The 57,671-nt window shown below is 59.1% G+C and carries 40 protein-coding genes and 2 pseudogenes (1 of these 42 running past the window's edge); 21 read left to right on the forward strand and 21 right to left on the reverse strand.

The window, feature by feature from the left end; all coding sequences use genetic code 11:
• Positions 1-520: 520 nt before the first annotated feature.
• Positions 521-991 (forward strand): hypothetical protein, encoded by a 471-nt coding sequence (locus AC57B1_RS12470; protein WP_496417631.1) that lies wholly within the window; start codon positions 521-523, stop codon positions 989-991.
• 672 nt (positions 992-1,663) lie between these two features.
• Here AC57B1_RS12470 and AC57B1_RS12475 read toward each other — a convergent pair.
• Entirely contained in the window at positions 1,664-1,951 is a 288-nt protein-coding gene (locus AC57B1_RS12475) for a hypothetical protein (protein WP_496417632.1), read from the reverse strand.
• A 423-nt stretch (positions 1,952-2,374) separates the two neighbouring features.
• Positions 2,375-2,772: pseudogene (gene tnpA / locus AC57B1_RS12480) on the reverse strand (IS200/IS605 family transposase).
• A 164-nt stretch (positions 2,773-2,936) separates the two neighbouring features.
• Between tnpA and AC57B1_RS12485 the strand changes: the two are divergent.
• Positions 2,937-3,918: pseudogene (locus AC57B1_RS12485) on the forward strand (IS30 family transposase).
• Positions 3,919-3,950: 32 nt separating this feature from the next.
• Here AC57B1_RS12485 and AC57B1_RS12490 read toward each other — a convergent pair.
• Both AC57B1_RS12490 and AC57B1_RS12495 read right to left on the reverse strand, forming a co-directional pair.
• Positions 3,951-4,319, reverse strand: a complete 369-nt coding sequence (locus AC57B1_RS12490) for a hypothetical protein (RefSeq protein ID WP_496417633.1) — start codon at positions 4,317-4,319, stop codon at positions 3,951-3,953.
• A gap of 9 nt (positions 4,320-4,328) precedes the next feature.
• Complete coding sequence (locus AC57B1_RS12495; protein ID WP_408480068.1) at positions 4,329-5,423, reverse strand: integrase domain-containing protein; 1,095 nt, start codon at positions 5,421-5,423, stop codon at positions 4,329-4,331.
• Positions 5,424-7,596: 2,173 nt separating this feature from the next.
• On the opposite strand from AC57B1_RS12495, the gene AC57B1_RS12500 reads away from it, so the two are divergent.
• Both AC57B1_RS12500 and AC57B1_RS12505 read left to right on the forward strand, forming a co-directional pair.
• Positions 7,597-8,220 carry a hypothetical protein gene (locus tag AC57B1_RS12500; RefSeq protein WP_496417634.1) on the forward strand — a complete coding sequence of 208 codons (624 nt, stop codon included), beginning with the start codon at positions 7,597-7,599 and terminating at the stop codon, positions 8,218-8,220.
• A gap of 63 nt (positions 8,221-8,283) precedes the next feature.
• Complete coding sequence (locus AC57B1_RS12505) at positions 8,284-8,739, forward strand: nuclease-related domain-containing protein (RefSeq protein WP_496417635.1); 456 nt, start codon at positions 8,284-8,286, stop codon at positions 8,737-8,739.
• A gap of 298 nt (positions 8,740-9,037) precedes the next feature.
• On the opposite strand, the gene AC57B1_RS12510 is transcribed toward AC57B1_RS12505, so the two are convergent.
• Positions 9,038-10,138 carry an MraY family glycosyltransferase gene (locus AC57B1_RS12510; protein ID WP_496417636.1) on the reverse strand — a complete coding sequence of 367 codons (1,101 nt, stop codon included), beginning with the start codon at positions 10,136-10,138 and terminating at the stop codon, positions 9,038-9,040.
• Between the two features lie 271 nt (positions 10,139-10,409).
• Between AC57B1_RS12510 and AC57B1_RS12515 the strand changes: the two genes are divergently transcribed.
• From AC57B1_RS12515 to AC57B1_RS12555, 9 genes are all read left to right on the forward strand, one after another.
• Positions 10,410-11,957 carry a methyl-accepting chemotaxis protein gene (locus tag AC57B1_RS12515; RefSeq protein ID WP_496417637.1) on the forward strand — a complete coding sequence of 516 codons (1,548 nt, stop codon included), beginning with the start codon at positions 10,410-10,412 and terminating at the stop codon, positions 11,955-11,957.
• 384 nt (positions 11,958-12,341) lie between these two features.
• On the forward strand, positions 12,342-13,829 hold the full coding sequence (locus AC57B1_RS12520; protein ID WP_496417638.1) for a hypothetical protein: 1,488 nt from the start codon (positions 12,342-12,344) through the stop codon (positions 13,827-13,829).
• A gap of 432 nt (positions 13,830-14,261) precedes the next feature.
• Positions 14,262-14,996: a Crp/Fnr family transcriptional regulator gene (locus tag AC57B1_RS12525; protein ID WP_496417752.1), complete on the forward strand. Its 735-nt coding sequence runs from the start codon at positions 14,262-14,264 to the stop codon at positions 14,994-14,996.
• A 1,094-nt stretch (positions 14,997-16,090) separates the two neighbouring features.
• Positions 16,091-17,152 carry a dTDP-glucose 4,6-dehydratase gene (gene rfbB / locus AC57B1_RS12530; protein ID WP_496417639.1) on the forward strand — a complete coding sequence of 354 codons (1,062 nt, stop codon included), beginning with the start codon at positions 16,091-16,093 and terminating at the stop codon, positions 17,150-17,152.
• A 10-nt stretch (positions 17,153-17,162) separates the two neighbouring features.
• Entirely contained in the window at positions 17,163-18,056 is an 894-nt protein-coding gene (gene rfbA / locus AC57B1_RS12535; protein ID WP_496417640.1) for a glucose-1-phosphate thymidylyltransferase RfbA, read from the forward strand.
• Positions 18,057-18,536: 480 nt separating this feature from the next.
• Positions 18,537-21,038: a glycosyltransferase gene (locus AC57B1_RS12540; RefSeq protein ID WP_496417641.1), complete on the forward strand. Its 2,502-nt coding sequence runs from the start codon at positions 18,537-18,539 to the stop codon at positions 21,036-21,038.
• On the forward strand, positions 21,035-21,685 hold the full coding sequence (locus AC57B1_RS12545; protein ID WP_496417642.1) for an acyltransferase: 651 nt from the start codon (positions 21,035-21,037) through the stop codon (positions 21,683-21,685). Before AC57B1_RS12540 ends, AC57B1_RS12545 begins: the two co-directional genes overlap by 4 nt.
• Complete coding sequence (locus AC57B1_RS12550; RefSeq protein ID WP_496417753.1) at positions 21,682-22,836, forward strand: NAD-dependent epimerase/dehydratase family protein; 1,155 nt, start codon at positions 21,682-21,684, stop codon at positions 22,834-22,836. Before AC57B1_RS12545 ends, AC57B1_RS12550 begins: the two co-directional genes overlap by 4 nt.
• A 72-nt stretch (positions 22,837-22,908) precedes the next feature.
• A complete protein-coding gene (locus tag AC57B1_RS12555) occupies positions 22,909-23,817 on the forward strand; it encodes a glycosyltransferase family 2 protein (protein WP_496417643.1) in 909 nt (302 codons plus the stop codon).
• On the opposite strand, the gene AC57B1_RS12560 is transcribed toward AC57B1_RS12555, so the two are convergent.
• The 3 genes from AC57B1_RS12560 to AC57B1_RS12570 form a co-directional block, all read right to left on the reverse strand.
• Positions 23,780-25,123, reverse strand: a complete 1,344-nt coding sequence (locus AC57B1_RS12560; RefSeq protein ID WP_496417644.1) for an O-antigen ligase family protein — start codon at positions 25,121-25,123, stop codon at positions 23,780-23,782. The genes AC57B1_RS12555 and AC57B1_RS12560 overlap by 38 nt on opposite strands.
• Before the next feature lie 127 nt (positions 25,124-25,250).
• Positions 25,251-26,423: a dTDP-4-amino-4,6-dideoxygalactose transaminase gene (gene rffA / locus AC57B1_RS12565; protein ID WP_496417645.1), complete on the reverse strand. Its 1,173-nt coding sequence runs from the start codon at positions 26,421-26,423 to the stop codon at positions 25,251-25,253.
• Between the two features lie 159 nt (positions 26,424-26,582).
• Positions 26,583-28,958: a polysaccharide biosynthesis tyrosine autokinase gene (locus AC57B1_RS12570; protein ID WP_496417646.1), complete on the reverse strand. Its 2,376-nt coding sequence runs from the start codon at positions 28,956-28,958 to the stop codon at positions 26,583-26,585.
• 742 nt (positions 28,959-29,700) lie between these two features.
• Here AC57B1_RS12570 and AC57B1_RS12575 point away from each other — a divergent pair.
• From AC57B1_RS12575 to AC57B1_RS12590, 4 genes are all read left to right on the forward strand, one after another.
• Positions 29,701-30,018, forward strand: a complete 318-nt coding sequence (locus AC57B1_RS12575; RefSeq protein ID WP_496417647.1) for a hypothetical protein — start codon at positions 29,701-29,703, stop codon at positions 30,016-30,018.
• A complete protein-coding gene (locus AC57B1_RS12580) occupies positions 30,015-31,163 on the forward strand; it encodes a glycosyltransferase family 9 protein (protein WP_496417648.1) in 1,149 nt (382 codons plus the stop codon). The genes AC57B1_RS12575 and AC57B1_RS12580 overlap by 4 nt, the downstream gene beginning before the upstream one ends.
• Positions 31,126-32,187, forward strand: coding sequence for a D-glycero-beta-D-manno-heptose-7-phosphate kinase (gene rfaE1, locus AC57B1_RS12585; protein WP_496417649.1), 1,062 nt, complete (start codon positions 31,126-31,128; stop codon positions 32,185-32,187). Before AC57B1_RS12580 ends, rfaE1 begins: the two co-directional genes overlap by 38 nt.
• Positions 32,188-32,297: 110 nt before the next feature.
• On the forward strand, positions 32,298-33,533 hold the full coding sequence (locus AC57B1_RS12590; protein WP_496417650.1) for a glycosyltransferase family 4 protein: 1,236 nt from the start codon (positions 32,298-32,300) through the stop codon (positions 33,531-33,533).
• A gap of 393 nt (positions 33,534-33,926) precedes the next feature.
• Here the strand turns inward: AC57B1_RS12590 and AC57B1_RS12595 are convergent, their stop codons facing one another.
• The 13 genes from AC57B1_RS12595 to AC57B1_RS12655 form a co-directional block, all read right to left on the reverse strand.
• Positions 33,927-35,057 carry a hypothetical protein gene (locus tag AC57B1_RS12595; protein WP_496417651.1) on the reverse strand — a complete coding sequence of 377 codons (1,131 nt, stop codon included), beginning with the start codon at positions 35,055-35,057 and terminating at the stop codon, positions 33,927-33,929.
• 1,946 nt (positions 35,058-37,003) lie between these two features.
• A complete protein-coding gene (locus tag AC57B1_RS12600; protein ID WP_496417652.1) occupies positions 37,004-38,161 on the reverse strand; it encodes an acyltransferase family protein in 1,158 nt (385 codons plus the stop codon).
• Between the two features lie 283 nt (positions 38,162-38,444).
• On the reverse strand, positions 38,445-39,542 hold the full coding sequence (locus AC57B1_RS12605; protein ID WP_496417653.1) for a hypothetical protein: 1,098 nt from the start codon (positions 39,540-39,542) through the stop codon (positions 38,445-38,447).
• A gap of 145 nt (positions 39,543-39,687) precedes the next feature.
• Positions 39,688-40,788: an AGE family epimerase/isomerase gene (locus tag AC57B1_RS12610; protein WP_496417654.1), complete on the reverse strand. Its 1,101-nt coding sequence runs from the start codon at positions 40,786-40,788 to the stop codon at positions 39,688-39,690.
• A 334-nt stretch (positions 40,789-41,122) separates the two neighbouring features.
• Entirely contained in the window at positions 41,123-41,986 is an 864-nt protein-coding gene (locus AC57B1_RS12615) for a sugar transferase (RefSeq protein ID WP_496417655.1), read from the reverse strand.
• Between the two features lie 999 nt (positions 41,987-42,985).
• Positions 42,986-43,720 (reverse strand): ABC transporter ATP-binding protein, encoded by a 735-nt coding sequence (locus AC57B1_RS12620; RefSeq protein WP_091796500.1) that lies wholly within the window; start codon positions 43,718-43,720, stop codon positions 42,986-42,988.
• A gap of 29 nt (positions 43,721-43,749) precedes the next feature.
• On the reverse strand, positions 43,750-45,690 hold the full coding sequence (locus tag AC57B1_RS12625) for a branched-chain amino acid ABC transporter ATP-binding protein/permease (RefSeq protein WP_496417656.1): 1,941 nt from the start codon (positions 45,688-45,690) through the stop codon (positions 43,750-43,752).
• Positions 45,691-45,698: 8 nt separating this feature from the next.
• On the reverse strand, positions 45,699-46,574 hold the full coding sequence (locus AC57B1_RS12630) for a branched-chain amino acid ABC transporter permease (RefSeq protein WP_091796499.1): 876 nt from the start codon (positions 46,572-46,574) through the stop codon (positions 45,699-45,701).
• A gap of 95 nt (positions 46,575-46,669) precedes the next feature.
• Complete coding sequence (locus AC57B1_RS12635) at positions 46,670-47,887, reverse strand: ABC transporter substrate-binding protein (RefSeq protein ID WP_408186477.1); 1,218 nt, start codon at positions 47,885-47,887, stop codon at positions 46,670-46,672.
• Between the two features lie 225 nt (positions 47,888-48,112).
• Positions 48,113-49,135: a UDP-glucose 4-epimerase GalE gene (gene galE, locus AC57B1_RS12640; RefSeq protein ID WP_408186478.1), complete on the reverse strand. Its 1,023-nt coding sequence runs from the start codon at positions 49,133-49,135 to the stop codon at positions 48,113-48,115.
• Positions 49,136-49,147: 12 nt separating this feature from the next.
• A complete protein-coding gene (locus tag AC57B1_RS12645) occupies positions 49,148-50,296 on the reverse strand; it encodes a glycosyltransferase family 4 protein (RefSeq protein WP_496417657.1) in 1,149 nt (382 codons plus the stop codon).
• Between the two features lie 37 nt (positions 50,297-50,333).
• Complete coding sequence (locus tag AC57B1_RS12650; protein ID WP_408186480.1) at positions 50,334-51,164, reverse strand: glycosyltransferase; 831 nt, start codon at positions 51,162-51,164, stop codon at positions 50,334-50,336.
• Entirely contained in the window at positions 51,161-52,423 is a 1,263-nt protein-coding gene (locus AC57B1_RS12655) for an oligosaccharide flippase family protein (RefSeq protein ID WP_496417658.1), read from the reverse strand. The genes AC57B1_RS12650 and AC57B1_RS12655 overlap by 4 nt, the downstream gene beginning before the upstream one ends.
• 292 nt (positions 52,424-52,715) lie before the next feature.
• Between AC57B1_RS12655 and AC57B1_RS12660 the strand changes: the two genes are divergently transcribed.
• The 4 genes from AC57B1_RS12660 to waaA all read left to right on the forward strand — a co-directional run.
• Positions 52,716-54,110 carry a phosphomannomutase/phosphoglucomutase gene (locus tag AC57B1_RS12660; RefSeq protein ID WP_496417659.1) on the forward strand — a complete coding sequence of 465 codons (1,395 nt, stop codon included), beginning with the start codon at positions 52,716-52,718 and terminating at the stop codon, positions 54,108-54,110.
• A 230-nt stretch (positions 54,111-54,340) separates the two neighbouring features.
• Complete coding sequence (waaC, locus tag AC57B1_RS12665; RefSeq protein ID WP_091796493.1) at positions 54,341-55,342, forward strand: lipopolysaccharide heptosyltransferase I; 1,002 nt, start codon at positions 54,341-54,343, stop codon at positions 55,340-55,342.
• A 49-nt stretch (positions 55,343-55,391) separates the two neighbouring features.
• On the forward strand, positions 55,392-56,276 hold the full coding sequence (gene kdoO / locus AC57B1_RS12670; protein WP_091796492.1) for a Kdo hydroxylase KdoO: 885 nt from the start codon (positions 55,392-55,394) through the stop codon (positions 56,274-56,276).
• A gap of 82 nt (positions 56,277-56,358) precedes the next feature.
• On the forward strand, positions 56,359-57,671 hold the 5' portion of the coding sequence (gene waaA, locus AC57B1_RS12675) for a lipid IV(A) 3-deoxy-D-manno-octulosonic acid transferase (protein ID WP_408479975.1). Its footprint extends 4 nt past the window's final position; only the first 1,313 of its 1,317 coding nucleotides appear in the window; its start codon is at positions 56,359-56,361; its stop codon lies off the right edge, out of view.

Genomic DNA, 57,671 nt, shown 5'->3' on the forward strand with positions numbered 1-57,671 from the left:
CTGCTGCTTCATGCTTGCAATGGTCATGCGCTCTTCAGGCTGAAGCTGTTGATACGTTCTTCTTTTTTGCATGTGCGCACCTTACACGAGGAAGGTGTTGCACTTCAGATTTGATCGCGCCAGGCATTATGCCTATCTCAGAACCCAGCGATTCCACCTAACCGACTGTCCAGATTTCCGGGGCCACCTCTAGGCGCCCTCTTTTTCGCAGCTTTCCACCCGATGAATGACATGGAGGAGGCTATATTTCTTGCACACCCCGCGTTTTCTAACGCATCGACCCGGAACGAGCGGAACCCTTCCATGGGGCGTCGTCCTTGATTCCTAAGCCTCCTATGCGAAGGTGCCTCTCGGCGCCCCCTTTTTTCTCCCCGCTGGGACCATTACTCATGATCTCGTAAGGGTCCGGAACGCGACAGCGTTCTCTATGGAGCAGCGTCTTTCTTGTGTTGTGAAGCGTCGTCGGCTGATCGGGTTTTCGGACCCGGTCATTAAACTAATTTTCATCATGGAGTGGTTCATGGAAATAGTCGTTGTTGAACTGTGCTACGAAGGAGGGACTGTTCTTACCGATCGCGTCCTGTTAGATCGCGAATCAGCTGAGGTAACTCTGCCGCCGCGTTTGTCATCTCTTATGGAAATTCTCGATCAATCCGATCAGCGTAAATCGTTCATGGCGGAATGCGGCAGCGTTCGATTCCCGGTGGAGCATGATCGGGAGCGCGGCTATTTCATTAACTTCGATGCCGCTTCCCGTAAGAAACGTTCTTCTGGTGTTGAGCGGCCGGTTTCGCCGACAGCCGGGCAGCGGAAACTTAACGGTCGTTTCGCACATACGCTCAGCGCGCTTGCGGTAGTTGGCGCATGCTTTGAAATGGTAACCGCCGACCGTTTGAACTGGGCATCCCTTCTTGAGCCCGTCATACTTCTTTTATTGGCGGTAGTATTGTTCATTGTCGGGCATCGGAGCTTTGGCGTCGATAGCCTTTAAGAATAGTCGTCCTCGTTGGGCTATCACGTGCTGATTGTCGCAGTTCCCCATAAGTTCAGTGTGTATGTTGTCGCCAAACAGATGGCTGTCAGTAGAGCCGCACTTCGGGTGCGGCTCATCCGCAGTTATGCCGCTAGATGGTTACTCGCGGCTGCGATGCGCCTGAGACTGGCATCCCCAGGTTCGCGGCTACGAAGCCCGTTATTCTGATGACGACACCTTTGACGTCCGCGATCCCGGCAGGCAATCGACGAGCTCGCCATACTGTGCTTTTCCCCCGTGGCTGAACGCTCCGTTGCTCGAATTCATTTGGTGCGGGCGCGAAACATCAGGCAATCGCGGTCGCATGTGCACCAACTTAAGCTGATATCAGGATGCGAAGCATCATCGGGCGCAAGTGTGCTCATCTTCTCCGGGATCGGCTATTTTGCGCTCATCAGCTGATGACGGTGGTTGATTCTTCGTGTTTGTGACAGGCGGTACAGGCGCGGCTCGATGCTTCTGGCGCGCAATGTCCGGTCATGCAGTGGGGCAGCCCTCCGGCGGCAATGCCTCGCATGCCGCAGCGGTGCTTGTCCACATCGTGCACCATACTCACCGGGGTAAGAGGTAATGGATGAGGACAGAAGTGCAACACAAATGCCGTTAGCCTCCGGCATTCAGAAGGTTACATTAGGCTCGGAATTGATTTGAGCGACGACCAGCGAAGGGACTTAAAATTATCGTGCGTTTTTCAAGACAGGCGCGTTCGAAACCGAAGGAGATAAGCATGGCTGCGCGAATGTGGTCAGCAAAGGACAACCAGTCGTCAGGAAATTGTTGCGAAACAGGAGGGCTTGGCATGCGCGCCGGTTCTTTCGTATGCAAGCATTGCCAGGCTGCGGTTTTCGTATTCGCCACCTCATACTCGAGAATTCTGAGGAAAGTCATATCGGGTTCGAGGATATTTCCGGCTTTCATCGAATGCAAAGCATGACAAACAGTGCGCATTCTCTATTTTCGAAAGCCTCGCTGTGAGGGGCGCCCGCTCGCAAGGCTTGATCGAAATGATCAGTCGAGAAGTATATTGCTTTCGGCTCTTGGCAATCAACGGTAATCGAGGGACGACGCGAGCGGCATTGTCAGAAGCAGTCACGGAGCCTTCCGATGCGAATACCTGTCGGAGTTTTTCATTTTCAAGCAGTCCAAATCGATTGTTGTGAACCTACCTGAACACAGCCAGGCCCGTCATTAGATTACGGTCCGATTGCGGGGCTATCATACGTTAATAAGCCGGTCGAGGCTGGTCTTCAGCGGGGCGGCCGTTGATCTAGTGCGCGTCAAACCTCGCCCCTTCAGGGCGGGGAAAGATAGCGCGGACGGCATAGCCGTCCTTTGGAGTGCTCAGTGCGGCGTTCGCTGTTGCTCGATGTATTGGCGGATCACTGCAATGGGAGCGCCTTCCCAGCTACCTTCGAAAAGGATGGTGACCAAAGCGCACCTCCTGACAATTTGCGCCGGATGCTCGGGTAGTTCTGCTTTCGGAGCATGCGGCTCGAAACGCCCCTCAGGCTGTTCACCAGCGCCGATACGGCGACCTTGGGCGGATAGTTCACCAGCAGGTTCACATGGTCGTGTTCGCCGTCGAACTCGACTAGCTCGGCCTCGACGTCGGTGGACACGCTCGCAAACACAACGCGCATATCGTCGAGGATATCTTTCGTGAAGACGCCACGCCTGTACTTGGTGACAAAGACCAAATGCACGTGTATCAAGAAAACGCAGTGGCGTCCGTGTCCTATGTCGTTACCAGTGTCCGTAGATCAAATTATATTCGCGACTATGGAACGACTCTAGGTCTTCAAATTCTAGGGCTCGATCAAATCTGAAGTGCAACACCTTCCTCGTGGAAGGTGCGCACGTGCAAAAAAGAAGAACGTACCAACGGCTTCAGCCTGAAGAGCGCATGACCGTTGCAAGTATGAAGCGGCAGGGTTCGAGTGTTCGGGCCATGGCCCGAACACTCGGGCGCGCACTATCAACTGTGAGCCGCGAGCTGACCAGAAACACGTGTGTTCTGCCGTGCGCTATGCGTCTGCGCCGGCACAGTCGCTCAGCGCGAGCCGGCGTGAGGCTACGCGCCCATGTTCCAAGCTGCACCCTCAAAGCGTGTCGTGGCGCGTCGTACTCACCCTGCTGGAATGGAAGTGGTTGCCCCAGCAGATCTCAGGTACCCTCAAGCGCATGTGGCCCAACGATCCGACCCAGCACGTCTCGCACGAGACCATCTACACCGCCATGTATGCCCAGCCACGCGGAGAACTGCGCCTCCAGCTGACAGCCTGTCTGCGCCACGGCCACAGCACGCGTATGTCACGCAAGCGTGGCACTGACTGGCGCGGCCAGATCCCCGACACGGTGAGCATCCATGTGCGCCCGCCTGAGGTCGGGGACCGGATGATGCCCGGTCACTGGGAAGGCAACTCCATCAAGGGCGCCGGCAACCAGTCTTCCGTCGGCGTGCTGGTTGAGCGCACAAGTCGCCTGGTGCTGCTGGTGAATATGGAAGACGCCACCGCCGCCTCGGCACTGGCGGGCTTCACTGCCAAACTGAATTCGATCGCCGCCCCACTGCGCCAGAGCTTAACCTACGACCAGGGCAGGAAATGACCCGGCATCAGGAGCTTAGCGCCGCCACCGGCGTGTGCGTGTACTTCTGCGATCCCCACAGTCCATGGCAACGCTGTACCTGCGAGAACACCAACGGGCTGCTGCGGCAGTATCTGCCGAAGGGCACTCACCTCTCGATCTACAGTCAGGACGAACTCGATGCCATCGCCGACAGCCCCAACTGCCGACCTCGCGCTACCCATGCATTTGATTCGCCATTCGAGGTCTTCGAACGTATGCTTGCAACCGCTGCGATAATCTCAGCTTCCATTCATTAGCCCCCTGTTGCGCTTCACCTTTGAGACCGCCGTCAAATAGAAAGCGTTTTTGCAAACCGATACTTACCATTCTCATCATTGGCAAGCCGATGACGTTTGACGCGAACACTGAGTCCAGTTAGCTGGTTGTGGAGGAAACCGGATTCCAGCAGCACCATCCTGATGCAGGTGATTTCCAGGAGAAGCAGCTCAACATCAACGCATTGCTTCGAGCGCGCTTCGACAAAGCCTGCAAGCAAGGCCACATCAAGGTCCTGCAGCCGGAATGGATACGACGGGTACGGAGCAATGGACTGTTCAAATTCGAGCCAGACCTTGGCCATGATGGCGCGCATCATGTCGTTGCATCCGATCTTGTCGGCGCAACGCTTGACCTGCTCCAAGAGCGAGGAATCGGACATGGACGTCTCTCAAGTGGAAGGATGCTGTTCCATTAACGCGTCGTCTGCCGGACATGCCAGATCGTGCGCCCCATTGGGTTGGCCGATAGGATAGCCGCTTAGCGCGCCATGTCGGCGTTTTGCCAGAAGGCGCGCTGTCGCCCGCGGTAGTTTGCTCGGTGGGCGGCGACGATCGGCTTCGATATTGTGCAGCGATATATGCCCCTCGAACCTCTCCCGGATCGGCTGGCAGTAGTGTCCAAGAATCATCTGGATGCGGGTAGGGCCGTGTCCAAGCGATTCGCTGAGTTCCACCAAAACCTCGTAGGGGGCCATTTCCGCCTCCAGCATTTCGACTGCACTCTTGAGCGCATACGTGTAACGAAGTGAATGAAAGCTGATTGGCCCGACCATACCAGCCCGGCGGAGCAGTGCTTTGAGGCGATTCATTGCTGATCTGAGCGTCTTGCCGTTGCCAGTAATCAATTCGAGATTGTATTCGCGAGCGTACGCGAGCGCGGAACGGATTGCTTCGATCGTCTGCGGGCGCTCGCTCTCGATGATCCGCACTTGCCTCGGCCTTGCGTTTTTCGAGCCACGCATCAGCGGAAGCGTGGAATCGCCGCGCACGAGTGCGTCAAGCCACATTCCGAGATCGCGTGCACACATCAGCGCCTCCTTGCGTCGAAGGCCGAGATGCAGTGCGAGCGATATCATGTGCATGAGCCCTTGGTCTATCCCTTTCGCTCTGCCGATCAACTCGTCAATTTCAGTCGGGTTCAGGGCCCGTTTTGTCCCTTTCCTTACTCGTCGAACGAGTTGAAGTTCCTTGTTGTTGCACACCTCGTCAATGTTCCGGCCGGCAAGGCGTGATGTGACACGAACAGCCGAAAATATGTTCGCAAGGGTGCCCGCGGTTTTGCCCTGCGCCATGCAGTATTGGGCATAGGCATGAATCACCCATTCCGGAATTTCACTGACCGATGCGCGTAGTTCCCCTAGCTGCCTGGCAAAGCGCAAAAGGCCTGTTGTATCGAACCGCCTGTTCTGCTGAGTTGCAAAGCTGCCTCCTGCTTTTTTGCTGCTTACTGCGGAATTGTGTATGGCCTTTGACATCATGCTCATGAGCTAGCTCCCGGCTGTGACCCGCATGTCAACTCATGTTCGCCCGCGGGGGGAGGCAAACACGGCCCCAGTCACGATGAGCTCGTGACAGATCCGGAATACGTTCGGATGTCTGCAATGACGGGCTTGGCCGGGGCGGGGCGAGCGCGTACGTAAGCAATTGAATTCGGGGAGAGGGCCGGGTAATGCGTTGAGCTGTGGGATCCGGTTACGGATAGGCCCTTGGTGAAAGCAGGTTCTGGATGGAAAGTGGAAGCCCGCGAAGAGGAATTGCGTCAATGCGGGAGCGGTGAGTGGCGGGTGTCTGACAAAGACACTCCTTCTGCACCCGTCATGGGAGCAGACGCCGCGATTGGAGCGCTTGCGGCCTTCATCCGGAGATGAGTGAATCGCAAGGTTTGTCTTGATGGATACCGCGCTGTATATCGCAAGGAGAAGATGCTTCCTCGACATCGGGAAGACATTGGCGGCATGGCCGCGTCACGAACACCGCTCGTATCTGTGGCGTAGGCGTCAGGGAGCGAATCCCTGGTACGTTGAAAAGACTCGCCTGTACGGAACTTCCGTTGGCGAGCGATCACTTACCGCACAGGCGGTAACTGGTCGCGACGCGACACCGACTGCGCGTGCTGGCCTGAAAGAGTGAGAGAGGCACCACGCGAATGACGCTGTGGGAACTTCTTGCTTTGGAAAAGGCTCTGGCTCGATTGAGCCGTGCACGCCCGATTCATGTTGATGCTGCTAACACGAACTTGGCAAAGTGCTTTGCTTCGCCGTGACGCTGAGCAATGCTTGTATAGAAATTGGGCTAAAAAGCCCCCAACCCCCAGCAAGGGGTGTAATGGTCGATGCTCGTGACGTGAGCGAACGGTACTGCAATCATTAGAACATAGCTGCAGAGATAGCAAAAGGGGGGTGTCGCTTTCGCACAAAAAGCAGGTCGCCGCAGCATGGGCAACGTCCTCGAGTGGCCCGCGACGCAACACTATGTGGTGACCTTCGATCGCACACCAGTCCACGGGTCGGCGATTACGTTCGGCCCCCATCCTGGCGCGCTTCCTTGCCTGACCAACGGGTTGGCGGCGTACGTCACTGCGAATGGGGGACGAGAGAGATTCTGTTGTCTGGCCAACGCAGATTTGAGCAATCGTTGAGCGAATCGTAGTCAGTCGGTGACAGCCGCATTGTCTCAGCGCGGTACATCAGTGGGGAGTAAGGTGGCCGCCACGATCGACGCAAACAGCGTGGCCGCGTCCGCGAAGTGCTCCAACGAGAAATTGGCCGATCCGCGCAGTGCTCTGAAAAGTCGTCCCTTCCGCGCGGCCTGAAGGCTGAATATCGCGGGCTACGTGAGCGTCAGTGTGTTCGCGCTCAGATGGGTGGCCGTCTGGAATACGGTAATTCGCGTGTCGGCCGGTAGGTCGTCGGCGCATGCGGCCGTGCGAAATCCCGGTCACCGATGGTATGGCCGCAATGTGGGCAGTGCAGTTCTCTCCGGTGCAACGCGACGGCGCGCGGTTGCGGTTCCCTCTGGGACGAAGCTGCGACCGATGAACGTCGCGCAATGAGCTGCCTCCTCTGCCGGCGCGCACCACGGTCCATCATCCAGCCCATGCCTACAAACATTACATTGAGTCCAAGTAACGGCCATGCGATGTCCATGCTGGCTCCCCGCTGTTTCGGTGTGTCGAGCATAGCATGGGTACGTGAGCCGCCGGCTTGCCAGTTTTGACGGCGTGGGGGTATATTCACGCCTGCGTCCACAACGCATCGATCTTGCACTGCCATAGCCGTCCGTATTTTGCGATCGGCCTGTCGGCAAAGCCGTTCGCCCGTACGCCTCTGGTTGGCTCTCTGGACACTGTACGCGCTCCTTGGCACTGTGAGTTTTAGTGCCTGTCTTTCGGCTGTCCCTCCTCCGTCCCTTTTTTCTTCTTTGCGAACTTCTGACGGCCATCCCAGTCCAGGCGGCGTGTAGCGTCGGCCGTTCCAACTTCACCTCTGACTGCGTCTCGATGGCATCTAGCCATCGTCTGCACACTTCCTTGCCCGTGGCGCGCGCGGCCCGATAAACAGCGCACTCAAACGGCAGCGCGCTCGCCGCGCCGCTGAACGCCGGTCGGTGCCGGTGTGGCATCGACCAAGTCACGGAATCAATACAAGGAAAACAAACATGTACATTCTTTACGAATACCGGTACGTGATTGCCTGCAGCAGTCTGCCGTATGAATTCAGGCGGGAATTCCGCAGGCTTGCCCGGGGCCGTGTCACGTCGACGTATGATTGGCGCACTCGGGCCAAGGATCCTGTGCCGGCTGAAACCCAATGCCGGCGGGTGGCGGAGGTATTGGCGGGTTTTGAGGCGCTGCGCGCCAGCGGGTATGCTTTACAAACACCGTGGAACTTCGGCAGCAAGCATTTGCGGGTCCTCATCAATCGCTGGTCCACGCAGCGGCTGACATCTGAAGAGGCGGCCGAGAGGCTCGAGCATTGGCGCCAGTTTTTGCAATGGATCCGAAAGCGCCAGCTCATCGCTTTACTGAGTGCGCCTCTCACCGTGGGTGCGTCGAGTGTCGAGAGTAGACATGTCCAATGCTCGCATGCGGCAGCCTACTCGCGACCAGACATACCGATGCTCACAAGCGATAAGGCCATGGAGGCCCTCACGGAACACCGTGGCGACCTGCGCAAGGCGGCCCGCGCGCTGGGGACAACCACGCATTCTGTCTGTGAGGCCCTGAACGATGGTCAGCCACGAGAAAAGCGGCTTCCTCCCGGGCTCACGATCCTGACCTGATGCTTGACTTCCCGTAGCGCTCGATACGCTGGTTTCACCTACATAAACAAAGGAGAAGCCAGCATGCTGATTCACACTATCTTCGGGCTCGCGAGTGCATTGCTGTATGCGTATCTGAGCTTTAACGATAAACGGTCGGCTAAAGAGGAAGTTCGAGAAGCGCGGGCGGCCTCTGCCCGAGGGCGGGGGGAAGAAGGAGAGAGGGAGGTGTCAGCCGAGCTGCGCTGGCACCTCACGCGTTTGTGCGGCGAAAACTGGGAAGTATTGGATGGTCTCGTTCTGATTCATGCGCCGGGGAGCACCTTTCCGACTGCTGAAATCGATCATCTGGCGATTACGCCGTTCGGAGTCTTCGTGGTCGAAACAAAGCATTGGGCTGGTGTGGTCACACACGGTGAGACCGACGACACGTTGACGCTCACGACGGTTGACGGACAGCGGTGTGTGCGCACCTCGCCAATGAAGCAGAATGCGGCGAAGGTGCGGTTTTTGCGCAAACTGCTTCCGCCGCGGCTGTGAATCGTCGAAGGGCTCGGTGTCTTTTCGCATGATGCGGCAATGGTGGCACCCACGCTTCCAACGGCGCTGCTTGAGCGTAGTGAACTTTACCGGCACCTGCGGGTGCGACAGCAGCAGTTTGCGCGCACGGGGACAGGGCGCCTGCCCGTTCGCAAGATAGTTGACGCGATCTTGCAGCATGCAGACACGCACCCCGAGGCTCTCGTTGAACACCGACAACGAATCCAGGAGGGCCGCTCGCGCGGCCAAGGCTAGTCCTTGACCTAACACTGCTGACACGAGGAGGGGTGAACTGTGCTCACCGTCTCCTCTTCCTGACCACCATCCACCGTGGTGACTTGAACCGCACGATACTCACGTAGAGCCAGACATACGTCGCGGCAAACACCACCACGAAGCAGAACAGATGCAGCGTATGCCGCCAGAACAGCGTGGCCGGCACGACCGCGATCAGACACAGCAGCCACAGGTACGGCGATGTCAGTGAATTACGCCGCGTCAATTCGCGCGCGGTCCTCGCGCCCACTGCCCAGCGCATCAGCCGCTTGTACACCAGCATATGCAGATGGACGCCGTCGGGAATGCCCGGCGACATGCCGCGAATGAATTTCTTCCGGTAGATCGAGAAACAGGTCTCGAAGATCGGATACATGAACAACAGCACGGGGTACCAGGCCGACACGTCGCGATTGCGCATCACCAGCATGATCGACAGTTCGGCCAGCATGAAGCCGATGAAATAGGCGCCGCCGTCGCCGAGAAAGATCAGCCCCGCCGGGAAATTCCAGATGAAGAAGCCGAGCACCGCACCCATCATCATGAACGACGCGGACAGCACGATCGGATCGGACACCTGGAACGCCACGTAGGCGAGCGAGGCGAACATCATGAACGCGACCATCGAGGCGAGGCCATTGAAGCCGTCGATGATATTGATCGCGTTGGCGAGCGCGGCAACCGCCAGCACCGTCACCGCGCAGGAGATCACCGCATACGAGAGCAGGAAGTCGAGCGGCGGCACGCTGATGCGCGTCACGGCGATATTCAGGAGGAAATAGGCGAGCGCGGCGGCCGCCATCGTGCAGACGAGTCTCGCGAGCGGCGACACGCGCTTGGTCAGATCTTCGACCAGCCCCGAGCCGAAGGCCGGCATGCCGCACGCAATCAGCCCGAGAATGCCGCCTGACACGGCCGGGTAGGCGTGATGCAGCTGTACGGCGGAGACGATCAGCCCGACCAGAATCCCGGTCCCGCCGATGCGCGGCACCGGGCGCGCATGGAATTTCTGCACGCCGGCCAGATCGGTATCGGTGGAGAATTTTTCATGCAGATGCGCATAGCGCACGATCAACAGCGTGATCAGCAGTGAAACGAGAAAGCCGAGCGCAAAACTAAGCATGAAAGTGGGCCTGAGCGAAGACGCCGAATTATACAAACGAAACGCCCGCTGCCTTGAAAAGCAGCACCTCGGCACGATTGCGCGACGATCCCAGATAGTGAGGTGCAAACTGACCGCAAACGCCCGCCAGTCATGGATTTCACCTATCTAGCGGGAGCTGCGGGAGGTCGTTAACCTGGATGCGGCGAAGTGTCATTCACACGCAAAAAAAACGGCACATACACCTGCCAACCTGTTTTCGCCGCCGATCGCAAGACGTTCCGGAGACCCAATGCTTAATAACATCACAATTCGTGGCGGCCTGACGCTGGTGATCAGCGTATTTGTCGCTTTCCTGCTGACAGTGATCGGTGTCGGCTACGGCGCGCTCAAGCTCGCCAACAGCAGCCTCGACGACACGCAGCGCAGTGCGGCCGCGCTGTCTCATCTGAAGGCCAGTTCCGAAAAGCTGCTGCGAGTTCAGCTTGCGCTGGGTTCGTATCAGACGCTCTTTAGCGTCGGTAAGCAGACCGATGAACTGTTGCCGGCCGCGCACAAGGTGCTGGTCGAATCGAACAAAGATTTCCGCACCTACATGGCCGGTCCGTTTGCCAACGACAACGAGCAGAAGCTCGCGCAGAGCGTGGAGCAGGCGCGCAGTGCGCTGGTCGATAAGGCGATCGAGCCCGAGTTCAAGGCGCTGGCCGACTTCGACTTCAATACCTTCCGCAACATTCAGGGCGAGACGGCGAACGGCTTTTACGCCGCCTATTCGAAAGCGATCGACGCGCTCGAGCGTTCCCAGGTGGACAGCCAGCACCAGCAAGCTGAAACGGCGGCGCAACGGTTCCAGATCGCGACGCTGCTGTTCGTCGCGATCGGCGCAATCGCGATTGTGATCGGCGTGGCGGCGCGCATTGGTTTGTCAGCGGCGCTGATCAAGCCGGTCAACGCGACCGTCAAGCATTTCGAACGCATTGCCGCCGGCGATCTGACGGTCGCCATCAAGGTCAAATCGCGCAACGAGATGGGTCAATTGCTGTCGGCGCTGACGAAGATGCGTGATGGGCTCGTCGAGACAGTATCCAAAGTGCGTGGCAGCACGACCGCGATCACGCAGGGGGCGAACGAGATTGCATCGGGCAACGCGGATCTGTCCTCGCGCACGGAGCAGCAGGCGGCGGCCCTTCAACAGACCGCTGCGAGTATGGAGCAGTTGTCGGCCACGGTGAAGCAGAACGCCGACAATGCAAAGCAGGCGAACCGGCTCGCACATGGCGCGCTCGACACCGTGACGCGCGGGGGCAACGTGGTGTCGCGAGTCACCGAAACGATGGATGGAATCAGCGAGTCGTCGCGCAAGGTGACGGAAATCATCGGCATGATCGAAGGCATTGCGTTTCAGACCAACATTCTGGCGTTGAACGCGGCGGTCGAAGCGGCGCGGGCCGGCGAACAGGGGCGCGGATTCGCTGTGGTGGCCTCGGAGGTGCGCAGCCTCGCACAGCGCTCGGGAGCGGCAGCGAAGGAAATCAAGGAATTGATCGGGGAATCGGCCGCCAAGGTTCAGGAGGGCGCTTCGCTTGTGTCGGACGCGCAAAAGACGATTCACGAAGCCATGAGCGCCGTCGAACGCGTGACCGGCGTGATGAACGAGATCGAGGCGTCCGCGCTCGAACAGAGTGATGGTATCGAGCAGGTCAATAAGGCGGTCTCGCAGATCGATGAAGTCACGCAGCACAATGCGGCACTCGTCGAAGAGGCGGCTGCTGCGGCGAAATCGCTGGAGGAGCAGGCGACGATATTGCGCGATGCAGTGGCGGTGTTCCAGATGGCTTAGTAAATAGCAGGCCGCGCTCCTTTTGGGGTGCGGCATCACATTCGAAAGCGGATCCCGTGGTGCAATTCCGACAGAAAAGCAAGATTATTAATCAGCGATACTAATCATCTGTCCTTGCAATGCCGCGCGGGCGTTTAATGCGCAAAGAGCCCCAGCAGTGCATCATCCACTGGGCGACAGCACTTTTTCCCGACGCGCATGCGCGATCCGGAAATTTGTTCCATTCATTCGGTAAGGTATCGAAATATTGTCTGTGCGCGAACGCACAGAGCGGTGTATCGCATTCGGGGATATTGTGTGTAGATTGCCAGTTGGGAGTTATCCTCGACAATGGCAACGCGCACTGTGCGCATCAACCAGTGACAACAGTCGAGCCCAATAGTCATGCAGAGCTCCCCAGCGGAAAACCCGGAGAATTCCGGCAGCGTAGCAAGCGATTATTCGTGTGTCTTGTGTGGCGCCGGGCCTGCGGGAATGGGCTTTCTGTTCTACGCGTTCAAGAGTGGCAAGCTGGCCGAGGTAGCCAGAAACGGCTTGCTGATTATCGATAGACGCGTGAGCCTGGGGGCAGGCAAGCTTGGCGACTACGTGAACGTTACAGGCAATTCGGTGGCCAAGACTTTCCTCGCGTGCCTCGAACACGAGCGTTTCGACGAGGTGTTTGGCGACATCCGCGAATTTAACGCACTGCATAAAAAAATGGCAGCGGATCCCGACGGTGCACCGCTGCTCTCGGAAGTTGGCCAACTGCTCACGCTTGCCGCCGAGCGCCTGATCGCCTACGTCGTCGAACACTTCGACGTCGATGTGTTGCGTGGATATGAAATCGACGCGATCCGACGTGGTAAAGACGGGCGGTTCGAAATCGCCCATCACGACACGCGCAAACCAACCGTACGCCGACTCGTCACGAGCGACACTGTTGTGATGAATCTGGGCGGTTCGCAGCGCGTCGAAGAAGTCGATGAGTTGTGTCGCACGCTGGACGTTCCATCGCCGGGCAACGGCGTCATGATTCGCACATCGGACGATTTGCTTCGGCTCACAAAGAAGCAACTGGTGGACAGCTTCGCACCCGTGTTCGCCCCGCCCACAGCCCGGCGAACCAACCGCATAACGATCATCGGCGGCTCGCATAGCGCGTTCACGATGACGGAGCGCCTTGCTACAGACCTCGGAGGTGTCGGCCTCGATGAAATCTCCATCATTCATCGCTCCCCCATCCGGCTGTTTTTCGAAACCGAAGATGAAGCGCGCGCGTGGGGCTACACGGTAGACCCGGCAAGCGATATCTGCCCTGTCACCAAGCGCATCAATCGCTCCAGTGGCCTGCGTTATCGTGCGTTCGAGGTTGCATGTTCCGTCATGACTCACGGTCGCGTAGCCGGCACGAAGCCGCACATCGAATTGATCGACGCAGCCTCCGGAGAGGCCGGGCAACAGCGCGCCGCGATTTGTCTGACCGACTCATGTGCGGTCATTCATAGTGCGGGCTACGGGCCCAACATGTCCGCGCTGGTCGATCACCGGGGCGCGACGATTCCCTTGCAGTTCGGCCAGGGCGGAATCGAGGTCGACACGTTCGGCCGTCCGATCGACATCCGCGGCAATGCGATACGCGGCCTGTTCACATTTGGGCTCGGTGCCGGATTCCGGCCTGACCCTGAGATCGGGAGTGAGGCTGCATTCACCGGACGAATCTACGGCGTCTGGATCTTTCACCACGACATAGGCGGGCGGATTCTCGCTGGCGTTCTGAACGCGCTAGCCGGCAAGCCCGTCACGCGCGAAGCGGAAATGATTTCAACGTTGGACGACGACAGACTTGGGAGCAGCCGGTCAGGCCGCGGCCGCACGGACCCGAGCCGTTGACTGAGCGACCTCAGGAGCGGTTCCGCGTCTCGCGTATGCGGAACTCTTGTCGGGTAGATATCCTCAATAAATCAGACTGTCGCGATTTCAAACTTCGCTTGGCAGACGAATCAGATAACCTCGAAGTCTGCTCTATCTGCTACAAAGCAGCTCGTGCGTACAGCGCAAGAACGAACGCTCAGCGCACATAAGTCCTCACTATTCCGCCTATCGTGCTGGGTATTCCGCCAGTGTTATTGGCGCGACATTCTTTGCCGGTTATGCTGCACTGCGACATCGAAGACAACGTGGTGAACAGTGCGAAGCTTTGATCGTCTCCATTACCGCTTCAGTTTGCCGACCGCGCGAGTGAGGGGAAATGAAGTCATTGCCCCCTCGCTTCGAGTGGAGGCCCGCCATCCGCAGGCCTGCGATACTTATGTGAGGGAAATGATGACGACATATCAGTCATACCGCCGCGGTAACCGTCTGCTAGAGGCGCTCCCAACGCATGAATGGGAAGTGCTTGCTCCTCATCTCGAACTCGTCGAGTTGACCCCCGGCCAAATGTTGTCGAAATCCGGTGAACTTATACGAACCGTCTACTTTCCGGTCACGGCAATTGTCTCGCTTCTGCAGACCATGGAAAACGGCAGTTCGGTGGAGATCGCCGCGATCGGCAGGGACGGCACGACAGGCGTGCCGATCCTGACAGGTGGAGACACCATGCCGGCTAGTGTCCAGGCCCAGTGCCGGGGATTCGCCCATCGAATAAGCGCAAAGGCGCTGCGCGAGGCTTTGCGCAACTGTGGGTCTCTGCGCTCGCTCATGCTGCTATACATGCAGGCCCTTCTCACACAAGTTGCTCAAACGGCGGCGTGCAACCGGTTGCATCGACTGGACGAACAGCTGTGCCGCTGGTTGCTGGTCGATATCGATCGTTCGGGGACGAGTGATTTGCAAGTCACGCAGCAACTGATTGCCGACATGCTCGGTGTGCGCCGTGAAGGTGTAACTGAGGCGTCAGGCAAGCTTTGCGACGCCGAACTCATTCATCACAGTCGTGGCCGTGTCCGCATCCTGGATCGGACCGGACTCGAAGCACGGGCGTGCGAGTGTTACGAGATCGTCAAACGCGAGTTCGACCGGCTCTTGCCACGTATCAGTGCAATGGAGGCCACACGCTAGGAAGCGAGATTTTCTCGCGCGAATCCACACGCTGGTCGAGGCGTGAATTAAAGTTGCGCGCGTGGCGCTCTGTTTTCTTGCCAGTGGAATGGCTTTTTCGGCTGAGTCCGGAATACCGGACGTACTGGTTAGCGGTTGAAAGCACGCATCATCTTGATGTACCTCGCCGGCGTACGAGCGCCGTCTGTTTCGTCGTCCAACTGCCATTGCGTGGTGGCTGGCAGTCCGTGCCGCGCATCGCGCTACATTCGTGTTTCTGCCGGCTTTGCCGTGCTCGTATGTGAGACTGCCATCGCGCCGTGATCTTCGACTGCCTGGACCATTTGTGCACCGGCAAGAGGTCATTTCACGTCCCATGCGGCGCCTCACCTGTATCGCCTCAGATTCGTCCGTTTTTCGCCTTGGTCTCGATTCTAGTAAAGTATGATGTTTGGCGCGACGACCGCCGCGCCATACCATCGCTGCTGCCTGTTTGTCCTTGCGTTCGGCGCGTTGCTTGACCCGCAGCGTGCGGTGGTTTCCGGTAAATCGCGAAGGGGGTGAATCGTTATAAATTCAATCTCGCCTCAATTGAAAGGACCCAGGTAAATGTCGAGCGTCTTGACACATTTCTTATGCTTCATATTCGGCGTGCTCGTTGGTGTTTTCGTATGCGCGTTATGTGTCGCACGTTCCAGAACTCCACGAGACGACGAATGAATCTTTCAAGGGGCCGCTTAAGCAGTTGGCGTTTCGACGCTACCGCGGCCTCCTGAAAACGTTCTATACATTGACAACAAGCCGGACACGATCGACGTTACGCGATCGAGACACGGGCAACCCGAACACCTGAGCCGTTGCCCGTGCGCATTAACTCCCCCTCATTAATCTGATTGGCGCGGGCGAAAGCGCATATGTTGCTTGCCGCACTGAAACGAAATCACTAGACCCCTACACTGATCCGGTTGCTTCTGTTCGCGACGATGGAAGTCGCGATAAGAATCTATACCAAATCTGCTTAACGATCTCCTGTGTCCATACCATTCACCGGATGTCTGCCAGATTCCAATAGGCCTTCTGCGTTCGTGTGAGAAGGCGGTTTCCAGAGGGCTTCCATGATCGTCGTGACAGGCGGCGCCGGTTTTATCGGCGCCAATTTCGTGCTCGACTGGCTCAACGCGTCGGACGAAGCGGTACTGAACGTGGACAAGCTGACGTACGCCGGCAATCTGGGTACGCTCAAGTCGCAACAGGGCAACCCGAAGCATATTTTCGTGCGCGCGGATATCTGCGATCGCAGCGCGCTCGACGCTTTGTTCGCCGAGCACAAACCGCGTGCGGTGCTGCACTTCGCCGCGGAAAGCCACGTCGACCGTTCGATTCATGGACCGGCTGATTTCGTGCAGACGAATGTGGTCGGCACCTTCACGCTGCTCGAAGCGACCCGCCAGTACTGGAATGCGCTCGGCGAGGCCGACAAGGCCGCTTTCCGCTTCCTGCACGTGTCGACCGACGAAGTGTTCGGCTCGCTGTCCGCTACCGATCCGCAATTCTCCGAAACCACGCCGTACGCGCCGAACAGCCCTTACTCGGCGACCAAGGCGGGTTCGGACCATCTGGTGCGCGCGTATCACCATACGTATGGCCTGCCGGTGCTCACCACGAACTGCTCGAACAACTACGGTCCGTACCAGTTCCCCGAGAAGCTGATTCCGCTGATGATCGCCAACGCACTCGCGGGCAAGGCGCTGCCGGTATATGGCGACGGCCAGAACGTGCGCGACTGGTTGTATGTGGGCGACCACTGCAGCGCGATCCGCGAAGTGCTCGCGCGCGGCACGCCGGGCGAGACATACAACGTGGGCGGCTGGAACGAGAAGAAGAACCTCGAAGTGGTTCACACGCTGTGCGACCTGCTCGACCAGTTGCGTCCGAAGGCGGGCGCTTCGTACCGCGACCAGATCACTTACGTGAAGGATCGTCCGGGCCACGACCGCCGTTATGCGATCGACGCGCGCAAGCTCGAACGCGAGCTTGGCTGGAAGCCGGCGGAGACGTTTGAGACGGGCCTCGCGAAAACGGTGCAGTGGTACCTGGAGAACCAGGCGTGGTCGGACGAAGTCGCCTCGGGCGACTACCGCAAGTGGGTTGAGACCAACTACGCGCAACGCGCGTAAGGGCACGGCAATGGCGCGCAAAGGCATTATTCTCGCGGGCGGTTCGGGCACGCGCCTGTATCCGATCACGCATGTCGTATCGAAGCAGTTGCTGCCGGTGTACGACAAACCGATGATCTACTACCCGCTGTCCACGCTGATGGTGGCGGGCATCCGGGACGTGCTGATCATTTCGACGCCGCAGGACACGCCGCGCTTCGAGGCGATGCTCGGCGACGGCAGCCAGTGGGGGATGAACATCCAGTACGCGGTGCAGCCTTCGCCGGATGGGCTTGCGCAGGCGTTCATCATCGGCCGGGAGTTCGTGGGTAATGATCCGTCGGCGCTGATTCTCGGCGACAACATTTTCTACGGTCACGATCTGGCCGGCCAACTCGAGCGAGCGAGTGCGCGTGATAACGGCGCGACCGTGTTTGCGTACCACGTGCACGACCCGGAGCGTTATGGCGTGGTCGAGTTCGACAGGAGTTTCCACGCGCTCTCCATCGAAGAGAAGCCCGAGAAGCCGCGGTCGAACTACGCGGTAACGGGCCTGTATTTCTACGACAAACAGGTGTGCGACATTGCCGCGGATATCAAACCGTCGCCGCGTGGCGAACTTGAGATCACAGACGTCAATTCGTGCTACCTGCGTCGCAACGCACTCGAAGTCGAGATCATGGGCCGCGGTTACGCCTGGCTCGATACCGGCACGCACGACTCGTTGATCCAGGCGGCCACTTTCATCGAAACGCTGCAAAAGCGTCAGGGATTGGTGGTGGCCTGCCCGGAGGAGATTGCATTTCGCCAACACTGGATCGACGAGGAGAAACTGCTTCAGCTTGCGAAACCACTCGCCAAGAATGCTTATGGCCAGTATCTGCTCAATCTTCCGAAGGATCAGGTGGCATGGCCGACCCGCTAAAACTGTTCGCGCTCGAACAGAGTGAGGCGTTTCCGATTTCCGCGCGATAGCTGATATGCAACCTGCCGAACGTGCGGCGCCGCACATTTAGTTTGATACCGGACGGGTACGCTTCATTGCGTGGACCGCAGGAAAGCGCTCCGCAATTCGGTTGCGCGGCGGGTTTTTATTGCGGGACCGTCCGCGGAGTCGAGGGGCGTTCAATCAGGAGTCACGATACGCCTGCCGACCGAATCAGGTAGCCGGCAATACATCGTGTTTCACAAGTAGCAACTCTCTCATGTCGGCGATACGCAACCGCCCGGCGTGATCTGTCATTCCGGCGTCGGCCGGCCGGAATGGACATGGCATCTATCGGTCGTTTGGACGATCAAGCGCTCGCCCTAAGACACGTTCGTGATGAATTGACAATGGCAATTCGAAATTCGCGGCGACTCTGGCGTTACCTGCAGCCTTTACCTAATTTACCGGCAGACCGCGATGTTGAGACGAACCCTGCTCGCAAATTTCGCTGGCCAGATGGTGACCGCGGCACTTGGCATCGTCATGGTCCCGATCTATGTGCGTCATCTCGGGGTCGAAGCTTATGGGCTGATTGCCATCAATGCGGTGGTTCTCGCATGGGTGCTGGTTCTCGATTTCGGACTTTCGCCTACGTTGTGCCGGGAACTCGGGAGCCTGCGGGCAGGCACCGGTTCAAAAGCTGAAGTCGGGCTGCTGCTGGAATCGCTGGAAAAGCTGATTCTCGGCACAAGTACCATTCTGTTCATCTTGTCGATCTTCGTGGCGCCTTATTTCGCCGAGCGATGGCTGAACGCGTCCACGCTGCCCCCCGGCGTGATACGTACCGCATTTGTGCTGATGATGCTGACTGCCATCGCGCGCTGGCTTGGCGCGCTGTACCGCGGGGGTGTCGTCGGCATCGATCGACAGGTCGCGCTCAACGGTATTGTCATCACTTTCGCAGTGATACGCACGGTGCTCGTTGTGCCAATCATCATGGTCTGGCCGCGTATCGAGTTCTTCTTTGTATGGCAGCTCCTTGCGATTGTCGCGGAAGCTATCGCGATGCGCACGCTGCTCGGCCGTACGATCGACATACCGTTCTTATCGACACATTTTTCGTGGAGGGTACTGTCGTCGCGAGCGAAATTGTCGCTTTCGATTGCATTGGCGACCGTGATCTGGGCCTGCACCACGCAGATCGACAAGATCGTCCTTTCCAAAATCCTGCCGCTGGCGGATTTCGCGGTATTCAGCCTGGCCACTCTGCTGGCGAGCGGCATCTTGTTACTCGCCAACCCGATTCAACAGGCATTCATTCCACGCTTGACTACCGAAAGCTTCGGCGGCGGGGAGCGTATTCGTCAGATGTACGCACTGGCCACCGAACTGACTTCATTGGCGGTGTTGCCGGTCGCGGCCGTGTTCTTTTGTGCGCCCGAGGCCGTGCTTCGATTCTGGTCCGCCAGCGCTCCGGTATCGCCCGACGCGTTGCGAATCATGCAATGTTATGCGGCGGGAAACGCATTTTCGGCGATCGCTTCGCTGGCGTTCATTGTGCAATACGCAAAGGGAAACCTGTCACTTCACCTGAAGGGCAATATCGGCTTCCTCCTTCTCTACGCGCCTGCGGTGCTATTTGGCGGCATGCGTTTCGGTGCGGTCGGCGCCGCTTATGCGTGGATGGCGATGAACTTTCTGCTGTTGTTCGGTTGGGTTGCGATCGTACATCGAAAGTTTATCCCCGGCATCAACGCGAGTTGGTATCGCAGTCTCGTTGCGCGTATCGCCGCGCTTGCGCCCGTCGGACTGGTGTTGAGTCGCGTGGATCTGGCAGCCTGTTCACGCATCGGTCTGTTCTTTGTTCTTTCTGGAGCGTGGCTTGCCATGGTCGCATTGACGATTGCGGTCTCGCCAATCATTCAACAAAAGGCTCGCCGCCTGGCCGGGCGGCTAATCCTAAACCGAGAGAGCAGCATGGATACTAACCTTCACCCTCCGGTCCAGGAGCAGGGTGCGCCCGTATTGTCCGTAATCGTGCTTTGCTACCGGCAAGGCGAGTATGTAGGTCCGTGTCTCCAAAGCGTACTCGACCAGCGACTCGATGTGCCTTTCGAGGTGATCGTGGGCGATGATAATTCGCCCGACAATTCTCTCGACGTGATCGAGTCGTTTCGCTTGCGTTATCCGGACATAATCAAGGTCATTTCGCACGACACCAACGTCGGTTTCGCAGCGAACTTTGCCGATACGGTCGCGCTCGCGAAAGGCGAATACATCGCGAACATCGACGGCGATGACCTCATGTCTCCCGGCAAGCTGCAGCGCCAACTCGACTTCCTCAGAGAGCACCCCGAGTGCGGTCTCGTCGTCCATAAGATGCGCACGGTGGATCAGGATACGCTGGAGACGGTGTCGTACCCGTTGCCCAGAAAAAAGCCTGCAACCTTCGACGCCGAATATCTCATCAAGAACGGCCCGTATTTCTTCCATAGTTCGGAAATGTATCGGGCTCATCTCCGTCACCGAAGTCCCGTTGATGTCGGTCTGAAATCTGTCTGTGATGTGGCCCATCTTGTTCAGGTTGTGTTTGGTTCGCAAGGTGCCTACCTGGACGAAGAGTGGGGGCTTTATCGCGTCAACCGGACCGGCATGACCTCGATGCGAATCAACAATCCCGAGCGTCATAGGGAGAACATGAACGACATGATTCAGACCTGCCAGATCGCGGCCGATCTCGGTATGGCGAGCGGCGTAGTGGACCGCGGGCGCGCGAGGTTCTATCTGACCTCGGCCATCTTCTACCTGGAGCACGCACGCGAGGACAACTTCGAGGACTGCATCGAGTCGAGTTGGCGTGCCGCAAAAATCGGCTTTAAACAGCTGCTTTTGTACTCGATGCGTCGCTGGCCCCGTACGTTGCGAACCGTCTACACGCGGCTCAAGCAGATGGCCGGACGACAACGGATGAACGCATGAGTACAACCGTTCAGGAGAACGAGCGGGCTGCCCCCAAAAAGGTGCGACTTCTCGACTTGTATAACCGGGCGCGTTTGGTCTGGTACCGACTCAAGACTCGCCTGTGGTACGCGCAGGTGTTCAAGTCGGTCGGCGCAAAAACGACGATTTATCGTCCCATGCTGCTCGTCAACGTCCACTACGTGTCGATTGGCGAGCGCGTACTGATTCGGCCTGGTGCGCGCATCGAACTTGTCGTGACGGACGCGGCTGCACCGCCGCGGCTCACGATCGGGAGCCGGGTCAATATCGAACAGAACGTGCACATCGTATGCGGCTCGTCGATCGAAATCGGCGACGGCGCGACCATCACGGGGAACGTCGCCATTGTGGATGTCGAGCACCCGTATGAGGACGTCAACGACAAGACACGTATCGGTGAGCGTGTTCGCGCGCGAGGTAATTACGTGCTGATCGGGCAGGGCGCATTTATTGGGTTTAACTCGGTGATTCTGCCCAACGTGAAGATTGGCCGCCACGCCGTGGTGGGCGCGCATTCGGTGGTGACGCGCGACGTTCCCGACTATTGCGTGGTTGCAGGAAATCCAGCGCAGATCATGAAGCGCTACAACTTCGAAACCAGATCTTGGGAAAGGGAGAAGCAATGAAAGTCCTGATTACGGGTGGTGCCGGCTTTATCGGCTCGAGTCTGGCGCGCAAGCTCTGCGCAAACAACGCGCAAGTCACGGTGCTCGACAACCTCTCCCCGCAAATCCACGGAGACAATCCCATTGTCACGTCGGCCATCTTCGCGTCGTTGCCGGAAAGCGTGCATTTCGTGAAGGGGTCTGTGACCGATCGGGCTGTGCTCGAACGCGTCATGCAAGGACAGGACGCAATCGTTCATCTCGCGGCCGAGACGGGGACTGGGCAATCCATGTACGAAGTGGATCGCTATGTGGACGTGAACGTGCATGGCACAGCACTGATGCTCGACATTCTGGTGAAGAACAGCAGTAATTCCGTGCGCAACGTAGTCGTTGCTTCGTCGCGCGCGATTTACGGTGAAGGGAAATACCGTTCTCCCGCCGCCGGCATTCTCTATCCCGGTCCGCGGAAAGAAAAGGATATGCTCGAGGGCCAGTTCGAGCACCTCTGCCCGATCAGCGGTGAACCGATGGAATGCGTGCCGACGGATGAAGAATCGAAAATCCACCCGACCTCGCTCTATGGCATCACCAAGCAGACGCAGGAACAGATGGTGATGACGACCTGCCGTTCCATCGGCATCGCCGCGTCGGCGTTGCGTTATCAGAATGTCTATGGTCCGGGACAGTCGTTATCCAACCCGTACACGGGCATTCTTTCGATCTTTTCGACGCGCATTAAGAATGGCAATCCCATCAATATTTTCGAGGATGGCCTGGAAAGCCGCGACTTCGTCTATATCGATGATGTGGTCGATGCGACCTATGCCGCGCTCACGAACGCAAACGCCGCGGACAACGTCTTCGGCATTGGATCGGGTGTGCGCACCTCGGTCATGGACGTGGCCATGACGCTGCGCGACGTGTATGCCAGCGATGTCAGCGTATCGGTGACGGGCGCATTCCGCCTGGGCGATGTCCGACATGTCTACGCTGATTTGACGAAAGCGAGGGAGATGCTCGGATTCGAACCTAAGGTCTCGTTTACCGAAGGTATCGCGCGGTTTGCCGAGTGGGTCGACCGGCAGCAGGTGATGGCCGATACCTACGAAAAAAGCATCGCCGAGATGCGGGAAAAGGGCCTGTACAAGGGCTGTGAACGCGCGGCCTGACGTCCAACGATAAGCTCCGCCAGACGGAGGCGCCGGGACGGCCGCCTCCGTAACTCATTTGAAGGAAGCAATATGTCAACGAGATATGGTTCGCCGCTGATCGGGATTGTCACCGTGCTGTATCGCTCCGATTCCGTGCTTCCCGATTTTTTCAAAAGTCTGGCGGCCCAGCGTGGTGCGAATTTCAAGCTGTATGTGATCGACAATAGCGAGAAGGACACGGGAACGACGATGTCCCGAGAGCTTGCAGCTCAGCACAATATCCACGCCGACATCGTGTTCAACAACGACAATGTCGGTGTTGCCCGTGGCAATAATCAAGGTATCGAGATGGCGCTCGCGGACGGATGCGACTACGTTCTGTTGGCCAATAACGACACCGATTTTCCCGATCCCGACGTGATCGCGGGACTGGTGCGGCACACCGAGGAAGCGGGCGCGTTGGCGGCCGTGCCCAAGATCACCTATCACGGGACCAACCGGATATGGTGTGCGGGGGGGCGGTTCTCGCCGCTTACCGCTACCACGCCGCACGTGGGCGATCGGAAGGAAGATCGCGGACAGTTCGACCAGGAAATGTTTACGGAATACGCGCCGACATGCTTTATGTTGCTGCACAAAAGCATCTTCGAGATGATCGGTATGATGGATGAAAAGTACTTCGTCTATTACGACGATAGCGACTTCGTCTGGCGAATGAGAAGTGCCGATATTGGTTTGCTGTATGTGCCGACATCAAGCGTGGGTCACAAGGTGGCGGTGTCCACTGGCGGCAATGAAAGTCCCTTCAGCCTGTTTTATACGGCGCGCAATCGTGTTTATTTCAGCCGCAAGCATCTGGCGCCGGCGCACCGTGCGATTGCTATTGCCTATGCCATCGTCACTTTGACGGCCAAATGTGTCAAGTTTTCGCCAGCTGCGAGGTCGAGCGTGTTCAAGGGTCTTAGAGCCGGCTTCTCACTGTCAGTCGCCGATCATTGATGGATGACTTGCCAGGCAGCGCGCCGCTACTTTGGCGCGCGGCTACTTTCTGTACGCGTAACCGGGCGTAGGCAATCGCAACGAAGGTCCAAGGTGCGAGGTAGGAGAACTCCGGGACGGAGATCATCATCATCACCCATGTCGTGACGCAACATTGGCGCAATGCCAATCCTTCTACGGACCAATCGAGTTTGAACGCAGGATACAGAATCAGGATGCTCACGAGAACGAGCCCCACGAGCCCGGTGTTGACGAGAAGGGTGGAGAAGAGATCGGTCGATCGTATATAGCCGAAGCCCACCCCGAACAACTGGTTGGCAAGCGATCCGTCGGCCCACATGTCCACGGACGCGCGGAAAAGGCCGGATCTTTCGACGCCGGAGACATTGGTTCCATCGAGCTTGTCGAGAATCATTTGCTGAAAGAGGTCAGCAATGTAGTCTCGTGCCAGGTAGGCGACCACAAACGCCCCGAATGCACCGGCCAGAGTCTTGAGTGGATGGAAGCTGATCTTGCGCATACGAATGAGTAAATAGACGACGTAACCGACGAAGGCCGTCGAAGAAGTACTCATGATGAGCGATGCGCCAACGATCCACACCGGCAGGCGTCTCCTGGATGTTGCGTTGAAGTAAACCCAAAACGGAAACATCGAAAAAGCGTACATCGACGGCTCACCAGTGAGACTCTTAAGTCGCTGGATAGTCATGCCGGCGACGTCGATCCGCTGGATGGAGGTCCCAGTGGCCGCGCCTTCCGGCGCAGCACCTCTATTCGGAAAATCGGTGCCGAAAGCCCGATTGGAAATAAAGTCGCCAGGTCGGCCCATCACGACAAAGTAGATGACTTCATAAATGCCGTACGCAGCGAAAATCGCTGCCGACGCAAGCAGCCACTGCTGCCACGAAGGTTTATAGAAAATATAGACGTATGAAGCATAGAGCACCACGGCGGCGAGATAGATCGTCTGGGTGAACAGGCTCTTTCTCATGACGAAGGTCAATACATCCGTGTCGTCGATGAGCACGACTTTCGTTAAATCGGGTTCGTAGGCAACTGCGGTGTTCGCGAGCTGAGACGCCAGGAAGAAGACTGTCCACACAACAACCGCGATGAGCAGGAAGTTGAGATAGCGGCGGCGCGACGCGCCGGCGCATGCCAGTGCTACCGGCAGTGAAAGAAAACACATGAGGTAGCCCAGGGTCGTCCCCTGAATGGAGGGAATGATGAGTACCGACGTCACAGGCATGGCGAATACCCAGACGAAATAGTACAGATCAGCGTGCGAGGTAAAGCTCTGTTTCATGAGGTTCCAGAGGAGGCTTGCAAACGGGCGCAGGCAGCAGGAGTGAGCTTCATCCGAAGCGTTGACGTAGATCCTTCATCAACGCCCGGATGCCACTTGCGCGCGCCTGTCTGAGAGGCGGCGAATCTTAGTTCAAAAGCGCGCTAAAAATGCCGGTTACGCGTGCCTGTTGCGCTTCGGTCAAGCCGGCCCAGAGGGGTAGGCGAATCAGGCGTTTTGACTGGTCGATAGTGACGTCCAGTGAACTGCCGACTTTGCCGTACCGTAGCCCGCCAGGAGATGAATGGAGCGGAACATAGTGAAACACCGAGCCAATTTCTTGCCTTCTATATTCATCGAGCAGACGCTGGCGCGTGTCTTCATCTTCAACCAACACAAAATACATGTGACCGTTGTGCTGACACTCTGCCGGGATGACGGGGCGGCGAAGTGCGCCCTTGCGTTCGAACGGCTCGAGAAGCGCGTGATATCGCTCCCAGTTCGCGAGGCGTGCTCGCGTAATCTTTTCAGCGCCTTCCAGCTGAGCCCACAGATAGGCGGCGATCAGCTCGCTCGGCAAGAATGACGAGCCGACTTCTTGCCAGGTGTATTTGTCGACTTCTCCACGGAGATAGCGGCTGCGATCGGTACCTTTCTCGCGGATTATTTCGGCGCGCCTCGTTAGACAGGGATCGTTGACGAGCAGGGCTCCGCCCTCGCCCGAGATGATATTTTTCGTTTCGTGGAAGCTGTAGGCACCGAGGTCGCCAATGGAGCCCAGGCCGCGGCCCTTATAAGTGGCCATGACACCCTGCGCGGCATCTTCGACCACTTTAAGTCCATGGCGTTCGGCGATGGACATGATCGTGTCCATTTCGCATGCCACACCGGCGTAATGCACCGGGACGATCGCGCGGGTTCGTGGCGTGATTGCTGCTTCGATCAACCGCTCATCGAGATTCATGGTGTCTTCACGGACATCCACGAAAACCGGCACGCCGCCGCGAAGGACGAATGCGTTCGCAGTCGAGACGAACGTGTACGAAGGCATGATGATCTCGTCGCCTGGCTGGATATCCAGCAGGAGAACCGCCATTTCTAGTGCGGCCGTGCAGGAATGCGTCAGCAATGCCTTGCCGGAACCGCTTCTTTCTTGCAGCCACTGGTTGCAACGTCCAGTGAAGGATCCGTCGCCAGCCAGCTTCTTGTTGAAGTGGGCTTCCGCAATGAACTTCAGTTCGTTGCCGGTCATGGCGGGCGTGTTGAAGGGAATGCGGTTCTCGTTGACTTCGATTCCAATTTGCGGCGTAGATCGGCTCATGAATAGTTCACCCCACATGATCGAGAATCAATGCTTCTCGCTGCGACACATAGTTGGATCTGGAAGTTGCCCGACTTCCGGATCCTGCTTTCCGGCGAACTCGCCAGGTGTTTCACGTAGCAAGCTGCGCGAACGCCCCTGCTGTGGACGTCAATGGCATCACACCTCGTCCGTTTCATTGAGCGTGCGCGTGTACTGCGCGGCCTGCTCATAACTTCTCCAGTTGCTGGCCCGTTTGGGTATCGCGTTGAAGACCGAGCCGAGGAGCCGCCCTCCCGCGCGCCGCAGCTTTTTGACCGTTTCGGAAATCTCGTCCTCGCTTTGCATGCCTGAGCGGAGCACAAGGACGGTCGCACCCGCGTGCGGAGCCATGATCGCGGCGTCGGTCACCACCAGGAACGGCGGGGTGTCCACCAATACCAGATCGAACTGTTCGCTTAGCTGGTCCACGACCTGCTTGAAGTCGTGCATCATCAAGAGTTCTGACGGGTTGGCCGGATAGGCGCCGCACGAAATGAAGGAGAGGCCGCGAACACCAACGGAGCGGACGGCATCAGTGCTGCGCAGCTTGCCCTGGAGAACCTCGGAGAGGCCGCCTCGATTGGATTGCTTGAAGAAGGAGGCCAGATTGCCGCGGCGCATGTCGGCGTCGATTAGCAGAATGCGCAAGCCGACTTCCGTCAGAAGTATGGAAAGATTCGCCGCAACAAAACTCTTGCCGGTGGACGGGCTCGGACCCGTCAGCATCACAATGTTGTTCTTCTTGTTCAGTCGATCGCGACACACCTGTGTGCGCACCTCGCGAAGCGCCTCGACCGACGGCTCGTGCGGCAGCCGGCTGGCGAGGATCCGTGCAGCGGTCTCCCGCGTTATCCCAGGCGCGATGGCGGATTTCGCAGACTCTGCGTCGAGTGGGTCCAACGTCAACGAATTAGGATCGGGCAGGCCCGGTACAGCGTCGTCACGTCCGGATCGCGACTCCTGCGCGGGCTGCACCGAGGTTTCGCCCTCCAATTGAGCTTGTTGACGGCTGAACAGGACTTCGCCCAGAACCGGCACATCCAGCCGGCGTTCGACGAAGAGCGGATCGGTGACACCGGTCGTTGCATAGCGTCGTAGCACGATGAAGAACGCGCCAATGAAGAAGCCCAAGCCGCAGCCTCCGACAATGACCAACGGACGGTTCGGCTTGACCGGTCGATACGGCTGCATCGCCTCGTCGACGATGTGTGCGCCGCCGGTTGCGCTCGCGCGGCGCACGGAAAGCTCTTCGGCTTTGCTGACCATGCCCAGATAGATGGTTTCTGCCACCTTCGCATCGCGGGACAACTCTGCGTTGCGTCGCTCGGAGGTCGGCATGCTGATGAAGCGGGAGTCGAAAGCGCGTCTTGCCTCCGCAAGCTGCGCGAGTTGCGTGTCGATCGTCTTGACCTGCTGGCTATTGGGCGTGAAGAGCGACGCCGCCTGCGTGCGTTGCAATTGCAGCGCCGACGTGCGTTGCTGGAGCTCGATGCTGCCTTGCAGGTAGGATTGTGCCTCGGTTGTCGGCCGCATTGTTTCGGTCGACGACTGATAGTCACTCAATGCCTGTTCGGCGCGCGTGAGATCGGCCTTGAGTCGCGGCAGCTCGCCTTGAATGAACTCGAGCGTCTTCGTGTCATTGAGCTGGCGGCTTGCGACCGAGGACGCAATGTACTGCTGGGCAACCGCATTAGCCACCTGGGCGGTTTGCACCCGGTCCTTCGAGGCGAAGGAAATTTGCACGATTCCCGTGTCTTTGGTCACTTCCGCGATCTTCAGTTGACGCCGCAACCGGTCGATTGCATCAAGCGTATTGCGGTGGGTTATCGTGAACTCGGTGCCAGGCCTGGCGATGAGTTCCTTCACTGTGATCGATAGACCGTTCGGCGCAGTCGCAGGTATTCCTTTCTGGCCGCGCAGGAGCACATCTCCATTGGGCGCGCGAAGTTCGTACTGCCCCTTGTCCAGAGCGGTCAGCTCGAGCGGCTTCTCCTCGAGTTCCGGCGGCACATTGAGCGACGGGATCTGAAGTCTCTCGCCGCCCCAGGCGAATGAACCGAGTCCAAACCACGGCCGGGAGGGATGGCCGGGAAAGGCGAATTGGTCCGCGAAACGTCCGATGATAGGGATCGCGTGCGGTACAACCTCTACATCGAACTGAAATTGACGGATGACCGGTTCCAGCACCGAACGGCTCTGCATGACCGAGATTTCCGCGGCGGTCGCTTGCATGCCCGGTTGTTGCTGCGCCGTGCCATCCTGGCGGGAAATGCCGAGTGCATTCTGGTCGGGCGGCGCCGGCGGGTCAACGCGCACGACTACGTCGGCGGAGTACGTCGGTGCCGTGAGGAAGGCATACCCGGTAGCGAGTGTCGTTGTTATGGCGATGAATGCCAGCAACGTCCAGATATGGTCTCGCAAGAGGTGAAACATGTCGCGCAACGAGAAGTTACCCTCTTCGTTGCCTGCGCGAGACGATCCGGAATTGAGAATATGCGTGTTCAAAGGCGCCATCTCCAAGATTCGGGGGTAACAAGCTTCTCGATGGAGCGACAAGCATCGCCGCGTCGATTATTGGACTTCGGCCCTGGATCTCGCCCGGGGCCGAATTGGTACTTGGATTTGCATTGATTCGACGAATCGTCGGCTCGGATCTGATGTCGTTGCCTGGTCCGCCACTCACCGATTCGTCGGCATAGCATCCGTGGACGCTACCTTGAGCAAGTGTGATATGAATACAACCTTCCAATCTTCGGGTCTGTGGTTTAGCGCACGTTGCGCCCTCCGATGTAGTTAATGCAGCGGAATACCTCTGGCTGAATGGCACTATTTTTTCGTTTTACCAATAACGGCATGAGAGGATTTGGATTGTTGTAACAAGCGGTGCAATGCCGGCGGCCCGGCGTGAACGACGTACGGCAGCACCAATCAGCTACGCCAATTGGCAACATAAGCAGTACTTTTCAGATCGATAAACTTTGCCGCGCAAGTTTTACCTCCACCAAATTTCATCGGATTTTGGCGCGCGATTTCATGCGGACATTCGAACGTTCGGCTCCGCACAGACAGAAGACTATCCTGCACGGATCATGCAGTTGCAACATCCACCATTGCAGACGGTCGGCGCGACGCAAAGCCGTGCGCGAAGCAGTAGCTCGCCGAGAGCGCCGCTCGTGAATCGTCACAATCCGCTAATGGAAGTCCACCGTCGTTCAGTGAGTCGACGGGATCAGCGAACAACGGCAAAGCGGCAACGTTGGGCAGCCTGGATTACGTGATCCAGCGGTGCCCGTCAGATCATCCAGCATCGGTCGAGGCGGAATTGGCGACATTGCTCGAACATGACAGCAACGTGAGTACACGCGGCGCCAAATACGTGGCCGCGCCAGCGGCGGAGTCGATATTGCGCGACTGGCCGCGTCTTCGCTCGACTTTCAACTGGAATATTTTGCCGGGGTATATCCGTGCGATCTGCTGGTTCCCGCCGGAACTCGGGAAGCAGCGCCCGGCGAGAGACAACGGCTGTCAAAAGTCGACGCATTCCTTGGCTGACATGTTGCTGGACCTGAAATGAAAAATGAGCGCGGACAGACCCTTCTGAAGCGCGTCGACCTTATTTTTGGCGGCGCTTTCCTGTACCTGTTAGGGGCGCTTCGCAAAAAGCGGCGCCTGCCAACTCAGTGCTCGACGGCAGGAATATTTGCGTTCGCGGCGATCGGCGATTCAATTTTGTCGTCGATAATTATTTCCGAGTTGCGGAAAGTAAAGAACATTTCCAGAGTGGTGATATTTGCGTCACGAAGCAACGCGCGCATCTACGAGCTGTTCGACGGGCTGGACGAAGTCGTGGTAGTCCCTTTGACAAGTCCGCTGGATGCGCTGAAGCAGATAAAGAAATATCAGGTAGATATCCTGATCGATACGTCGCAATGGCCAAGAATTTCGGCGATATTGGCAGCGTTGGCAAAAGCGAAATTCACGATTGGCTTCAGGACCGGGCATCAATTCCGTCACTACGCTTACGATGTCAGCGTGGAGCATCGTGACGGACTTCATGAGTTGGAAAATTTCAGAGCGCTCTTGCGGCCGCTAGGAATCGAATCTACGGAATGTCCACGAATAACCAAAGACATCCCCCCGTCCGGCCTAACATTTGTCATTGACGACAAATATATAGTTTTTCACCCATGGGCCTCAGGAACAAATTTTTCCATGCGCGAGTGGCCCATGGAGTATTGGTGCGGCCTCGCGCGTATTCTGATTGATAGCGGGTACGCGATCGTCGTAACAGGCGGACCGGAAGACTCCGGGCGGGCTCAACAACTGGTTTCCCTGATCGGCAGCCAGAAGGTCGTTAGCGTGGCAGCTAAGGTAAGTTTGACTGAGGTGGTTGGAATAGTGAGGAAAGCGGAGTGCATAGTGTGTGTGAATACTGGAATCATGCACCTGTCTGCCATGTTGGATACCCCCATGATTAGCCTTCACGGTCCTACGAATCCGTTCCGGTGGGGGCCTGTCAGCAAAGAGTCTGGCGTCATTGCGGTGTCGAGGCGAGACGGTGGAATGTTCCTGAATCTCGGCTTTGAATATCCGCGGAACGCAAAGTACGTGATGGAAAAAATAAGCGTCGCTTCTGTCGCCGACGTCTTGAGTGAAGTCTATTCGATCGATCTAGGCCAACATGACAAGAAACCCGCCGGTGAAGCTTTCGCCTCCTGATTTCGACTGCGCTCAATTATTGGTTGTGGGCGACGTCATGCTTGATTGGTACTGGCACGGTTCGACCTCCCGAATCTCCCCGGAGGCGCCCGTTCCCGTGGTCCATGTGCAAACTGAAGAAACGCGTGTCGGTGGGGCAGGAAACGTCGCGTTGAATGCGGCGGCGCTTGGAGCCCGCGTGCGTCTTCTTGGCCTGGCTGGACAGGACGCGCACGCCGACCGGATCGAAGAGTTGCTACGCGAAGGCGGAGTCGACTGCCTCCTTCAACGCGTCGCGGGCAGCAAGACGATCACGAAGCTTCGCATTCTTTCTCGTCATCAGCAGATGATCAGAGCGGACTTCGAAGACCATTTTCCCGCGCGGAATGGCGATGACCTGATGTTTTCCTTTGAGCGTCAGTTGAGTGAAGTCGATGCGGTGGTGCTGTCCGATTACGCCAAAGGTTCGCTGCATGATTCAAAGAACCTGATCTCGACCGCTCGGCGCGCAGGAAAACCCGTCATCGTCGATCCTAAAGGCACGGACTTCGAGCGCTATCGCGGTGCCACTGTAATAACCCCCAACCTTTCTGAGTTCGAGGCTGTCGTTGGGCGCTGCGAGAGCGATGCTACTGTCGAACGGAAAGGCGCTGCGCTTTGCGACGCGCTTGGGCTTGATGCAGTGCTCGTCACCCGCAGTGAAAAAGGCATGACGCTAATTGCTCGCGGTCACGCGCCATTGCACCTGCCGACTCGCGCACGTGAAGTGTTTGACGTGACCGGGGCGGGGGACACCGTCGTTGCAACACTCAGTGCGGCACTCGGTGCCGGTGTTGCGCTGGATCAGGCGGTCGTGCTTTCGAATGTTGCGGCGGGTATCGTCGTAGCTAAACTGGGAACCGCGACGGTCCGGCGGCCGGAGCTTTATCAGGCATTACAGGACGATTTGCATTGCGCGCGTAGAGGAAGCATTCTCGCGCGAATTTCGCTGTTGCCATGGCGAGCGAAACGGCGCTCCGACAAATCGAGTAGTGTCAGTGCCTGACGCTGCGATCCGCGGGCGGTGCATCGAAGACTTGCACGGTGTGGAGGCCTCACTGGTGAAGTCATTGCCTCTGGGCGCTCACATAGTATGAAATACTGGAGCGACGTCTGATGAGACAGTTAGTGGAGCGGTCCGAAGTTCGCCCGGATGAATTCCCAGTTCAAACTGCTTTGCCGATCGAGGCAAACTCTGGAAGGGTTTCTGAGTGGCAAGGTCCTTCTGCTGGGTTTGCAATTAATGGCAAGTTTGCGTCTCAGCGCATAACGGGGGTGCAACGTGTTGGCTATGAGCTGGCAATGGCATTCGAACGTCTGCTGCATCAGGATAACGAACCACCCGTGCTGATTCCTGGCAACGCACGAACGGATGTTGTCCTGCCGAGCGCAAAGGTGGTCTGCCGATGGTTGAAGGGTTCTTTGTGGGAGCAACTGGGGCTGCCGTTCGTGCTTGGGGGGCGAACGCTTCTCAGTCTTTGCAATATGGGCCCGTTATTCGTTCGTCGACAGGTCGTGATGATGCACGACGTCGCGATCTATGATTTGCCGGAAAATTATTCGTGGAAGTACAGGCTTTGGTATCGCATTGCGTTTTTTCTCCTGAAGCGTAACGCAAGGCATATCGTGACCGTGTCGGAATTCTCAAAGACGCGCATCATGGAGCGCCTTGGTGTCGACGCGTCGCGCATTTCGGTGGTGGGCAATGGTGTGGATCACTTCGAGAAGATCACACCGGACACGACGATTCTGTCACGTTTGAATCTTGAGAACGATGGCTACGTGCTCGCGGTTGGAAATTTGTCGGTGGGAAAGAACCTTCCGCGCATTCTTGCTGCAATGGAGCGTGTGAGTGAGCACCACGACTGGAAGTTTGTTGTGGTTGGCGGGTGCGACCTGCGGGTCTTCAGCGCGCAAGTGAACGTGAGCTACGACTTGTCGCGGAACATCATCCCGGCAGGGTTCGTATCGGACGGCGAACTGAGAGCGCTGTATGAAAATGCGGCTTGCTTCGTGTTTCCCTCGCTGTATGAGGGCTTTGGATTGCCGCCCCTCGAGGCGATGTCTTGTGGATGTCCGGTAATCGTGTCACGTGAAGCTTCGCTTCCGGAGGTATGCGGCGATGCTGCGATGTACTGTGATGCGCATTCGGTCGATGACATTGTCGACAAGATAACGCAGATGATGGGAAGCGCCAAGTTGCGCGAAACCTGGCGCGAACGCGGGCGGGAGCACGCACGTGGTTTCCGATGGGAGCGGTCCGCACGTCGATTGCTCGATGTCCTGGAGCGTGAACTCGCGGGTGGAGTGGCTCACTCGGTTCAGACGCCATCTGCCCCATCGCGTGTCTAACCCAGGTAGCTCCACAACTTCTTCGAGCGGGACTATCGGGCTATCCGACCATGCTGAGGTTCGAGTGCTTCGGTCGCGCGTCGATGATTCCTGGCCGGTGGCGTTATCCGGGCAATCGGCAACAGACAGATGAACTGGGGTTGTACAGTCCATCCGCCTATTGCTGATCAGTTTTACGAACTGCACACGCAAGCAATGCGTTGCGTCCCGGCCGAGTGACTTCGCAAGCTATACCTCGAAAAACGATCGCCATCCGATCGACCGGTATAGAACCTCGCCGGCTGGCCACTGCCGGTGATGTTTCTTCGTCGCCGGCCACATCGCCTTCAATTCGTCACCACCGGCCACGACCTCTCCCGTTAAGCTTTCGCCCTGGTGCCGTGATTCAGGCTATCAAGAAGCAGGATTCGCCGCCACGGCAGTGGTCACCGCGGATGCTCGGCCAGCGTTCGCGACGCCGGGCGAAGTGTACAAGCCCATATAAAAGCCATTCATATTCTGGAAATTGTAGAGCTCATACCAGTCAACGCCGATGATGTTGTAGGTCTTTGCCGTGCTGGCGTACTCAGCAATGCTCGACGCGACGTACGAGTTGTACGTGGAACTCGACACGTTGGTTTGCACACCGATCTCCGACAGCAGAATCGGAAGATTGAACAGGGTCTTGAGTTCCGCGAGGGTGTTGACACCGCCCGCGTTCTGGATATCACCAAAGTCGTAATACCAGTGATAGTTCGTGATATCCCACGTTGCGGTCGGGTGCCCGGTCGAGCCGTCCGGTGCTTTGCCTGTCCACAGGCCTTGAAGCATGCCGTAATGCAACCAACCTACGCTCGGGCTCGCAATGAGGGTCTGCTTGGTCGTGTCGACGGAGCGGAACCCTGCGTAGAAGCCACGCACTGCGCCGCGGAATGCCGGCCACTGGCTGTTCGAAGACGCCCATTCAGTGACGTCCTGTCCGCCGTATTGGGGGCCGTTGGCGAAGTACATGTTCTCCGGTTCGTTCATCAATTCGATCACCGAAACCTTGCCAGCCAGTTGGCCGGCCACGGTTTGACCGTAGGCGTAGAACTGGTTGTACGCGGTGGTTTCATCGGTAGTCGTCGGGAAGACGTTGAAGACCGGCTGGATTTTGACAGGCGCGAACGAACTCACCAGACTCGCCATTTTCGCCGTATCTGATGTGCTGTAGCAGTCTTGGCGGATCGACGTAACCCCCATCGCTTTCATATCAGCGACCTGTTGGGCGATGTTGGAGGAGTAGACGCCTCCTTGAACATAGTGCCCGTTGACGCCGTAGAACGGGACGGACGTGGATGTCGTAGGTGAGGACGTGGATGTCGAAGATGACGAGCTGCTCGTCGAGCTTGATGATGTGCTCCCCGAAGACGTTCTGCCTCCGTGTTGACGGTTCGCGACTGCGGCCGCGTCTGCCGCGTCGGATGACGATCCGCCACCGCATGCAGTCAGGGTAGCACTGGCTGAAACGAGCAGCATTGTGAGCGCCAAAAATCGAGTTTTCAAAACGTAGCTCCAACTAGGTGAAAGTAACCGGGTCAAGTCAACCCACAAATAGACAGTACTGCTTACGATCCGTAAGTGACTGTCGTCACGACATGAGGGAGCGGCCTCAGATCCGAAGTGCAACAACTGCGTTGCGTATGGTGTTGCGACGCACGGGAGAACTCAGCGCGTCAGCAACTGCAACCCGGTGGCGCCTGACATTACGAGCCAGCACCTGCAGGCCTTGAGTCAGCGGTCCATAACCCGCTCACTCTGCGAACGTGGGCCGCCGTAGGCCGCGAACTTTCGCCGATCAGTTCGTCTGAAGGCGGATGCCACGCTCGAGCACAGCGTCGCCCGGCTCAACCCGGGCTTTCAGCCGGTAAGCAGCGGCTTGTACTCGCGACCATCTGCGCTCAGCCATGTGGCGAGCGTGATCAGTCATCGTTGCGTGCCTGCGCCATAGCAAAGCACTCGCACTCCGCATACACGGAGCGCGGACCAAAGTCGCCGGATTCCCAAGATGGCCAGGATTCGTGATCGTTTACTGCACAAGCGACGTGATCAAGAATTTCGGCAACCGGTCATCGTCAAAACGCTCTGTGCGAACGAGCGCATTCAATGGCAGTCCTAACAAAAATGAAAGGTGCCATCGCCAGGTGCGGACGTATCCGCTAAACTCAATTGGATTGCCGGACTCTTGCGACACAGCTTCACCTGTGATCAGGGAGAAGCAATGTCGCGACATCAGGAACTCACCGCTGCAATCGATACGGACGCTCCACCGCTGAAACTCTCACCGCCACTGCCAACGCGCCACCTTCGTAAGCACCGACGAATCGCGCCGCCTGTCATGCCTTTAAGTGCAGACCTATGGCTCAGGTCGAGGCGATCTCGACGTCGGCGCAAACAGCCTGATCCGGTCGCCTCGCGCGACTTATGCGCGTCCGCTCGCTATCCGAAGTGTTCGCGGTGATCCTCGCCGTAAGAGGTCAGTCTTACGGATCCAAACAACATTAACGCTTCGTCCACCCCTCAACTTTGAAACCCTTCTGTAAGCGCATCGGCTCGACTGCAGTTGATCGAACGACCTACCTTGCGAGTCGGGTTAAGAACCCAAAAACTCATAGAACCGCGGATTTGCCTCGCACCGTCCGACGACGCGAATCGCACAGTGAGTCCAATCCGGGGCGCACTGTTCGCGAATGCTCCGGATCGGAAAGCGGCCTGTCGCAGTGCAGCAACCGACATGTAACTGTTGCAAGCGAAACGCCGCCTAAACGCAGGCCCGGTATTAGTTACAGCGACTTTAGGCAGACGAATTATAAACGTTTCATTCGTGTAACGTGTCCGGGTCTGAGGCCAATAAGTGATAATTACAAAAAATTTCAACAAGTTTTGCCCGCAGATTTTCCAAACGAGAACGAATGGGAAAGCTCTGCCTCATCACGGCTAGGAAAACGTAAATGTTTGATTCGTCTGCAGATTGATGCTGCTATTTGGTGCGCCCTCTATGGGTGCAATGTATTTATTTATATGACAAATAGTGTCATCTGCTGTGGTGTCACTTTTAGTGGAAAAAGCGGCTGGATTTTAATGCACTGCGGAAATAGTGTCGCATCCTTTTTTGTCGGATTTTCAATTTTTTTAAGAAAAGGCAGAGTTGAAACTCGGCATGCAGTGCAACTTGGATGCGGTCGTACACTGATCGTCACCCGGAGAATGTACTTCGGAAAACGAACTAGATTTGCATTTCGCGAAGATTCGCACAATGTGGATTGAGTGAGCGCGGACTGCTTGAAGGGAAATAGAAACGCATGTATTCAGCCCAGCACGTGGCCTGTCAGGCTTCTGATTCGCAATCGATCTTGGGCGACGGAGAATGTTGAAGGGCAGGATGGCGTGGAGGGAGGAGTACGAGTTTTTCGTGCTGGTCTGAGCGCTTGACGATGGCGCATGCGGGACATTCAGTGCGAATCACCCGAGGTAACCAGAGCCGCGGACGCATGCGCGGCGAGGTCGCGGCGCGACGTCAGCGCGTGCGCGAGCCGAATGCCGGGTGCCTCCACGAGCTTGTAACTCGCCCAGGATAGGACGATTGCCGGCGGCACGGTCGCCAGCATATACAGTCCGAGCGGCGCGCCCACCAGACCGTAGTGCCGGCAGAGCCAGACGATCACATAAAGCGGCACCCCGTGCAACAGGTAGATCGAATAGCTGATCTCGCCGAGCCATGCGAACACGCGGAGATGGATCTTCATCGCCGTAGAGAACAGAGTGAATGCAGCGATGCCAAGCAAATAGCCAAGGGACACCGACATGTGCGCGACATCATGACGGCTCCAATCGATCGCGGCCATTAGCAGCGCGACGGAAACAATTAGCGCTGTTACGCCAACGAGCGCCACGCGATACGTGACGGAAACCTGTGAGCGCGCACGGCGCCCCCAGCGAAACGTTACGCGCTCCATTGGCATGTCGTACGCCTGTCGGAAGCACGCGCCCCAGAACATGATCGCCAGGTGATACAACATACCCTTGTATTGTCCGAGTGCGCCGGCCGGAATCACTTTAAGCGCTGACGTTATGACAAATGCGAGGCACAATCCGGCGCTGACGATGCACAAGTCGCGCATGCGATGCAGCGCTCCGAGCCAGAAGAGGATGAGGCACAGTCCATAAAAATACAGCTCGGTTTCCAGAGTCCAGTAATGCCCCATCACCGGGATCTTGCCGAACGCCGATGGAATCATCGTGACATTCGCAATCAAGCCAGGGAGACTCATCTTCTCGCCAAACAGCGTCCAGTACGCGAGATATCCGATAGGCAATGACAGCCAGAACGCCGGGTAGAGCCGCAAGAAGCGCCGGATCAGAAAGCGCCGTGAGCCATCGCGTGGTGTGCCGCGCAAGCTGGTCGGAATCAGCATGCCACTGACACCGAAGAAGATCACGACACCGACACGGCCGAAGTCGGCAAATCGCTGCAGCGAGTTGAGCGAGAGCTGAGAACCTGCGATAGGCGCGAACATTTCCGCGTAGTGTGTCCACATCACGAGGAGTACCGCGATCGCGCGCATTGCATCGATATGGTCGAGACGACCTCGGTCAACTGGGCTGAGCATGTGGAAACCCAAAATATGACGTCGCGAAACATGAATCGCCGTTGCAACGCCGTCACGCAAGACAGGGGGCGGCGAGAATATGCGGGCGCGCGGAAGTTATCGCACAGAGCAATTTTCAGAGGCTAGGCGGTTAGGCGTCTGGCATCGGTGCGGCAGCGCACTGAACTCGAGGATAGCGTTCCTCCAAACAGGGTCGATGAACAATCCGCTAGCAACACTTTCGACAAAGGCGTCGGGTATTTTCTGCGAAGATTGAACCTCGTGGATCGCTGGAATCCGGCCTTCAGGGTGCGGGATTGGCTGCAACGGCGTGGGTTATTGCGGACGCACGGCCGGCGTTGACCACGCCGGGCGAGCTATACAGGCCCATGAAAAAACCATCGATATTCTGGAAGTTGTAAAGCTCATACCAGTCGACGCCTATGATGTTGTAGGCCTTGGCTCTCCTCGCGTACTTGGCAAGGCTCGCAGCAGCGTATGAGTTGTAATCGGAGCCGGACACGCTGGCTTGCACGCCGATTTCGGTCAACATGATCGGACGGTCGAACGCGGACTGGATCGCCGCCAGCGTGTTGACGCCTCCTGCATTTTCAATGTCGCCAAAATCGTAATACCAGTGATAGTTCGTGATGTCCCACGTCGCGGTCGGATGCCCGGTCGAACCGTCCGGCGCTTCGCCGTTCCATAGACCCTTGAGCAATCCGAAGTGAAGCCAACCGACACTTGGGCTGGCAATGAGCGTTTGGCTGGTCTTATCCACTGAGCGGAATCCGGCGTAGAAGCCACGCACAGCGCCGCGAAATGCTGCCCATTGGCTGTTGGACGCCGACCATTCCGTGACGTCCTGGCCGCTGTATCTGGGTCCCTTGCTGAAGTACATATTCTCCGGCTCGTTCATCAACTCGATTACGGCGATCTTGCCCGCGAGTTGGCCGGCCACGGTTCGACCGTAAGCGTAGAACTGGTTGTATGCGGTGGTTTCGTCGCTGGTTGTCGGAAAGACGTTGAAGACCGGCTGGATTTTGACAGGCGCGAACGAACTCACCAGACTCGCCATTTTTGCCGTATCGGCAGTGCTATAGCAATCCTGACGGATCGACATGATCCCCATCGCTTTCATGTCGGCAACCTGTTGTGCGATGTTCGTGGCGTAGACGCCTCCTTGAACATAGTGCCCGTTGACACCGTAAAAAGGGACGCGCCCGAGCGTGTGGACCTGGGGTCGCTTAGTCTCGTCATGGATGCCGATGCCTTTGAAGTAGGCAGGCACGGCGATACCGGCCACTACAAGGAGGACTGTCAGCACCAGGAGTCGAATTTTCAAAACGCAGCTCCATTTGACGAAGGTAACTGAGTCAAAGTGCGCATCGCCATCCGACACGGCGGACGCGGGGCTCGCTTTCGCACGAAGTCTGGTAATGAAACCACGCGCGGCAACGATATCGCATCAGTCTGAACGAAATGGCGCAGGCCATGCTTCCCTCAGACTGCGACAACCCGCGCCAATGGAGCGAGTCGTGCGCCGTTTAGTCCGGTAGCGCCGCATAGGCGGTGGCGAGATGATACGGCGTAGTCGATGGCATGTCGGCACGCGATACGTCGCCCGCGGCCGTTTTGCATTCAAACCAGCCTTGCGGGTGGAGAAATCGCTGATGGAAACGTTCGATCTGCCTCGGCAATAGAGCGGACGCCGTGTCATCCTCGCGAACGGCGAGTGCTCGCAGGTACTCGCTTTGCGCCCAGATCCGCTGGGTGGCGTCCTTTACGCGACCGGCTTCGTCGAGCGACGCGCACACGCCGCCCGTAACCGGATCCACGCCGTGTTGTTGTGCAAACATGAATGCGCGCGCGAGTGTGTCGTCGAGTCCGGATCCTTCCAGTAGGGTGCCCGCCTGCCTGACCAGCCAGAACCATTCGAACTGATGGCCGGGCTCCAGACGGTTGTCGCCGGCGCCCAACGGAAGTTCCGCAATGCAACCGGTCGGCGTGTGCACGAAAGTGCGTTCGATGGCATCAGCGAGCTTGCGCAATGCTGATTCGAACCCACTGTCTGCGGTCGCACCGTGTGCGGAGAGCCAGGCTTCCGTGAGATGCATGATGGGGTTTTGCACCGGCGTGCCGGTTACGGTCGAAAAATCCGCGTCGAGCGCTGCGTTGAATAATCCACGTTGTGCGGCGAAACGCGTTTCGATCAGGGCGGAGGTGCCGTAAACGACGTCGAGAGCATCGCGATTGCCAAAGCGTGCCGCATACTCAGCACAGGAGAAGACCAGAAACGCGTGCGTATAGAGATCCTTCGTTGTATCGAGCGGCGCACCTCGTGCGTCGACGCTGTAAAACCAGCCACCGCGCCGCGTGTCCTGAAAGTAGTGCAGCAGGGCCTCGAACAGTGCATGAGCATGGGCTTCTTCGCCGGCTTGCGTGAAGACGAACAACTGCCGCGCGCACGCCATCGCCCGATAGCGTTCGACCGGCATCGGAAGGTGAGCGGCATCTGCGCTGACGGCCTCGTAGGGCAAATGCATCGAGGTGTTGAAGCCCGGTCCGCGCCAGATCGGCAGAACGACGCGTGCGAAGTGATCTCGGAGCGTGGCGGCAGGGGCGATCGTGGAGGCGGCCGTATTCATGCTGCGAATCTCCTTGGGCAGGTTCGCGAATAAAAGGAGGTGTGGTGCGATTGGTCGCGGTGGGGCTTGCGGAGCAAGGTTGACCACTATGCAAGGTCCTGGCCCGACTGCCAGTGTGCAGGATGGATCGGTGGGACGTCGCGCAAGGTCTTTCATGTCCCGCAGCCAATGTGCGCGGCGGAAACACAACGCGAACCTCATCACCTTCAACGACACGACGACCCGCGATCATGCACGTCGCTGAGAGCACTCGTGCAAAAGTCGATCCGATGACGTGAACGATTTCAATAGCCACTCCGCACGGATCGCCTGGCGTAGGAGGAGTGCACGCGATTCAATAGGCTCCGCTTCCGTCGAAAACTACCTTGAACGTTCTCAGCATGATGCTGATGTCGAGCAGGATTGAGCGCTCTTTCACGTAAGAGACGTCCAGTGCGACGCGTGTCGCATAGTCGACATTGTTTCGGCCGCTGACCTGCCACAAGCCTGTCAAGCCGGGTCTGACCGAAAGGTAGTAGTGAGCATCGGCGCCGTACCGTTCCAACTCCTTCGTGACAATGGGTCGAGGGCCAACCAGGCTCATATCTCCGCGAAGGACGTTCCAGAGTTGCGGCAACTCATCCAGGCTCGTCTTGCGCAGAAACCGGCCAATTCCGGTGATGCGGACATCGTTCTTGAGCTTGAAATCGCGATTCCACTCTTCACGTGCACTAGCGTCGTTGGCAAGGAGTTCGGCGAGAACCACGTCGGCCTTCGGCACCATCGAGCGGAATTTCAGGCACCGGAACGATCGTCCGCCTCTTCCAACGCGCGGATGGCCAAAAAAAGCGGAGCCGCCGTCGCTCAGTACAAAGCAGCCTACGACGAGGAAAATCGGTAGTAACACGAGGAGCAATGAGGACGCGCCGACAATGTCGAAAACGCGTTTTGTGAAGGCGCCTTTCCTCGACGGAATCTCAGGGTCGTTTGCCGCCGACAAAGCATGGCAGGCCACTGGGCTAGCGGCGGCGTCCGCCGATACGTCCGAGGAGAAGGATTCGTCGCTGCGACTGAATTCCGAAACGCTTTCCATATGCGAAGCTGAGAAGCTGCGGCTCCCCAAGTCAGAATGGTCGGATTGCGAACGACCTTCGTAGCGGGTATCGAAAGGATTGATTTCCTTTGACACGGATTCCGATACCTTGCCGACTAAAGCCATTGCTGCCCCCCGGTTCGAAGTTCGTTGACGAGTACATCAGTGTTTCGACACTGCAAGTCGTACCGGTGATTTCAGCCGGTGAGTCAACGCACTTGCTGCATCAGACAAAATCAGGACATCAGACGATTGCGGCGGACAGAGCGAAATAACGAATACGATATGTAGCAATATTTAATTGCTATAAAAATTACAGTTGATAATTGATAAAAAACTCAAAACATATTCGACGAATGGCCGCGGAGATGCGCATCGGCGAGCGAATTGTCGCGCTCCCCGGCAACATGAATCTGGATGTTTCTATAGAAAGTATAGTGATGCAATTCGATGTCCGTTTCCGGACAAGTCGTAAAGTGCCGATGTCTTGGCCGACCCAGAAAGATATGCCAATCAGTGTCGAAATTCATTAGACAGCAACTATTGGCAATGCGAAAATGTAATTCGTTATCAATGATCCAATTGTCACGGACAAAACCGGTTGCGATAGACCAACCGGTTTCACCTCGTGGACTGCCACTCGTGTTTCCTGTATTGACCCACGGCTGCAATCAATACGATAAATACGTGCCTGCCCGGTCTGTGGTCGAGCATGTTTAGACGTAGAGTATCTGTACGAATGTCGCTACTCCGTTCGGTACAGCACACAAAGCTCGGTTAGGGCAGGTATCAATCACCGCGACCATGTGTATGATGAAAGCGGCTTGCCGCGCGGAACGCCGGGGGCATTGGGGCGATACGGAGTCGCCATCGCAATGCGTTGCGCGGGTTTTCCGGGTTGCCGTCAAGCCTGCAGAGAGAACTCCATGGGCCTGATTGTGCGGGCTAAGTCCGCTATTCGAGTGTTCGATCTCGCACGGATTGCGTTAGTTCGGTCGTGTGTCTTGAACAGTCAAAAGGGGATCGGCGAATGCAACGTGCAGATCGTCGCAGCGGCGTCCGATCGCTGTCTCTAGATCCCGTGAGATCAATAAACGCGCTATCCGGCGCGGGGCAATGAGCGCCTCAGTGACTCGCACCCAGATACGCCGCCTTCACCGAAGGATCGTTGCGCAACTCCGCGGCGGGACCATGCGCTGCGATCCTGCCGTTCTCCAGCACATAGCCATAATCGGCCACATTGAGCGCGGCAGCGGCGAACTGTTCGACCAGCAACATGGTGACGCCCTCGCTTTTCAGGTTCCCAATGATCCGGAACACCTCTTCGACCAGAATAGGCGCGAGTCCCATTGACGGTTCGTCGAGCAATACCAGATCCGGGTTCATCATGATCGCGCGCGCCATGGCCAGCATCTGCTGCTCGCCGCCGGAGAGTGTGCCGGCCAGTTGATGCCGCCGTTCCTTGAGCCGCGGAAACATCTCGATTGCACGCTCCAGATCGGCCTTCACGTCACCGCGAGGCCGCGCGGAAGTCAGGCGGGGGAACGCGCCGAGCATGAGGTTGTCGGTCACGCTCATGGTCGCGAACACGCGTCGGCCTTCCGGCGAATGCGCGAGTCCGAGCCGCGCAATGCGATGCGATTCCAGAGCGTCGATACGCTTCGCGTCGGCGCCGACGCCCATCGTGATCTCGCCGGCGCTCGGCCGGATCATGCCGGAGATCGCGCGCATGGTCGTCGTTTTGCCCGCGCCGTTCGAGCCGATCAGTGTGACGACCGAAGCCTTCGGCACGTCGATCGAAATGCCGTGCAGCACTTTGACCTTGCCGTAGCCCGCATGCAGATTTCTGATCGATAACATGTCTGTTCCTGTAGTGGCGCCCGGCGGGCTCATGCCGCCTGACCGGCAGGCTGGCCGCCGAGATAGGCTTCGATGACTTTTTCGTTAGACTGAATATCGGCGGGCTTGCCTTCGGCAATCTTCTGCCCGAAGTCCAGCACCGAAACCCGGTCGCATACGCTCATCACCACGTCCATATGATGCTCGATCAGCACGACGGTAATGCCGTGATCGCGCACCTTGCGAATGATCGCGACCAGCTCCTTGATGTCCGGCGCGGTGAGTCCGGCGGCCGGTTCGTCGAGCAGCAGCAATTGCGGATCGAGCGCGAGCGCCCGCGCGATTTCGAGCAAGCGCTGTTTGCCGTACGGCAGGTTGCGCGCTTCTTCGGCCGCGACATTGTCCAGGCCGACAAAGCGCAGCATGCCGAACGCGCGCTCGCGGGCGGCGCGTTCCTCGCGCCGGTAGCGCGATGAAATCAGTCCGACGTCCGCGAGATTCGCGTTGAATGTGTGATGCAGGCCGACCAGCACATTTTCGAGCGCGGTCATTTCGCCGAACAGTTGCACGTTCTGGAATGTGCGCGCAATACCGGACAGCGCGATCTGCGACGAGGTTTTCCCCGCGAGCGATGCGCCGCGATAAGAGAGTGTGCCCGCGGTCGGCACATAGATGCCGGTCAGCACGTTCATCATCGTGCTCTTGCCCGAGCCGTTCGGTCCGATCAGCCCGTGAATCGTGCCGCGTTGCACGGTCAGATCGACATTGTTGAGCGCCTTCAGTCCGCTGAACTGCATGAGGATGCCGCGCAGTTCCAGAATGTCTTCCGTGCCCCCGGCTTGCACCGCCTGAATCGCATCGCCGCCAATCGTCGCCGGTTTCGTGGTGTCGACGGTGACGGTGCGGACCCGGCCATGCGTCACGATCTTGCGCACGAAGCCGACCACGCCATCCTGCAGGTAATACACGACGAGCAGGATCATCAAGCCGAATATGGTGAGCCGCCAGTCGGCGAGTGTGTCGATCCGGTAGGAAAACGCGGCAAGACCCACCGTGCCCAGAACGGGAATCGCAACTTTGCGCGGCGTGGACACCTTGCGCGCCAGCGCGACGCCCGCACCGATCACGACGACCGCCGCCAGCACCGAGGCGACAGTGCGGAACATGTCGATGTCGTCGAGCAGTTTCGGCAACAGGACGATGATCGCCGAGCCGAGCAGCGCGCCGGTGCGGGTTTTACGGCCGCCCATGATGATGGCGAGCAGGAACAGAATGGTCAGCTCGAAGTTATAGGTGTTCGGCGAGATGTACTGCTCGGAATACGAATAGAGGCAGCCGGCCAGCCCGGCAAACCCCGCGCTGATCACGAATGCATAGACCTTGTAGCGGTACACCGACACGCCCATGCAGTCCGACGCGATCGGACTGTCGCGCAACGCCTCGAACGCGCGGCCCAGATGCGATTTGAGCACGCGATGCACGACGATCAGCGAGGCGACCAGTAGCGCCGCGACGAGCCAGTAATATTCGACCTCGTTCATCGGCCGGCTGCCCAGTGAAGGCTTTGGAATCTTCACGCCCATCGGCCCGTTGGTCAGAAAATCCATCTCGTTGATGAGAATCTGGATGATCGTGCCGAACGCAAGCGTCACCATCGCGAGGTAGGGGCCGGACACGCGCAGCGCCGGCAGCGCGAGAATCGCGCCGAAGCCCGCAGTGACCAGGATCGCCAGCGGCGCGGTGACGAAGAACGGCATGCCGAGTTTGAAGAACAGCACGCCGGCCGTGTACGCACCGACGCCGAACAGACCGGCGTGGCCGAGCGACACCTGCCCTGTATAACCGACCACGATATCGAGACCGAAGAGCAGGATCGCGTAGATCATGATCGTCTCGAGCAGATGGATGTAATACGGATTCCCCGACAGCACGGGAAACACCGCGAGCGCGATCAGCGCCAGTGCGGACGCAATGAGCTTCTTGGGATTCACGGCGGTCCTCACACTTTCTTGATCGAGGTCTTGCCGAACAGGCCGGCAGGTTTCAACGCGAGCACGATCAGCAGCAACACGAGCCCGGGTACGTCCTTGTAGCCGGTGGAGAGGTAGAAGCCGGTCGTCGTCTCCGCAATGCCGAGAATGACGCCGCCCACCACGATACCCAGTCCGCTCGACAGTCCACCGATAATCGCCACCGCGAATGCCTTGAGCCCGAGCACGGCGCCCATCGTCGCGCCGGTCAGCGTGAGCGGCGCGATCAGCACGCCCGCAAAGGCCGCGGTCAGCGAAGACAGCGCATACGAAAACGTGATCACGAGGCCGGTATTGATGCCCATCAACGCCGCGGCGTCGCGGTCGTTCGCGGTAGCGACCACGGCCTTGCCGAAGATCGTCTTGCGGTTGAAGAACTCGACCGCCAGCATCATGACGAGGGCGCCGCCGACCACCAGCAATTCCATTGGCAGCACATTGGCGCCGAATATTTTCAGCGGTGCTTCCGGCAGCGGGGAAGGGAAGCGCAGATCGTCGCGGCCCCAGACGTTCTCGGCGACGTTCTTGAAGATAATGCCGAGTGCGATCGTCGACATGATCCAGCCGAATTCGGATTTGATCTTGATCGCGGGCCGCACCCCGATCCGTTCGACAAACGCGCCTTGCAGCAGACCGAACACGCAAACGAGCGGGATCATCAGCCAATAATTGACGCCGAGTGTGACGAGCGTGAGGCCGACCAGTGCGCCGAGCATCAGCGCGTCGCCCTGGCCGAAGTTCAGCGTGCCGGAGGTCGCGAACGTGAGTTGATAGCCGAATGCGATCACGGCGTAGATCATGCCGAGCGCAATGCCGCTATAGATGAGCTGCAGAAGAATGGCCATCGTCGAGCGCCCTGGAATTCACCGATATGAAGCAAAGCCGCGCCCGCCTTCAGACGGGTGCGGCTCCGTAGCAAGCTGCTGCGCTTATTTCAAACTCAGTTCGCGGAACTCGCCTGCTTGCTGCGCAACTGCCCGCCGCCTTTGCGGTCGGCATCGTACGCGTAGACCACGCGGCCGCCCTTGACCTCGCCGACCACCGGCACGTTCGGGCTGATCGCCTCGTGGTCGTCGTGCGTGAACGGCTTGTCATAGACCATCACGACGCCTTCCACCTTGGTGTTGAGGCTTTCGAGCGCGGCGCGCACCTTCGGGCCGTCGGTCGAGCCGGCCTGGGTGATCGCGGCGGCCAGCAGATAAACCGAGTCGTAGCCTTGCGCGGCGGAAACCGGCGAGTCGATGCGGTTGTTCTTCGGCTTGAATTCCTTCAGGTATGCGTCGATGAAGGCCTTACGCTTGGGCGTGTTCGCTTCCTGAATGAACGTTTGCGGCATGCGCGCGCCTTCGCCGTTGGTGCTGGCGTTGTCGATGTAGTTCGCCATCGAAAGCGTCCAGCTGCCGATCAGCGGCACTTTCCAGCCGAGCTTGGCCATGCCGTTGGCGATCTGCGCGAGTTCCGGTCCGATCCCGTATGTCAGCACCGCTTCCGCTCCGGCCTCTTTGGCCTTGAGCAGTTGCGCGGTCATGTCGACGTCCTTGATATTGAATTTCTCGACGGCGACAGGCTTCACGCCTTTGGCGGCGAGCGCCTTTTCCAGGTCTTCGCGGCCGAGCTGACCGTAGTTGGTCGAGTCGGCGAGAATCGCGACCTTCTTGAAACCGCGTTTGGTCACCGCTTCTTCGACAATCATCGGCGCCTGGATGCGGTCCGCGGCGGCATTGCGGAACACGTAGTTATCCGGCTGGTCGGTGAACTGCTTCGTCACGATGCTACCCGTCGCGACGTTGTTGAAGACGGGAATCTTCGCTTCCTGGAAGAAGCGCTGCGAGGCGAGCGCGACGCCGGTGTTGATGTAACCGACCACCGCCACGACTTTTTCCTTATTGATCAGCTCTTGCGCGATCTGCACGCCGCGTTCGTTTTTCGCCTCGTCGTCGCGTTCCACCAGCACGATCTGGCGGCCGAGCACGCCGCCGGCCTTATTGATTTCGGCGGTGGCAAGGCGCACGCCGTCGCGCATGCTGACGCCCATCGAAGACGAGCCACCGGTGAAAGGTCCATCGACGCCGATCTTGATCGGATCCGCCGCGTAGCTGACATTGGTGAGGGCACAAAGCGCGAGCGCGCCCACTACGCTCTTCAAGCGAATTCCCATGACTGTCTCCGTAGCATGTCTTTTCTTGCACGAAGCCTCGATGCGGGCCCGTGCGCCCCGATTCGAACGTTCTTAGGAAGCCTGACCGTCTGACGGTGAGCCAGTATAGGAAGCTGTAAAGGGTTAGTAATATTCGGAATTACCCGCTTGGTGCAATCCCTCAATCGACGGCGGCGGCGCCCCTGCCTGGCGACGCCTTCGCGCCGCCGTCGACTTTGCTTCGACTCAGGCGAATCCGTGCGGATTCGTGGACTGCCAGCGCCAGTGATCCGCGCACATCCGCTCGATGCCGAACTGCGCGCGCCAGCCGATGATCTTCTCGGCAGCGGCCGGGTCGGCGAAACAGGAGGCGACATCGCCCGGGCGGCGCGCCACGATCTCGTAGGGCACCGGCCGTCCGGCGGCTTTCTCGAACGCCTTGACCACGTCGATCACGCTATAGCCCTGGCCCGTGCCGAGGTTCACGACGAAGCTCGCGTCGCGCGTGACGAGTGCGTCGAGCGCGGCCAGATGCCCGCGCGCCAGATCGACCACGTGGATGTAGTCGCGCACACCGGTGCCGTCGGGCGTGTCGTAATCGCCGCCGAACACGCGCAGCTTCTCGAGCTTGCCGACCGCCACCTGCGCGACATAGGGCATGAGGTTATTCGGAATGCCGGCGGGATCTTCGCCGATCAGGCCGCTCTCGTGCGCGCCGACCGGGTTGAAGTAGCGCAGCGTGGCAATGCGCCACGACGGATCGGCCACTTCCAGATCGCGCAACACCTGCTCGGCGATCAGCTTCGACTGGCCATACGGATTGGTGGCCGACAGCGGGAACGACTCGTCGATCGGCGAGCTTTTCGGCACGCCGTACACGGTGGCCGAGGAACTGAACACGAACTGCTTGACGTTGCGGTCGCGCATCACGCCGAGCAGGGTCAGCAGGCTGCCGACGTTGTTGCTGTAGTACTCGATCGGCTTGGCCACCGACTCGCCCACCGCTTTCAGCGCGGCAAAGTGAATCGCGCCCGTGATGGGATGGGCGTCGAAAATACGGTTGAGCGCCGCTTGGTCGCGCGCGTCGGCTTCGTAGAAGGTCACCGCCTTGCCGGTAATCTTTTCCACGCGCCGCAGCGATTCGCGGTTGCTGTTCACGAGATTGTCGATTACCACGACGTCGTAACCGCCGTTCAGCAGTTCGACACAGGTGTGCGAGCCGATAAAGCCCGCGCCGCCCGTTACCAGAATCGTGCCCTTCGTGGTCATGCTGTTGCTCCGTTAAAGTAAAACGCCCGTCATTTTTTGCACCAGGTCCTTATACGTTTCGACGACCACGCGCTCGTCGAATTCTTCCGCGACTTTCTTCCGGCCGCGTTCTGCCATGGCCCGGCGCTCGGCGCCGCTCATGTCGAGCATGCGCGCCAGCGTGGCCGCGAGGCTTTCTGCATTGCGCACCTCGCACAGCAATCCGTTGACGCCGTCCGCCACCACCTCGCGGCAGCCCGGCACGTCGGTCGTGACGATGGGGCGGCCCATGGCCGAGGCTTCCATCAGCGTGCGCGGCACGCCTTCGCGATACGACGGCAACACGACGCAATCCGCCTCGGCAATGAAAGGCCGCACGTCATGCGCTTCGCCAAGATACTCGATGACGCCTTCCTGTTCCCACGCCGCCACTTCTGCGCGCGTAATCGCACTGGGATTGTCGACACCCACCGGGCCGAGCAGTTGGAACCGCGCGTGCGGATAACGTTCACGCAGGCGCCGTGCGGCTTCCACGTATTCGGCCACGCCTTTGTCCCACAACAGCCGCCCGATCAGCACGAAGCGGTAATCCGCCCGCTCGGGCAAGGGTGTGAAGACGAATTGGTCCAGATCGACGCCTTCGCCATGCAACAGTCTTGCGCGCTCAGGATGCACTAACAAATTCTGTTCGACAAATGCGGCCTGATCGTCGCGATTCAAAAACCATATTTCGCGCGGGAAACGGAACGCGAAACGGTACATTTTCTTGGCTACCTGAGCGGCGCGGCTTTGCTGGATGAACACGTAGCCCAATCCGGTTGTGACCGCAACCGATTGCACGCCCGCCAGCTTCGCGGCGATCGAGCCATAAATATTCGGCTTGATTGTGTAATGGAACACCACGTGCGGGCGGATCGTGCGGTATTGCCGATAGAGCGCGTACAGCGTGCGCAGGTCGTCGCGTGGATTGGTGCCCTTGGAGGCGACCGGCAATTCGATGCAGCGGCAGCCCATGGCGGCGAGCAGTTCGAATGTGCGGTCGCGCGGCGCCAGCACCGTCACGTCGACGCCACGTCCGACCAGCATACGGATCAGCCCTTGCCGGTACGTATAGATTGCCCAGGCGGTGTTACAGACGAGTGTAATGCGCAACGCGGGCGTCGACTTCAAGGCAGGCTTCATGCGGGAACGAACTCGGCGGTCAATTGGGGGGAATGATTCAGTGGCTCGCGCGCGGCGTGAGCAGGCTGCGCTTGATCCGTTGCAGCGCGCGGTAAGGCGTCACCAGATGCAGCAGATTTTTGGCGAGGCCCAGCCAGTCGTATGGATTGGCCGCGTTGAAGTAGCGAAGTTGCAGCCGCAGCGTCGAATTCACCTGGCGGCGCCGCTTGGTCGCGCTAATGCCGCCTTCGTTCAGCTCGTAATAGAGCCCGAGCTCCGGCAGGTTCGCGCAGTCGTACTGCTCCATGAGTCGCACGAACAGATCGAGGTCCTCCGCGGAGCGGTACTCGGCGCGGTAGTTGCCGACCGCGCGCACGGCGTCGATGCGCAGCATCATCGAAGGGTGCGCGAGGCATGAGCGGAAAAAGCGCAAGCGGCGGATCGCGTTCGGTTCGGCGGGCGGCGTCAGCATGAAGAGCGGTTTGCCTTCGCGAGTGACGACTTGCGTCCACATGCCGAGGCCGGCCACGCGTGGATGCAATTCCATGAACAGGCGTTGCTTGGCAAGCCGCTGCGGCACGCTGCGGTCGCCCGCGTCGATGCGCGCCGCATAGCGAAAGCCGCGCTGGGCCAATGCGTCGATGCCGGTTTGCAACGCGCGTTCAATGCCGCCGTTCTGCGCCATGCGCAGCACTTCGATCTTCATATTGGCGATGGCCGGCGCGACGATCGGCGGCGTGCTGCCGTCGTCGACGATCAGCACATGCACCGGCGCGCTTTCACTGAACGACGCGAGCGTGAGGTCGACGTCGGCCTGGCCGTTGTAGGCGGGAATCAGCACCGCGACGTCGTCGAGGGTCATTTGCGCGGTGGCGGATGCGTTCGTCATGGGCGCAATTTGAAACGAATGTAATAAAGATTAACCGACGCGGCCGCCAGATAGCCGGCCGCCAGACCCACCAGCGCGCCGTAAGCGCCAAGCCGTGGAATCGCCAGTAGATTGGCCACGAACGCTACAGCCAGCGCCAGCAGCCACTTCGAGAGCAATACGAACTTGGCCTGATACTTGAGCACGATCAGATTGCCGATCGCTTCGATGCCGGCCGGCACGGATAGCCACACGGCCCAGCGGAAAATCTCGATCGCGCCTTCGAACTGCGGCCCGAACACGCGGCGGATGATGATGCCGGCCAGCAGATCCAGCACGAGCGCGCCGCCCACCATCAGCGCGGCGGTCATGGCGGTGAGCCGCCACATGTTGCGGCACAACTGGGTGGCGTCCTGCACACGGTAGACGAAGGCGGGCGCAATGGTCTGCGCGAGCATCAGCGCGAGCGTGATCCAGTTTTCGTTCAACTGCTGGGCGGCGGAATAACGACCGAGGTCGGCAAAGGAGATCGCCCGTTCGAGCATGAGCCGGTCCAGTTTCAGGAACAGATACATACAGATCAGGCCGAGCCAGAACACGGTGCCTGCACTTGCGAAGTGCTTGAAGAGCGCACGGTCGACATGCCAGCCGAGCTTGCCGCCATGACGGCGCATGTAATAGAACACGAGGACGGCGCCGATGGCCGCCGATTCGAGCGCCCACAGCCAGCCAAAGCGCGCGGGCGTGGCCGCGGCGCGCACCAGCAGATACACCAGAGCGGCTTTCAGCACCGCGGTGCTCATACTGGTGAGCAGCTGCGGCTTGCTGTAGGTCATGCTTTGCAGCCACGCATTGATCACGCCGACGAACGGCTCGCGAAACAGCATGGTCACTGCGAGCCCGGCGAGCATCGCGCCGACCAGCGGCTCGAACACATGCAGGGCAATGCCGAGCCAGGTGAGCAGCAATGCCGCGGCGGAGACCGATATGCGCAGCGCAAACGCACTGCCGAGCACAGTGCCGAGTTGCGCCGGCGGCCGGTTGACGATGGTGGGCACGAGTATCTCCGCGCCGCATACCCAGGTAATCGGCGAGAGCACCAGCAGCAGCGTATTGGCGTATTGCCATTTGCCGAAAATGTCAGGCCCGAAGTAGCGCGCCAGCAAGCCGCTGATCGCGATCGCCACGCCGATCTGCGTGAGCCGTTCCAGTCCGAGCCAGACGATATTCGTGAAGGCGCGCGTGACGTCCGGATTGGCGAAGCGTTTGAGCGTCAGCATCCGCTTGACGCTCGGCGATCCGCTCGCATCGTTCGCGCCGATCGCGCGGGTGGCAACGGTGGCACGAATGACCCGAGCGGCGCAGTGCGCGCGTTTGCCCACCCAGCCGACTGTCGCGGCAACTTTACAATTGGAGGGCGTCTAAGCATTAGAATGGTGTTTTAAGGCTGGTCCGAAAAGCGCAATTATAAGTTGGAACCGGATCGCTTCCGGCAAGGGCGCATCGCTGTGTTTTACCGATTTGTCATCGGTGCGCCGGTCAAAATTTTCCATTGCACGCAAGTGAGCCAACATGATCTCCAAATCTATTTTCAAGGCATATGACATTCGCGGTGTAATCGGCAAGACGCTCGACGCCGACGCAGCGCGTTCGATCGGCCGCGCGTTCGGCAGCGAAGTGCGGGCGCAAGGCGGCGACGCCGTGGTGGTCGCGCGCGACGGCCGCCTGTCGGGTCCCGAACTGATCCAGGCCCTGTCGGACGGTCTGCGTGCGGCCGGTGTCGACGTGGTCAACGTGGGCATGGTGCCCACGCCGGTCGGTTATTTCGCGGCCAGCGTGCCGTTGCAGCTCGACGGCGGCGAGCGCCGCGTCGATTCGTGCATCGTCGTGACGGGTAGTCATAATCCGCCGGACTACAACGGCTTCAAGATGGTCCTGCGCGGCGCGGCCATTTACGGCGCGCAGATTCTCGCGCTGCATCAGCGCATCGTCGACGAGAACTTCTCTGAAGGCAGCGGCACGTACACCGAGTACGACATCGCCGACGCCTATCTCGATCGCATCGCGAGCGACATCAAGCTCGCGCGTCCCATCAAGATCGTGGTCGACACGGGCAACGGCGTCGCCGGCGGCCTCGCGCCCAAGCTGTTCAAGAAGCTCGGCTGCGAACTGGTCGAACTGTTCACCGAGATCGACGGCAACTTCCCGAACCATCACCCGGACCCGGCTCACCCGGAAAACCTGCAGGACGTGATTCGCGCGCTGAAGGAAACGGACGCTGAAATCGGCTTCGCTTTCGACGGCGACGGCGACCGCCTCGGCGTAGTCACCAAAGACGGCCAGATCATCTATCCGGACCGTCAGCTCATGCTGTTCGCGGAAGAAGTGCTGTCGCGCAACAAGGGCGCGCAGATCATTTACGACGTGAAGTGCACGCGTAACCTCGCCAAGTGGGTGAAGGACAAGGGCGGCGAGCCGCTCATGTGGAAGACCGGCCACTCGCTCGTCAAGGCGAAGCTGCGCGAAACCGGCGCACCGCTCGCCGGCGAAATGAGCGGCCACGTGTTCTTCAAGGACCGCTGGTACGGTTTCGACGACGGCCTGTACACGGGCGCGCGCCTGCTCGAAATCCTCACGCGTGTGGAAGATCCGAGCAAGCTGCTGAACTCGCTGCCGAACTCGAACTCCACGCCGGAACTGCAACTCAAGCTCGAAGAAGGCGAAAACTTCGAACTGATCGCGCGCCTGCAGCAGAGCGCGAAATTCACCGGCGCGGACGACGTCGTGAAGATCGACGGCCTGCGTGTCGAGTATCCGGACGGATTCGGTCTCGCGCGTTCGTCGAACACCACGCCGGTCGTGGTGATGCGTTTCGAAGCCGATAACGACGCGGCGCTCAAGCGCATTCAGGAAGACTTCCGCCGCGTGATCCTCGCGGAGAAGCCTGACGCGAAACTGCCGTTCTAAACGCTGAAGCGGCGGCGCGGTTCGAAGTGAGCCGGTGCTGTCGTCGAACGCGGCGCGGGTTTCTTTTACCGCGCCGCGTTTTTTCATGCGATTTACATGTAACGCGCTAGAATTGCCGTCCTCGTGAGAAAACGCCGAGTTTCTCACCTCCTTCGAGGGCCCGGCGCACAGCGACGGGTTCGAGGGCTCTCTCAACGCATCTTCGGGCCGGACAGCCGGTTTTCCCACTCTTGAGCGTGCAAAAGATATTGATCGTGAGGGTGTCGTCACTGGGCGACGTCGTTCACAACATGCCGGTGATCGCCGACATCCGACGCCGCCATCCCGAGGCTCAGATCGACTGGCTCGTCGAAGAAAGCTTCGTGGGGCTCGTGCAGCTCGTGAGCGGCGTGCGGCGTGCCATTCCGGTGTCGCTGCGGCGCTGGCGCAAACGCATTCTGTCGCTCGACAACTGGCGCGAGATCGGCGCCTTCCGCCGTGCGCTCGCCGCCGAAAATTACGACCTCGTGATCGATTGCCAGGGGCTGATCAAGACCGCGTGGGTCGCGAGCATGGCGCGCGGGCCGCTGGTCGGCCTCGCGAATCGTACCGAGGGCGCGGGCTTCGAATGGCCGGTGCGCTTCTTCTACGACAAGCGCGTGCCGATCGAGCCGCGTACACATGTGGTGGAACGCACGCGCCAACTGGTGGCCGCGGCGCTGAACGACCCGGCGCCGCAACCCACCGACGACATCGACTTCGGTCTCGACACCGGCCGGGCAGCGCTGGCGTTGTCTGAAGCGAACCTGAACCTGCCGGTGCCGTACGTCGTGTTCGTGCACGCCACCTCGCGCGCCGACAAGCAATGGCCGGATACCGCATGGATCGAACTGGGGCAGTCGCTGGTGCGGCGCGGCGCGTCGATCGTGCTGCCGTGGGGCAGTGAGGAGGAACGCGCCACCAGCGAGCGCCTCGCCAAAGAATTCGGCGCCGCGGCCATCGTGCCGCCGAAGCTCTCGTTGCCGGCCGTGGTCGGCCTGATCGAAGGTGCGGCGGCGACGGTCGGAGTTGACACAGGTCTCGTTCACATCGCCGCGGCGCTGAAGCGCCCGACCATCGAGTTGTACAATTTCGCCACCGCGTGGCGCACCGGCGGCTACTGGTCGCCGAACGTCGTCAATCTCGGCACGGCCGGACAGCCGCCCACGCTGCAACAGGTGAAGTCGGCACTCGCGGGCTTCGGCCTGCTGTAACACGTCCGGGGCGCTTCGCCTTGCGCTCCAACCGTTTTCAAGGGCGACCATGAACGAAACCCAGATCATCGAAGTAGCGAACGCCGACTGGCACGGACGCAATCTGTCCGTGCCGCGCGAGACGCTGCTCGCCGGCGTCGAACGCGGCAAAGTGCTGTATTTCCCGAATCTGCGCTTCGCGATCGAAGGCGGTGAACAGGCGCTGCTCGACCCCGCGCTTGCCGACCCGAACCGCAAGAACATCAGCCTCGAACCGAATGGCGGCGCGTTGCACGGCGTGGCCGGCGACGCCGTTACGCAATCGGCGGTGCGCGCGTTGATCGCGCGTTATCAGGCCAACGCGCGCACGCTGGTCGACGGGCTTTTTCCCGAATACAACGGCAGACTGCGGGTGGCGCCGACCAGCCTGCGGCTGCATCAGGTGGAAACGCGCGAGACCTCATGGCGCAAAGACGACAGCCGTCTGCATGTAGACGCCTTCCCGTCGCGGCCGAACTATGGCGAGCGCATTTTGCGCGTGTTCACCAACGTCAATCCGCATGGCGCGCCGCGCGTGTGGCGAGTCGGCGAACCATTCGAGGACATGGCCAAACGCTTCCTGCCGCGCATCAAACCGCAGATGCCGGGCTCGGCATGGCTGCTGAACCTGCTGCACGTGACCAAATCGCCGCGCAGCGAGTACGACCATCTGATGCTGAATCTGCACGACGGCATGAAAGCCGATCTCGAGTATCAGAAGTCGAGCCCGCAGGAGACCATGCCGTTTCCGCCCGGCAGCGTCTGGGTGTGTTTCTCGGATCAGACTTCACACGCGGTGATGTCCGGCCAGTTCATGCTGGAGCAGACCTTCTTCCTGCCGGTCAAGGCAATGGCGCAGCCCGAATGCGCGCCGCTCGGGATTCTCGAACGCCTCAAGGGCAGGGCGCTGGTTTGAGCGCCGCGGTCCAGTTGCGGGTTTTCCGATCGCCGGGTTTGCTCAGCGCGCCGGCTCGCGCTTTCAGACTGGCGGAGCGCCAATGCTGAGGGCGATCTATCAAGCACTCTGGTGGATCATCGCGCCGCTGGCCGTGTTGCGTCTGTTGATCCGCTCGCGCAAGGAACGTGGCTATCGCGAGCATATCGGCGAGCGTTTCGGCTATTCGCGCGGCCGGCTGCCTGAGGACAACGCGCCGTTGATCTGGGTGCACGCGGTGTCGGTGGGCGAGACGCGCGCCGCGCAACCGCTGATCGACGCGCTGATGAAGGCGCGTCCCGACGCCCGCATTCTGTTGACCCATATGACGCCGAGCGGGCGCGCCACCGGCGAGCAGATTTTCGGCGACCGTGTTTTGCGCAGCTATCTGCCGTACGACATGCCGCACGCGGTGCGGCGGTTTTTGCGGACGTGGCGGCCGTCGCTCGGTCTGGTAATGGAAACCGAAGTGTGGCCCACGCTGATCGACGAATGCCGTCGCGCGGACGTGCCATTGGTGCTGACCAACGCGCGAATGTCGGCGCGCTCGTACAAGCGCGCGGCCAAGTTCGGCAATGCGACCAAAGACGTGTTCGGCGGCTTTGCACGCGTGCTGGCGCAAAGTCCGTCGGATGCCGAGCGGCTGACCGCGCTCGGCGCGCGCAATGCAGCGGTGCTCGGCAATCTGAAATTCGACATGACCACGCCGCCGGAGTTGGCGGCGCGCGGGCATGCGTGGCGTGCGGCGATCGGCGCGCGTCCGGTGTGGGTCGCGGCCAGCACGCGCGAGGGTGAAGAGGAACTGGTGCTGCAAGCGTTCGCGGCGCTCGGTATGAAAGAGGCGCTGCTGATTCTCGTGCCGCGTCATCCGCAACGTTTCAACGAAGTCGCGGGGCTGGTCGAGAAGGCCGGGCTGCGGCTCGAACGGCGTTCGGCGTGGGCGCCGGATGCGAAGGTGGCGTCGGCGGCACATGCGAGCGGCGGGGTGGCGGCTTTGCCCGCGGGCGTCAACGTGCTGCTCGGCGATTCGATGGGCGAATTGGGCGCTTACTATGCCGCTTCGGATCTGGCGTTCATCGGCGGCAGTTTGTTGCCGTTGGGCGGGCAGAATCTGATCGAGGCGTGCGCGGTCGGCGTGCCGGTGCTGATTGGGCCGCACGTGTTCAACTTCACGCAGGCCACCGCCGATGCCGTGGCGGCGGGCGCGGCTGTACAGGTGCAGGATCCGGCCGATCTGGCGCGGGCATTGCGCGAGCTGTTCGGCGATAAGGCCCGGAGGCTGGCCATGGGCGGCGCGGCCTCGGCGTTCGCCGCGCGCCATCGCGGCGCGACCGCGCGAACCGTGGATGTGTTGATGGCGTTGTTGCCGGAAGTGGA

The sequence above is a fragment of the Paraburkholderia sp. BGA-UO-ETr-F21 genome, assembly GCF_059567925.1.

Excerpts from the sequence above, each read along its gene's own strand:
- AC57B1_RS12470 (WP_496417631.1), top strand. The coding sequence starts at position 521 with ATGGAAATAGTCGTTGTTGAACTGTGCTACGAAGGAGGGACTGTTCTT.
- AC57B1_RS12475 (WP_496417632.1), bottom strand. The coding sequence starts at position 1,951 with ATGAAAGCCGGAAATATCCTCGAACCCGATATGACTTTCCTCAGAATT.
- AC57B1_RS12490 (WP_496417633.1), bottom strand. The coding sequence starts at position 4,319 with ATGTCCGATTCCTCGCTCTTGGAGCAGGTCAAGCGTTGCGCCGACAAG.
- AC57B1_RS12495 (WP_408480068.1), bottom strand. The coding sequence starts at position 5,423 with ATGAGCATGATGTCAAAGGCCATACACAATTCCGCAGTAAGCAGCAAA.
- AC57B1_RS12500 (WP_496417634.1), top strand. The coding sequence starts at position 7,597 with ATGTACATTCTTTACGAATACCGGTACGTGATTGCCTGCAGCAGTCTG.
- AC57B1_RS12505 (WP_496417635.1), top strand. The coding sequence starts at position 8,284 with ATGCTGATTCACACTATCTTCGGGCTCGCGAGTGCATTGCTGTATGCG.
- AC57B1_RS12510 (WP_496417636.1), bottom strand. The coding sequence starts at position 10,138 with ATGCTTAGTTTTGCGCTCGGCTTTCTCGTTTCACTGCTGATCACGCTG.
- AC57B1_RS12515 (WP_496417637.1), top strand. The coding sequence starts at position 10,410 with ATGCTTAATAACATCACAATTCGTGGCGGCCTGACGCTGGTGATCAGC.
- AC57B1_RS12520 (WP_496417638.1), top strand. The coding sequence starts at position 12,342 with ATGCAGAGCTCCCCAGCGGAAAACCCGGAGAATTCCGGCAGCGTAGCA.
- AC57B1_RS12525 (WP_496417752.1), top strand. The coding sequence starts at position 14,262 with ATGACGACATATCAGTCATACCGCCGCGGTAACCGTCTGCTAGAGGCG.
- rfbB (WP_496417639.1), top strand. The coding sequence starts at position 16,091 with ATGATCGTCGTGACAGGCGGCGCCGGTTTTATCGGCGCCAATTTCGTG.
- rfbA (WP_496417640.1), top strand. The coding sequence starts at position 17,163 with ATGGCGCGCAAAGGCATTATTCTCGCGGGCGGTTCGGGCACGCGCCTG.
- AC57B1_RS12540 (WP_496417641.1), top strand. The coding sequence starts at position 18,537 with ATGTTGAGACGAACCCTGCTCGCAAATTTCGCTGGCCAGATGGTGACC.
- AC57B1_RS12545 (WP_496417642.1), top strand. The coding sequence starts at position 21,035 with ATGAGTACAACCGTTCAGGAGAACGAGCGGGCTGCCCCCAAAAAGGTG.
- AC57B1_RS12550 (WP_496417753.1), top strand. The coding sequence starts at position 21,682 with ATGAAAGTCCTGATTACGGGTGGTGCCGGCTTTATCGGCTCGAGTCTG.
- AC57B1_RS12555 (WP_496417643.1), top strand. The coding sequence starts at position 22,909 with ATGTCAACGAGATATGGTTCGCCGCTGATCGGGATTGTCACCGTGCTG.
- AC57B1_RS12560 (WP_496417644.1), bottom strand. The coding sequence starts at position 25,123 with ATGAAACAGAGCTTTACCTCGCACGCTGATCTGTACTATTTCGTCTGG.
- rffA (WP_496417645.1), bottom strand. The coding sequence starts at position 26,423 with ATGAGCCGATCTACGCCGCAAATTGGAATCGAAGTCAACGAGAACCGC.
- AC57B1_RS12570 (WP_496417646.1), bottom strand. The coding sequence starts at position 28,958 with ATGGCGCCTTTGAACACGCATATTCTCAATTCCGGATCGTCTCGCGCA.
- AC57B1_RS12580 (WP_496417648.1), top strand. The coding sequence starts at position 30,015 with ATGAAAAATGAGCGCGGACAGACCCTTCTGAAGCGCGTCGACCTTATT.
- rfaE1 (WP_496417649.1), top strand. The coding sequence starts at position 31,126 with ATGACAAGAAACCCGCCGGTGAAGCTTTCGCCTCCTGATTTCGACTGC.
- AC57B1_RS12590 (WP_496417650.1), top strand. The coding sequence starts at position 32,298 with ATGAGACAGTTAGTGGAGCGGTCCGAAGTTCGCCCGGATGAATTCCCA.
- AC57B1_RS12600 (WP_496417652.1), bottom strand. The coding sequence starts at position 38,161 with ATGCTCAGCCCAGTTGACCGAGGTCGTCTCGACCATATCGATGCAATG.
- AC57B1_RS12610 (WP_496417654.1), bottom strand. The coding sequence starts at position 40,788 with ATGAATACGGCCGCCTCCACGATCGCCCCTGCCGCCACGCTCCGAGAT.
- AC57B1_RS12615 (WP_496417655.1), bottom strand. The coding sequence starts at position 41,986 with ATGGCTTTAGTCGGCAAGGTATCGGAATCCGTGTCAAAGGAAATCAAT.
- AC57B1_RS12620 (WP_091796500.1), bottom strand. The coding sequence starts at position 43,720 with ATGTTATCGATCAGAAATCTGCATGCGGGCTACGGCAAGGTCAAAGTG.
- AC57B1_RS12630 (WP_091796499.1), bottom strand. The coding sequence starts at position 46,574 with ATGGCCATTCTTCTGCAGCTCATCTATAGCGGCATTGCGCTCGGCATG.
- AC57B1_RS12635 (WP_408186477.1), bottom strand. The coding sequence starts at position 47,887 with ATGGGAATTCGCTTGAAGAGCGTAGTGGGCGCGCTCGCGCTTTGTGCC.
- galE (WP_408186478.1), bottom strand. The coding sequence starts at position 49,135 with ATGACCACGAAGGGCACGATTCTGGTAACGGGCGGCGCGGGCTTTATC.
- AC57B1_RS12645 (WP_496417657.1), bottom strand. The coding sequence starts at position 50,296 with ATGAAGCCTGCCTTGAAGTCGACGCCCGCGTTGCGCATTACACTCGTC.
- AC57B1_RS12650 (WP_408186480.1), bottom strand. The coding sequence starts at position 51,164 with ATGACGAACGCATCCGCCACCGCGCAAATGACCCTCGACGACGTCGCG.
- AC57B1_RS12655 (WP_496417658.1), bottom strand. The coding sequence starts at position 52,423 with ATGCTGACGCTCAAACGCTTCGCCAATCCGGACGTCACGCGCGCCTTC.
- AC57B1_RS12660 (WP_496417659.1), top strand. The coding sequence starts at position 52,716 with ATGATCTCCAAATCTATTTTCAAGGCATATGACATTCGCGGTGTAATC.
- kdoO (WP_091796492.1), top strand. The coding sequence starts at position 55,392 with ATGAACGAAACCCAGATCATCGAAGTAGCGAACGCCGACTGGCACGGA.